We start from the raw sequence: 57,671 nt of genomic DNA, 5'->3' as shown, positions 1-57,671 counted from the left end.
ACATTGCCGTCAAGGGCCATGGATTTGGTTATGTGCTGTTGCGCCGCGCATTGGCTCGCTTGGGCATCCGCACGGTGGGCTATGGCGGCGGTCAGGCACTCTGGATCGACATCCGTGGCATCGATGTTCCCGAATTCGCGGTGATGTACGATGCGCATCCGCTGTTGGTGTCGCCTTCCGTCGAGCGGGTGGTGTCACAAGTGGTCGATGCCATGGCTTCAATGCCGATGGCGAAGCACATGAATGTATCGAACGATGCAATCATATAGTCCGGCTAAACAAGTACAAGACTGATGATTGACATGATCAGTCTTGTGCTTGTGTCTTGATACTTATATAAGATAAGAAGACGTGAGACGATGAGATCGAGGATGATATGAAGACGGATGTTTAGATCTGTTTTCTTCGTCTCTTCAATCTAATCTGTCTGTCTTTAGTCTTATCATCCTCTTATCTATTCTGCGAATGCACTCACTAAACGACATTAAATCTTGATACTCTTTTATCTCAATGAACCACTCCCTATCCATCCGATCCATCGCCATGGCCAGCGTTGCAGGCGACCCCGATGCCAATCTTGGCACTCTGGAGCGTCATCTGCGTCAGGCTCGGGAACAAGGCATTGAACTGGCCGTGTTTCCCGAGATGAGCATTTCGGGGTACATCACCCGTCCCGAGTCGGTCGCCCGATTTGTCGGGCGTCAGCACGATGTGCTGACCCGGTTGTTGGCCTTGTCGGTTCAAACGGATGTGGCCTTTACCGCCGGCATGCCCTGGCGGGAAGACGACGATTGCTATGTCGCCCAGTTTTTGTTCGACGGGGGGCGCCTCATTGGTTCTCATCGAAAGATGTATCTTGCCGGCAGCGAAGCAGCTGTGTTCACCCCCGGCCGGCGCATCGACACCTTTATGGTTCGGGGCATTCGCATGGGCATGCAGTTGTGCCTCGAGAGCCACATGCCCGAGCTGGCCTTGGAACAGTCACGGCAAGGGGCCTTTCTCATTGCCATGGGCTTTGCTTCGCCCCGCGAAGCGCCTCATGAGAAGCTGGAGCGTTGGATGCGTTACCTGCCCGCCCGTGCCTACGACAACGGCGTGTATGTGGTGGCGGCCAACCAAAGCGGCTGCAGCGAGTCGGGGCGCGAATTTCCGGCCGTCGCCCTGGCCATCGACCCCAAGGGGATTGCACTGGCTACTCAGGCAGTGAACCACCAGGTGTCGGCCTCCGCTCTCATCGACCCCGCCCATTGTTTGCGCATCCGCGATTCCCGAATGGGATGGTTCGTGGGCATGCGGTGACTTGGGGGTTGTCTTACATCCATCCTAAACGAATGTCATTGAGTTATGATATGATGATGTGAGACGAAGGATGAAATGAAGACAGATGTTTAGATTTGATCTCTTTGTCTCTTCAGTCTCCTCTGTCTGTCTTTAGTCTCATCATCTTCTTGTCTCTTCTAATATTAAACGATATAGAATACTAAACTTAAAAAAATGTCTTACGCCTTTTTAATCGCCGCTCCCACCTCCAATTCGGGCAAGACCACCGTCACGCTGGGGTTGATGCGGGCATTGATGAATCGGGGTTTGTCGGTGCAGCCCTTTAAGTGCGGGCCCGACTACATCGACCCCATGCATCATCGTCAGGTGGCCGGGCGCGACTCCTATAACCTCGACACGTGGATGTCGGCCGAAGCGCACGTCAGTGACCTTTTTGCCCGTCAGCGCCGCACGGCCGATGTGGCCATTGTGGAGGGAGTGATGGGGTTGTTCGATGGTGCCGTGCGTGACGAGGGGAGCCCCGCCCGGCTGGCCATGCTGCTCGACATCCCTGTGGTGTTGGTCATCAACGGCCGTTCCATGGCCTATTCGGCTGCCCCGTTGCTGTATGGCCTTAAGCATTTCGATCCCCGTGTGCGCATTGCCGGTGCCATCTTCAATATGGTGAGTGGCGACAATCATTATGCCTTTTTGAGAGATGCTGCGCAAGATGCCGGCGTGACGTCGTTTGGCTACCTGCAACGCAACGAACGGCTGGCGCTGACGTCGCGTCACCTGGGCTTGTCGATGCCTCACGAGAATGGCATGGATGAGCTGGTGGGGGAGATGGCCGGCATGATGGCGCAGTCCATCGACCTGGATGCCCTGTTGGGTGCCGTGGCCGCTCCGGAGACGGTCGCCACGATGTCGTCGCCTCATAGCCCCGGCTCGTTGCGCATTGCCGTGGCACGCGACGAGGCCTTCAACTTTATGTACCCGGCCAATGTGGATGCCCTGGCCCGGCTGGGCGAGGTGACATTTTTCAGCCCTCTGGCCGATACCCGCCTGCCCGACGCTGATGTGCTGTGGCTGCCCGGCGGTTATCCCGAGCTGTTTGCCGATGTGCTGAGCGCCAATACCTCCATGATGCAGGCCATACGCGACCATGTGGAGGCCAATAAGGTCACAATTGCCGAGTGTGGCGGTTTTATGTATCTGAGCCGATTGCTGCGCAAAGATGACCAAACCTATCCCATGGCCGGCATCTTCGATGTGGAGACATCGTTTCACGATGCACGCCTCACTCTGGGATATCGCCAGTTGAATCTGGACGGGCGCACCTTTCGGGGGCACGAATTTCACTATTCCACGGCCAGTTTCGGCAATCAACGCGGCATTGCGCAGGCGTTGACTGCGCGAAACCAACAGGTGGAAATGCCCGTGCTGCGATATAAAAATTGTCTGGGGTCGTACATGCATTTTTATTGCGGCGAACCCCATAAAATGAACGAATTGTTGGGGTGGCTATCCACGTAGAGACAGGGCATGCCCTGTCTCTACAACCCAACGCAACCCAAAAAATCATCATCAATCACCCCCATGAACATCTATCCATTCACCGGCGTGGGCATCGGCCCCGGCGACCCCGAACTAATCACCCTCAAAGGCCTCAAGGCATTGCAGCAGGCCGATGTGGTGTACTATCCCGCCACCCGTGTGGAGGGAACCAACGTGGTGAGTTTTTCTAAACGCATCATCGACCATTACGACCTGCTGTGCCCCTGCAAACCGTTGCACTTTCCCATGAAGCCGGCCTCGCGCCACGACGATTACCGGCAGGCGTGGGAAACGGTGAAAGCCGACATCGTGCGCGGTCTTCGGGTGGCGGTGGTGAGCGAGGGCGACTTGCTTTTTTACAGCACCTTTGGCTATCTGCTGCGTCTGGCCAAGGCCGAGGGTTTTGACTGCGACCTCATTCCGGGTATCCCGGCATTCATTCACACGGCTTCCATTGGGCAACTTCCGCTGGTGGATGAAGACCGATCCATCACCGTGATGGCGCGCCCAGGGTCGTTCGACAAGGTGCAGCAGGCTCTCGATGCCAACGAAGTGGTGGTGGTGATGAAGATGAGCATTCTGCGCGACGACTGGGCTGCATTTGTCAAACAATGCAACCGCCCTTTCTTTTACATTGAGAAGGCAGGCACGCCCGACCAGTTTTTCACCTCCGATGTGACCGAACTGGCAGCAAGGGAGATTCCTTACTTCTCGCTCATCGTGTTTCAATAGCACGGGCTTTATGACCATTGTTCATCTGAGAGATATGAAGATGTTTAGACGATAGACAGATAGATAAGACAGAAGAGATGATCAGATCTAACCGAACCGGCATCCAAAGCAATTATTGATAATCAATTAACAACACGCCCTGTCATGCACACCCTTTCGGGGGGTAGGGGGGCTTTCACTTATGAAAATATTCATCATCGGCATTGGCCCCGGCCATGCCCAATACCTGACCCCACAGGCTTCGGCCACCATCGCGCAAAGCGATGTGATTGTGGGTTATTCGATGTACCTCGACCTGATTGCGCCGCTCATTGTGGGCAAAGCCACCTTTGGCACCGGCATGAAAAAGGAGACCCAGCGTGCCCGTGAAGCCTTCGATTTGGCCGAAGGGGGTCAAACGGTGGCGGTCATCAGCAGTGGCGATGCCGGTGTGTATGGCATGGCTTCGCTCATGTGGGAGATGAAGGCGCAAACCGCCTCGCCCGTGGAGCTCGAAACGGTGCCCGGACTCAGCAGCATGTTTGCCGCCGCCGCCCTGATGGGGGCACCTTTGGGGCACGACTTCTGCGCCATTTCGCTCTCCGACCTGCTCACGCCCTGGGAGACCATCGAGCGGCGTATTGTGGCTGCCGCGCAGGGCGATTTCGTCACGGCCGTGTACAACCCCGTGAGCCACGATCGTTACTGGCAGTTGATGCGCCTGCGGGAGCTCTTTTTGCAGTGCCGATCACCGCATACGCCTGTGGGCATCGCCAGGCAGGTGGGGCGCGACGAGCAGTCGGTGCGCGTCATCACCCTGGGTGAACTCTCGGCCGCCGATGCCGACATGTTGTCGATCATTATCATTGGCAACTCCCAATCGTTTGCCTTTGACGACAAGCTGGTGACACCGCGCGGCTATGCCGATAAATATGGCCCGGCCAGGGGGGCGACGGGTGAGCCCGGCCGTCAAATCATGCGCGAGAGCTTCGGTCACATCCTCGATCAACTGGGCAACACCGACCATCTGCCTTTGGAAAACCTGTGGGTGGCGCTACACTGCATTCACACCACGGCCGACTTCTCTATGGCAGAGCTTGTGGAGATGGCTCCCGGCACGGTCGATGCCATTCACCGCTTGTTGTACAGCGGTCAGCCTCCCGTGATTGTCACCGACGTGAAAATGGTCACCGAAGGCATTCGCAAGGCCAAACTGCAGGAGTTGGGCATTGAGGTGAAGTGCTACATCAACGATCCCGAGGTGGTGCAACTGGCCTCCGACAAGCACATGACCCGTGCCCAGGCCGCCATGCAGGTGGCTGTGCGCGAACATCCCAACGCCATCTATGCCTTTGGCAACGCCCCCACGGCGCTGATGGAGTTGGTGCGTCTTACCCGTTTGGGCAAAGCTGCGCCCGCTGCCGTGGTGGCCGCACCCGTGGGGTTCGTCAATGTCGAGGAGTCGAAGCACCGCGTCAAGTTCGGTCTCGATGGCGTGCCGGCCGTCATTGTGCGCGGTCGCAAGGGCGGGAGCAACGTGGCAGCCACCATTCTCAATGCCATTCTTTCGTGGAGCGATGCCCTGGCTGTCAATCCCGGGGCGGGTATCCACTCATAATGTCTTTCACGCCCAAACCCTCAAGGTTTTCAAAACCTTGAGGGTTTAGTAGAACCAACACATCTCATGAACCTCACACTCATTGGCCTGACCGACCGGGAGGCACCCGTGTTTACCCCCGAGGTGGCCGGGCTCATTGCCTGCCATCGTCATTTTGCGGGGGGGGCACGTCATCGCGAATTGGTGGCGGGGCTGTTGCCCCCAGGAGCGCAGTGGCTCGACGTGACGGTGCCCCTCGACCCTTTTTTGCAGCAGTTGAACGATGGCCGCGACCGCGTGGTGTTCGCCTCGGGCGACCCGATGTTTTTTGGCATTGGCAACACCCTGATGCGGCATTTCCCGCAGGCTCACATCACGGTGCATCCGGCCATGAATGCCTTACAGATGCTGGCACATGCCCTGCACCTGAATCCCGGCCTGTTTAAAACCGTGTCGCTCACCGGACGAAGCTGGAAGGCCTTCGATGCTGCCCTGATGCTGGGCGAGCCGCAGCTGGCTATCCTCACCGACAAACACAAAACGCCCTCGGCCATCGCTGAACGGATGGTGCAATATGGCTATCATCATTACACCATGCACGTGGGCGTGCGGCTGGGCGGGGCACACCAACAGGTGGTGACGGCGCCCGTGGGCGAGATGGCGGGACGTTGTTTCGACCACCCCAACTGCCTTTTGCTCACCACCACCGGCCACCATCCCGTGCGACGGGGCATCCCCGAGGGGGAATTTCACCTGCTGTCCGGGCGTCCCAAGATGATTACCAAAATGCCCGTGCGTCTCACCACGCTGGCGCTCATGCAGCTGCATGAGCGCACGGTGATGTGGGATGTGGGCAGCTGCACCGGCAGCATGGCCATTGAGGCACGTTTGATGGCGCCCCATTTGCGGGTGACTGCTTTCGAGAAACGTCCCGAGAGCTTCGACATCATCACGGCCAACTGTCGCCAGTTTGGCGCGCCAGGCATCGACCTGATGACGGGCGATTTTTGTGAGGCCGACAAATCTGCCCTGCCGGCCCCCGATGCCATCTTTTTGGGTGGATATGGTGGCGACATGGCACGGGTGCTCGACCTCTGCCACACCCATCTGCTCCCCGGGGGTGTGCTGGCCTTCAATGCCGTGTCGGCGCAAAGCCGCCTCACCTTTGTGCAATGGTGCCGGCACCACCATTACCCCCCTGTGCACGAAACCCTTTTGCAGGTCGATGACCACAATGCCATTTGGGTGCTGGTGGTGCAAAAGGCATTGTGCCCCGACGGCTGAATGAGGCCTGGAGGCAGGCGCGGAGTCCGGGAGCATGGGCAAAGGAGGTGGGGTGCATCCTCCCCCTGAACGGTAGACGTCCGTCTACCGAATAAGTCGACGCTCGTCTACCGGATGGGTAGTCGTCCGTCTACCACATCGGGAGAGCATCGTGTACCATATCAGGGAGAACACGGTTGACCTTGATGGCCGACGGCGCTCGTTTGCAGATGGTGTGGGGCATGCATCGATGATGGCCGGGGAGTTGTTGGGGAAATTCACTCAACGCTCTTGGGTGTTGTGTTCTTTACAAATTCTATAATAAATCTCAATGTCGTGTAGTGATGATGATGAAGTAAGCCCATGAGACAGATGATGAGATGAAGAAAAGCTTCTGGATTTGTTCTGATCGTCTCTTCAGTCTAATCTATCTGTCTGGTGTCTGTTCATCTTCATATCTTTTATCACGATATCAAAAAATCATCTATCCTTTGAAATCATCCATTCTCATTCCCTTTTCGGAAGCGGGTCGGCAGTTGGCCGATCGTTTGGTGGCCTTGGGCTTTGATGCCGACCGGCTGGCCGGGGGCGATGCCATCGACACTGCCCTCTTGTTTGAGCGTTACCGGGCGCTGGTGTACATTGGCGCCCTGGGCATTTGCGTGCGACACATTGCCCCGCATCTTCAAAACAAAAAACACGATCCTGCCGTCATCAACATTGATGTCAATGGTCGTTTTGTGCAGCCCGTGGCGGGTGGACATGTGGGCGGTGCCAATGAGCTGGCTCAGCAGTTGGCGCACCTGTTGGGCGCTACGCCCGTCATCACCACCGTGAGCGACACCACGCAGTTGTGGCCTCTCGATCTGTTGCCCGCCCGCTACGGCTGGACGATGGAATGCAGTGGCCGAATGACCGAGCTGATGGCCCGATTTGTCAATGGTGAGCCCACCGCCTTGTTGCTCGAGGCACGAGATGCCGGAACCCTGTTTCTCGAGAGCGACTGTCCGCCTCATGTCACGATCTATCATGATGCCTTGCGCATCCCGGTCGACGAGGTGGCGGTGGTGCTGGCCGTCACGCCCCGGGTGTACGACTTTGGTCGTAAGGCCGTTTATTATCGCCCCCGCATGGTGCATCTGGGGGTGGGATGTCAACGAGACACTCCCGAAGTTGAGTTGATACAGGTGGTGACTGATGCCTTGGTCGCAAAGGGTTTTTCGCCTCTGAGCGTGGCATCGGTGGGTACCGCCATGCTCAAGCACGATGAGCCGGCGCTGCATGCCCTGGCACAGCAGTTGGGCGTTCCGCTGGTGCCCATCGACGAAACCATTTTGGCGGGCTACGATACCCCCTCGCCATCCGACCGGGTGCAGCAGGTCACCGGCAGTCCCAGTGTGGCCGAAGCGGCGGCCATGCACCTGTCGGGCAACGTCCCGGCCGTGACCAAGCAGAAACTGCGTGCCGGAGAGAAGCATGCCACCCTGGCGTTGGCCATCGACCGCGACCGGGAGCGTCGTGGCTTTGTAGAGATTGTGGGCGCCGGCCCCGGGGATCCGTTGTTGGTGACCGTGCGTGGTAAGATGCTGCTGCAAAGCGCCGATCTGATTTTGTACGCCGGCAGTCTGGTGCCTGTGGAACTCACCCGCTATGGCAAGGCGGGCTGCACGGTGCGCAACTCGGCGGCCATGGATTTGCATGAGCAGATTGCCACCATGAAAGCCTTTACCGACCGTGGTCTGCTTGTGGTGCGTCTGCACACGGGCGACCCCTGCATATATGGCGCCATACAGGAGCAGATGGCCGAGATGGATCGGTTGGGCATTCCCTATCGCATCACCCCGGGGGTGTCGTCGTTTCAGGCGGCGGCAGCTGCTCTGCAAAGCCAGTTCACCATTCCCGAAGAGGTGCAGACCATCATCCTCACCCGTGGCGAAGGGCGTACCCCCGTACCCGAGCGAGAGCAACTGCGTCATCTGGCCCGGTCGCAAAGCACCATGTGCATTTTCCTGAGTGCCACGCTGGCTGGTGAGGTGCAGGCGCAACTGCTTGAGCACTATCCGGCCCACACCCCCGTGGCCATTTGCCACAAACTCACATGGAAGGAGCAGCAGATATGGCGCTGCACGCTCGATGCCCTGGCGCATACCATCGCCCAGCATCAGCTCACGGCCACCACCCTCATTGTGGTGGGCAAGGCCATCGACAACCGTTCGGGTCTTTCGAAACTCTACGATGCCAACTTTAAACACCTCTTTCGGCCATGATATTGTTATTTGGCGGCACCACCGAAGGCCTGGCGGCGGCGCATCTGCTCGATGTGTTGGGTGAGTCCTATCTGTATCTCACCCAAACGCCCACCTCGCAACGCGTGAATGGCGAACATCGTCACGGGGCGCTGGATGCTGAGGATATGGTGGCGTTGTGTCGTCAGGTGAGGGCGCGCCTGGTCATTGATGCCGGGCATCCCTTTGCCTCGCAACTGCATGGCAACATCTTTACGGCATCGGAACAAACCGGCGTGCCGGTGGTGCGTTTTGAGCGTCCGGGTTTGATGACCGACATGCCCGGTGTACGCTTTTTCGATTCGTTTGCGCAGATGTGCGATGCTCTGGCTTTGCATTCAGTTGAACCGGTGCTGGCGCTCACGGGGGTGCAAACCATTGTTCATTTTAAAGCGGTGTGGGCAATGCCCGTCCATTTTCGCATCCTCGACACCGATTTGTCGATGCAAAAAGCCTTGCTGTCGGGCATCCCGCCGGGGCAGGTGCATGCGGCTCCGGCGCACATCACCGCCCAGTCGGTGCAACAACTTATCGACCGTACGGGTGCGCGCCTGCTGCTTACCAAAGAGAGTGGGCAGAGTGGTTATTTTAGTGTGAAGCAGGATGTGGCGCGGCGCAACAATATTCCGCTTTGGGTGGTGCGCCGGCCCCCCATGCCGGCATTTTCGCACACGGTGTTTGATGTGAAAGCTTTGCACCGTTTGATGCTGAGCATGCGCAAGGAGTTATGGAAAGAAGATGCCAATTTGCGTTCGGGCTACACCACCGGCACCTGTGTGACGGCCTGTGCCAAAGCGGCACTCGCGGCCATCGCCACGGGGCACTTCCCGACCGATGTGACGGTGGTGCTTCCCGAAGGCGAACGGGTGCGGCTGGCCATCTATCCTCAGCATCTCGACGGGGCTAGCGCCTCGTGTCTCACCATCAAGGATGCCGGCGACGACCCTGATGTGACCCATGCGGCCGAAATTGGTTGTCGGGTGGATTTGGATGCGAGCGGGCAAATCACTTTTGAGCGGGGCGTGGGTGTGGGCATGGTGACGCTGCCCGGGCTGCAATGCCCGGTGGGCGAGCCGGCCATCAATGTTGTGCCCCGGCGGATGATCTGTGAGGCGCTCACCCAAACGGCTCATGAACTTGAGTTGCCGTTGGGAATGCGTGTGACGCCCTTTGTGCCCGATGGGGAAGCATTGGCGCAACGCACCTTTAATCCTCGCGTGGGGGTGGCGGGGGGCATTAGCATCATTGGTACCTCGGGGCGTGTGGTGCCCCTGTCGCACGAGGCTTTTGTGGGCGCCATCCGGCAGCAGATTGAGGTGGCCCGGGCCATGGGTTGTTGCGAAATGGTGGCCACATCGGGACGACGCAGCGAACTGTTGGTGCAGCCGCGTTTTGCCCATTTGCCGCATCAGGCGTTTGTGCATCATGGCAACTTCATTGGCGACACTGTGCAGATGGTGGCTGATGCAGGGTTTGGCCATCTGGTGCTGGGCATCATGGTGGGGAAGGCCATCAAATTGGCCGAGGGGCACCTCAACACTCACAGTCATCGCGTCACCTTCAATGCCGATTTCGCAGCCCAAATGGCGCTCGATGCGGGTTATGATCACTCGGTGGCTGATGCCATCCGTCAACTGACGCTGGCCAATGCCATTTGCAACCTGATTCCTTTTGGGGGGCAGGAACCATTTTATATGGCGATGGCTTGCCGCTGCCACCAAGCCATCAAGGCCACATTGCAGTGCAACATGGCCTTGACGGTGATGATTTTAAATGATGACAGGGAGGTGACGTTCAGCGATTTTTCAGTGTGTTGTTGACGAAGCTCATCACCAGCAGCAACAGGCCGATGGCGAAGCAGAGGTGGCCGAGTAAACCAATCAGGTTAAAGACAGTATAGGCAGATGTAATGTGGTAATCGTATGAAAGCAAATTAAATTTAAAAAGGATGGGAATGATGATGGCGTAAAATAACGAAGTGATGAATGACAAGATGGCTCCGATAAGTAGGAGTGCTGAATAAGTCTCTTTTGTTTTTGAAAATAACATGCCGGCTGCCACCATGATGATGATGTTTGGGATGATGTAGGCATAGCTGAGCAGGTTTCCCAGGAATTGGATGAAGCTGTTTGATACGATTTCCATAGTGTTTGATGGTTTAAATGAATGGATAAGATTCGAAGTTATCAGAATATTTTGGATGGCCATGGGCGAAGCATCCAAAATCTAAATGGTGACATTAGAGTAGGGCAAAGCCCTGCTTAGATGTAAAAAAAGAACTAAGCCCATGAAAGAGTGCAAGCTTAACGACATTGTCTCTATGATTTGTGAAATTCTTTGCTATCTCTAAATCGATGCAGCCATTTTGTTTAGCAATGAAAGTGCATCGCGATTTTGTGAATAATAGATTAAAGGTCTCAACCCTTAGACACTATTTGCTGCACAACATTGATGATTTGCTTATTGATGTTTTTTTCCATTTATCGCTTGCCTGCCCGATTATGTCTTTAATTTTGCACCCGTTATGACAAATTCTGCTGAAAGCACTTCTTTATCCCAAGGACAACTGCAAAAGGGGCGTCTTTTTATTGCCGGCACCTGTTCCGATGCGGGCAAGAGCATCATTACTGCCGGTTTGTGCCGCATCTTTAAGCAGGATGGGCTTCATCCCGCGCCCTATAAGGCACAAAACATGTCGCTCAACAGTTATGCCACGCCTGAGGGGCTCGAGATCGGTCGGGCGCAGGCCGTGCAGGCCGAGGCATGCGGCATTCCCTGCCACACCGACATGAACCCCGTGCTGCTCAAACCCACGGGTGACCTCAATTCGCAGGTCATTCTCAACGGCAAGCCGGTGGGCAACCGTTCGGCGCGAGAATATTACAACAGTGAACATCAAAAGCCGTTGTTCGACAAGGCTTACGAAGCCTTTGAACGTTTGGCGGCACGTTACTACCCCATTGTGATGGAGGGCGCCGGCAGCATCAGCGAACTCAACCTGCGACACCGCGACATCGTGAACATGCCCATGGCCTTGCGCGTGGGGGCATCGGTGATTTTGGTCACCGACATTGAGCGGGGAGGGGTGTTTGCCAGCGTGTATGGTTCCATCATGTTGCTGCCCCCGCAGGAGCGTGCGCTCGTGAAGGGAGTAATTGTCAATAAGTTCAGGGGCGATATTTCGCTGTTTGATGAGGGAAGGCGCATCCTTGAGGAGATTACCGGCGTGCCCGTGCTTGGCATTGTGCCGTGGTTCAACCACATCCACATCGAGGAGGAGGATTCGGTGTCATTGTCACGCAAGTGCAAAACAGCTGTTGATGGTCGTCTGAACGTTTGTGTGGTGGCCTTGCCCCGCATGAGTAATTTTACCGATTTTAATGTGCTGCAACGCATTGATGGTGTGAACCTCTATTTCTCGGCTGACGCTGCCCAGTTGCAGAGAGCCGATGTCATCATTCTGCCCGGATCAAAAAACACCATTGGCGACCTTATGTTTCTTCATGAGAATCAGCTTGGGGATGTGATATTGCAGGCGCGTCGCCAAGGCAGGTCGGTGGTAGGCATATGTGGCGGTTATCAAATGATGGGCCGCATGGTGCACGACCCGCACGGGGTGGAGGGCGATGTGACCCAATGTCCCGGACTGGGGCTGTTGCCCATGGATACCACCCTCGAGAAGGAGAAAACTACCCGACAGACTGAATTCCGTTTTCGCGGGAGTGAGGCGGTTTGTCGCGGTTACGAAATACACATGGGCATCAGCCGTGTTGATGCCTTTCAGGAACCTTTGACCATGACGCCCGACGGCCACCGCGATGGCGTTTGGATGGACGAGCGTTGTTGGGGCTCCTACATGCATGGCATTCTCGATAATGCGGCCGTGTTGCAGTCGCTGTTGTCGCCCTATGGCATCGACCTGACGGGGCTTGAAGATGATTATACCTACAAAGAGCGTCAATACAATCTGCTGGCCGACCACTTGCGGGGTTGCCTCGATTTGGACGCCATTTACCGAATGATACAATGACCCTGCATCCTCAAGAAATACCTTCAACGGCAACACAGTCGGTGCCTCATGGCGACGACTTGTTTCGTTATCCGGGCATGGTAAAGGCCAATTTCAGTTCCAATGTTTGGCCGGGCGGTATGTTGCCACAATTGCGTCAATGCCTTTCCGGACATATCGACAGCCTGGGTTCCTACCCGCCGCCTCACGGCGAAATGGTGACGGCACGTTTGGCGCTCCATTTGGGCGTGGCGACGGGGTGTCTGTTGCTCACCAATGGCACAGCCGAGGCTATCTACCTCATTGCCCGTTTTTTTGCCGGACAGGTGAGCCGCATTGTGATGCCTACTTTTTCGGAGTACGAACATGCCTGTGCTTTGTTTGGGCATCAGGTAGAGCCCTGGCACGATACCGAACACTTTGATGGATGTCATTTTCGCCATGGGCTTTTCTGGGTGTGTAATCCCAATAATCCCACGGGTCGAATTGTTTCCCGTGAGGCCATCCTGTCGATGGTGGCCGACAACCCGTCTTGCTGTTTTGTGGTGGATGAGGCTTATCAGGGGTTGGCCCAGGAGGTTCCTTCGCTGGTGAATGCTGTGGAGATTTTTCCCAATTTGCTGGTTTTGCGTTCACTGACCAAGACTTATGCCGTACCCGGGCTTCGGGTGGGCTATGTGGTCGGACATCCTGATTTGATCGGACGTCTGGCGGCTTTTCAGCCTCCTTGGAGTGTCAATGCTTTGGCCTTGCACATGGTCGATTTTGCCGTGCAGCATCGACCATTTACGCCCGACGAGTTGTCTGATTACCTTCGCCGTTCCCGGCATTTGCAAATGGCCATTGGACAGATTGCAGGGTGTGAGGTAACAGCATCGCCTACCGGCTATTTTATCGTTCGCACCCCGGTGCTTGCCGCGCAATTAAAGGAGCAACTGGTGCAGCGGTTTGGTCTGTTGGTGCGTGATGCGTCCAGCTTTAATGGTTTGTCGGCGTATGACATCCGCATCGCCGTGCAGGAGGATGAAAGCAATCGACTTTTGTTGGATGCCCTGCGGCAATTGGTTGCCGGGGAATAAACGCTTGATTATATTTTTTTTGATGATGGATTTTTTGATTGTTGTTGCCATTGTGTTGGCCTATTTGCTCGACTTGTGTGTGGGTGACCCCATTCATTGGCCACATCCGGTGGTGGGGTTTGGACGGTTGATTGCCGGTGGTGAAAAGCGTTGGAACAACGGGGCGCATCGTCTGCTCAAGGGTGCATGTTTGGCGGTTGGGTTGATTGTTGGCACCGGATTGTTTTTTGGGGCGTTGATGTGGTTGGGGCGTTCTGTTCATCCCGTCCTCGAAGCGGTGCTGGTGTTCGTTTTCTTTTTTTATGGCATTGCCAATCGAACCCTCGTTCACGAAGGGCGCATGGTGTTTCAGGCGCTTGACCGTCAGGGGCTCGACGCCGGACGTGTGCAGCTCTCGCGCATCGTGGGACGCGACACATCGCAGCTTACGCCTCAACAAATCCGTACGGCCGTGCTCGAAACCATGGCCGAAAATCTGAGCGATGGTGTGGTGGCTCCTGTTTTTTGGTTTCTCGTGGGCGGCATTCCCGGCATGATGGCTTATAAAATGGTCAACACCCTTGATTCGATGATTGGTTACAAAAACGATCGTTATTTATTGTTTGGCCGTGTGGCTGCCCGCATCGACGACGTGGCCAACTATCTCCCGGCTCGGATAACGGCTCTGTTGATGGCATTGGTCACTTTTTCGGTGCGTGCTTTGCAATTTATCGTTAAATTTGGCCGCCTTCACAGTAGCCCTAACTCGGGTTTTCCCGAAGCTGCATTGGCCGGTATCCTTAACGTGCGTTTTGGTGGCCCCAATGTATATCACGGCATTTTGGTAGAAAAGCCCTTTATCGGGATTCATGCCCGGGACATTGTCAATAACGACTTCCGGGTGGCTGCTTATGTCAACCATGCCGTTTGTTTGGTCATGGTGTTGTTGGCGCTTGTTTTTCAATTTGTTTAAAATGATTTATTTATGACGGTGAATATTCCACCCCTTCATCACGAGATGGCCGATGCCATTCAGTATAAGATTGATCAAAAGACCAAGCCGGTTGGTTCCCTGGGCAAGATGGAACGCATTGCCAGGCAAATTGCACTCATTCAGGGGACTTTTCAACCTCAACTGTGCAATCCGGTCATGCTCACCGTGGCGGCCGATCATCATATTTGCGAAGAGGGAGTCAGCTCCTGTCCGGTCGAAATCACCTGGCAGCAGTGCATGAATTTTATCAATGGTGGTGGGGGCATTGGCTTGTTCAGCCGCATTTATGGGTTTGAATTGTTTGTGGTGGATGCCGGCGTCGATTTCGACTTTGTGGCGCATCCGCATCTTATTGATAAAAAGGTTCGCAAAGGAACCCGTAACTTTTACCGCGAACCGGCCATGACGCTCACCGAATGTCGCAAGGCTTTGCAAAATGGCCGTGATGTTACAGCTATGATGGCCGAGCGGGGCAGTAATGTGCTGGGTTTTGGTGAGATGGGAATTGGCAACACTTCACCGGCTTCGGCGTTGTTGTCGGTTTTCTCTGGCTTGTCGGTTCCCGATTGTGTGGGGCCCGGCGCCGGTCTTTCCGACGAGGGGGTGCGCCACAAGGCTCAGGTCATTCAGGCAGCCATTACCCGGCATGGCATTTCAAAGAATCCGATTGAGAATTTGGCTCGTTTTGGAGGGCTGGAAATTGCCACCATCGCAGGCGCCATGCTCGAAGCTGCCTCCCGGCGTATGATCATCATCACCGATGGGTTCATCACCACATCGGCGCTCATGGCTGCGGCTGCCATCAATCCGTTGGTGCTCGATTATTCGCTTTTTTCACATCTCTCGCACGAACGTGGCCATCGTCTGATGGTCGATTTTCTCAATGGTGAACCCATCATGCATCTTGATTTTCGATTGGGCGAAGGGACCGGGGCTGCCGTGGCCTATCCGGTCATTAAAGGAGCTGTGGAGATGTTTAATCACATGACCTCCTTTGATGAAGCCGGGGTGTTCAATACAGCCAATGAAGTGTTGAAAGTTTGATGATTTTGTCAGTTAAAATTTTGTTTCATCAATAAATATGATAGCAATGGTGCCTGAAGTAACGTCATTTACCGGAAAGACTTTTTTCACGCAAGCGCCGACCATGAACGAGCTGATGATTGCCGGAATCATCGTGGCTTCGGCGGTATTAATTGGAATTTTCATAAAGCGGGTGTTGTTGGTTTGGTTAAAAAAACTGGCTGATAAAACCGAGTGGGAGGGTGATGATATTGTCATCGAGTCACTACAAAATATGGTGGAGTTCTTTTTCCTGTTCATCGGGCTTTATTTTGCCGTGTTTTATTTGCCTTTCAATGAAAAATGGGCAGGATTGTCACAGCGCTTCATTCAAGTCGCCCTGGTGTTTTTGGTGACGGTGTTTGTGGCTCGTGTTGGTTCTAAGGCCATTACCTTGTATCAGTCCAAGCAGGAAGGGGTTGCCAAGTCTACCAGTATATTTGGTTTGGTTCTCAAGGGAATTGTATATGTGTTGGGGGGATTGGTGATTTTACAATCCATGGGCATTTCCATCACGCCTTTGCTTACAGCGTTGGGGGTCGGTGGTTTGGCCGTGGCTTTGGCGTTGCAGGATACGTTGTCGAACCTGTTTGCCGGTTTGCAGATTTTGGCATCAAAAAGCATTCAGCCGGGAGATTATGTGCAGCTTGAGTCGGCCGACGAAGGCATTGTGGAGGACATCAGTTGGCGTACCACTTCCATTCGTGCACTCCCCAATCGCATTATTGTGATTCCCAATAGCAAACTGGCTGCATCCACGGTTCGCAATTTCAGTAAACCCGACCTTGAAATTTCTGTTCCTATCGAAGTGGGGGTGGGATACCAGTCGGATCTTGATCATGTCGAGAAGGTTGTTATTGAAGTAGCTAAAGAGGTGTTACAATCTGTTGACGGAGCTGTGGCTGACTGGAACCCCGTGGTGCGTTTTCACACTTTTGGTGCTTATAGCGTCAATTTCACGGTTGGACTTCGGGCTAAAGAGTTTGTATTTCAATTTCCTTTGAAGCACGAGTTTGTCAAACGCCTTCACAAACGCTTTAAGCAAGAGGGCATCGAAATTCCGTTCCCCATCACCACCATTCAAATGAAAAAAGATAATTAATCCAATATCAGTTTGTGAGATGAAGAAGATTTACAAGGTCGTTTATCAGCCATATAAATGGTTGGTTTACCTGCCGTTGATGATTGTGTTGAGTTTATTGGCTTCTTTCTGTGCCATCTTTTTTTCGTTGGTCGTATCGCAACGGATGGGCAACCGAATTGGCGGCATTTGGTGGTCACGTGCCGTGGGCTTCATCACTCCCATGTGGGTGAAGGTGACCGGACGCGAGAACATCGACCGCAAACAATCATACATCATTGTGGCCAATCATCAAAGTGCTTACGATATCTTTTTGTTGTATGGATGGTTAGGGGTTGACTTTCGGTGGATCATGAAAAAAGAGCTTCGTAAAATTTTTGGCATCGGGTTGGCCTGCGAAAAGGTGGGGCACATCTTTATTGACCGATCTTCACCCAAGGCCGCCATGCAATCCCTCGAAGAGGCCAAATCGAAACTGCTTAAAGGAACTTCGGTGGTTATATTTCCCGAAGGTACGCGTACCGGGAAAAATCAGTTGGCCAAGTTCAAGCGTGGTGCGTTTAAAATGGCATACGACCTGAATTTGCCCATCCTGCCCGTCACCATCGTCAACACTCATAAGGTGATGGGGAGCGGTTTCTTCAATTTGTTGCCCGGGAGGGTGCGTTTGGTGATACATCAACCGGTTGACATTGAGCAATACAAAGGCAACGAGGAGGCATTGGTGGATCGTATTCGCACCGATATCAACAGTGGGTTTTAAACGAGTATGGATGATTGTCGTTTGGTTTAGTGAAAACGGAGTTTGATTGTGAAACCGGGGATGAGAGGAAACGAACCCTGTCAACAGCTTCTATAAATAGGAATATGATTGTTGTAATGAGTGCAAGAGTACAACAATACCTTTTCTAAACTGCATTAGAATACTAATACTAATTGATTTTGTTTTGTGAATAAAATTGACGTTTGCGTCTCTCCGGCTCTTTATTCGTTGCACCACAACCCCGAATCGGTGGTGGTGGTGGTGGATATTCTCAGGGCTACTTCGGCCATTTGTGCCGCTTTTATGAATGGTGTGAAGCACATCATCCCTATCGGAACCATTGACGAAGCTCGCGCTTGCAAAGAAAAGGGCTATATGGTTGCCGCCGAACGTGACGGCTTGGTACTCGACTTTGCCGATTTTGGCAATTCACCGTTCAATTTCACGCCAGAGCGGGTGGCCGGTCGCGACATCGTTTACAGTACCACCAACGGGACACAAGCCATTCAAATGGCCTCCGGAGCCCATCACGTGGTGGTAGGTGCCTATTTTAACATCTCGGCTTTGGCCAGATGGATTGTTGCCCAAAAACGCGATGTGGTGATATTGTGTGCCGGATGGAAGAATCGTTTCAGCCTCGAAGATACTTTGTACGCCGGAGCTTTGGCGCATCAGCTCATCGGTAGCGGCGCGTTCGAAACCATTTGCGATGCCACCAATGCTGCCCTCGATTTGTGGCAGGTTGCGCATCACGATTTGCAGAACTATGTGCTGAAGGCAGCTCAAAAGGCGCGTTTGGCCAAGCATGGTCTCGATGATGTGATTGATTATTGTCACACGCCCGATTTGTCAAACATCATCCCATTGCTCGACGGGGAGCGTTTGGTACCTGTCGAAGCCTGAGGCGCATCAGGTGCTTGCATCCGGGTGGAGTTCATACTCGAAAAAAATAGTCTGATTAGAGAATTAGTTCATCATTTTTAATAATTTTGCGCCATCCAAAATAACAGTTGTTATAAGCTCAATAAAATACGTTAGATCCATCACAAAATTTACACCATGAAGAAGCACAACTTTTCTGCCGGTCCATCTATCTTGCCGGATTTTACCATTAAAAATACTGCCGAAGCAGTTTTGAATTTCGCAGGAACTGGTTTGTCGTTGTTGGAAGTGTCGCACCGGGGCAAAGAATTCGTTGCCGTGATGGACGAAACGCGTGCCTTGTTCAAAGAAGTGTTGAACGTGCCAGCCGGTTACGAAGTGGTATTCGTAGGTGGTGGTGCCAGCTTGCAGTTTTGCATGGTGCCTTATAACCTGATGAACAAGAAAGCGGCTTACCTCATTACCGGAGAGTGGGCAAACAAAGCTGCTAAAGAAGCCAAATTGTTTGGCGAAGTGGTTGAAGTGGCTTCTTCTAAAGATAAAAATTTCAACTACATCCCCAAAGGGTGGAGTGTGCCCACTGATGCTGATTATTTGCACATCACAACCAATAACACCATCTACGGTACCGAAATTAAAAAAGATCTGGATGTAAATATTCCATTGGTGGCTGATGCTTCTTCTGACATCTTCTCTCGTCCAATGGATATTTCTAAATATGCCATTGTATATGGTGGTGCACAAAAAAACCTGGCTCCTGCCGGTTTGACTTTCGCCATTGTTCGCGAAGATGTATTGGGTAAAGTTGAGCGTCCTATCCCTACCATGTTGAACTACAAAACACACATGGAAAAAGAATCGATGTTCAACACGCCTCCTGTACTTCCTGTGTATGCAGCATTGCAAACCCTTAAGTGGTTGAAACAAAACGGTGGCTTGGAAGTAATGCACAAACGCAACAACGAAAAAGCCGAATTGCTTTACAATGCCATCGACAGCAGCAAAATGTTTAAGGCAACTGTTAATGATGCCGAAGACCGTTCTATCATGAACGTTTGCTTTGTGATGAAAGACGAATATGCCGAACTTGAAAAAGAATTCCAGGCATTTGCTTCATCCAAAGGGATGGTCGATATCAAAGGTCACCGTTCTGTGGGTGGTTTCCGCGCTTCTATTTACAACGCCATGCCCATCGAGAGCGTAAAAGCTCTTATCGATGTGATGAACGAATTTACCAAAAGCCACTAATGACTGGCAAAATGATACTAACCGGACAGTTCGCTTGTCCGGTTATTTTCGTTTATGGGCAGTTCTTTTCTTAAAAACTGTTTTATTTTCCGAAACATACAAACTATAATATCAAATGAAAAAAGTATTAGTCGCTACCGACAAGCCTTTTGCCAAAATTGCTCTTGATCAAATCCGTGGTATCGTTGAAGGTGCCGGATATCAATTGGCATTGTTAGAAAAATATACAACGCCTCAGCAATTGCTCGATGCTGTGGTGGATGCCAATGCCATGATTGTGCGTTCCGACTTGATTACTCAAGAGGTTGTGGCCGCTGCAAAAGAATTGAAGATTGTGGTTCGTGCCGGTGCCGGTTACGATAACCTCGACCTGGCTGCCTGTTCGGCTGCCAACGTGGTGGCCATGAACACTCCCGGACAAAATGCCAATGCCGTGGCTGAACTTGCTTTCGGTATGATGGTGATGTTGGTGCGCAACAACTACAACGGTACTTCAGGAACTGAGTTGCGTGGTAAGAAAATTGGTATTCATGCTTATGGAAATGTTGGCTATTATGTGGCTAAAATTGCCAAAGGTTTCGGGATGGAAGTGTTTGCTTTCGACCCCTTTGTGAGCAAAGAAAAAATGATGGCCGATGGAGTAACGCCTGTGGCTACGGTTGAAGAGTTGTATAAAACTTGCCAGTTCGTATCGCTGCACATCCCTGCAACAGAAACAACTAAAAAATCGATCAACCATGGTTTGTTGTCGTTGATGCCTAAAGGTGCAATGCTGATTAACACTGCCCGTAAAGAGGTGATTCACGAAGAGGACTTGGTGAAATTGATGAGTGAGCGTGCCGATTTTCGTTACGTTTCAGATATCGAACCGGGCAACAAACAGGAGTTTGCTGATAAATTTGCCGGTCGTTATTTCTTCACTCCTAAAAAGATGGGAGCTCAAACCGAAGAGGCCAATATCAATGCCGGTGTGGCTGCTGCCCGCCAAATTGTCGCTTTTTTCGAAAAAGGTGATGAAACTTTCCGTGTGAACAAGTAATTTTTGTGCTAGTACGAATCAAAAAGCCCGCTTCAACAAAGCGGGCTTTTTGATTATGGTGTGTTGGATGTGTTGATTATTAGTTGTTTGTAAAAAGTTCTGCTTCCAATTCCCCGGGATAGCCCCCCTTTTTGGGGTGTTGTAAATGCAACTTTATTTTTCATTTTTCACGAAGTTATGGTTATTTCTGATCGGCATAACGGTTTTATATTTGTATCAGAACAAATGACCATGGGTTACGGGAATAACAAATGGTTCTTTTTTCTCAGCTTGTGTTTTGTAATCGTGTAAAGTATTAAATGCATTCGATAATCAATAGCAATTGTGATTCGTAAATTTTAGGTTTTAATGGTTGAAACAGTGTGTCAGACAGTCTTTTTAATTCAGGTTTTGTACATTTCTGATTTTGAATTTTGATGCCTCTAGTTTCTCTTTATCAATTGGTTTTTATTCAGACTGTCTGATTTTAAAAAAGACCCGGTAAACGTACCGGGTCTTTTTTTTATGCATTCAGTTTCTCTTTTTTTCCGTCGGAGATGCTGATGTGTGAGAAGAATAAACATGACGTGTTTAAGCTTTGAGAGGGCTCGTGTTTCTTGAGTAATGAAATGCACAAGCCTTTCAAACAGTGGTTGTTATTGATTGATGGCATCATGTGAGCGACATGCACAGTAATATCGGATGATGCGTTCAATAGAAGGGGCGCAGATTTGTGTGTAGTCGATCTCCCCGGGAGCTACAAATAAATAACCGCTGATGTCATCGCAGGCCGTGATGTGGGAAAAGTCTTTCACCCGCACCACAAAACCTAAATCGGTTGTATACACCGTAAAATTAGAAAAAACATATTCATTGGGGAACGAAATCAGGTATTGGCTTTGGGTTACCTCGAGATGTAATTCCTCGTCTATTTCACGTCTGAGTGCTTCTTCGGCTGATTCCAAAGGGTCAACAAATCCTCCGGGCAGGTCGAGCATGCCTTGATTGGGAGCAAAGGCGCGGCGGGTGAGCAATATTTCACCCCGGTCGTTTTCAATCACAGCCGCAATTGCCGCAGCTGTGTTGATGAAAAAGTGGAAGTCGCATTGTCGGCATCGAAACGATTTGTGTCCGTCGAAGGGAAATTCCCTACTCCCGCACTTGGGGCAGTAGTGAAGCACTTTTCCGGGGTGTGTCATAATTGTGGGTTTTTGTGTTTAAATCAGTCCAAATATCGGGGAAAACAGGGGACTTTTTGTTATCATTGGCGGACTTTAATAATCTTTTGGGTGTATGATATTTCTTGCTGCCATCGATTTTTCATTACCACTGACGAGCCCTGTGTTGATATTTTCACTTATTCTTTTTGTGATCTTATTTGCTCCATTGTTGCTCAATAAGTTGAAAATCCCCTATTTAATTGGGCTCATTATTGCGGGTGCGCTCATTGGCCCAAATGGGTTTAATTTGTTGTTACGCGATAGCAGTGTGGTTCTTTTTGGAACGGTCGGGCTTCTATACATCATGTTTCTCTCAGGACTCGAAATCGATTTGGCCGAATTTAAAAAAAACAGTGGACGCAGCCTGGTATTTGGACTTTACACTTTTTTGATTCCCATGTGCATTGGAACAGTTGCCGGTGTGTATGTGCTGGGATTGTCGCTGATGTCGAGCGTGTTGCTGGCCAGTATGTTTGCTTCGCATACACTGATTACTTATCCGATTGTCAGTAAGTTGGGAGTGGTTCGTAATCGAGCCGTTACGGTGGCCGTTGGCGGAACCATGATTACTGACACGTTGGCTTTATTGGTGCTGGCAGTGGTGGCCGGTATGGCAACCGGTGAACTCACCAATTTGTTTTGGATTCAATTGAGTGTGTCGATGGTCGTGTTTGGCGCAGTGGTGTTGATTGGTTACCCCATGTTGGGGCGATGGTTTTTTAAGCGGTTTAACGATCATGTTTCGCAATATATTTTTGTATTAGCGATGGTGTATTTGGCTGCGTTCATGGCCGAGATGGCCGGTGTTGAGGCAATTATTGGGGCATTTTTAGCCGGATTGGGACTTAACCGGCTCATCCCCCATACTTCATCTCTTCTGAATCGGATTCAATTTGTGGGCAATGCTTTATTTATCCCTATTTTTCTGATAGGGGTGGGGATGCTCATCGATTATCGTGCTTTTTTTTATGATTGGGAGGCGCTTAAGGTGGGGGGAGTGATGGTGGCTGTGGCAATGGGAGCCAAGTATTTGGCTGCATGGTTGACTCAAAAAACATTTGGTTATACCACAGACGAGCGTAAGGTCATTTTTGGCTTGAGCAATTCTCAAGCTGCTGCGACTTTGGCCGCTGTATTAGTGGGATATAATATCATTTTGGGATCAGATCCCGGAGGAGAACCCATTCGTTTGCTCAATGACAGTATCCTGAATGGAACCATCCTGATGATTTTGGTTACATGCACGGTGTCATCCTTTGCCACGCAAAGGGGGGCTCAGCTATTGGCTCTTGTTGATGCCGCTCAGACAGACAGAAGTCAGGAGCCTTCTTTGTGTGATGAGCGGATATTAATCCCGGTCAATAATGTTGAGACAGCCGAAGATTTGATTCACCTGAGTGTGGCTCTTAAATCGCGCCACAATCACGAGGGGATGTTTGTGCTCAATGTCATTAAATCGAACGAAGGAGTGGGCCATGGAGAGAAAAATGCCCGACAGATGCTCGAAAAGGCTCAAATCATTGGGGCTGCCACCGATGTTGCTTTTCAGCAACTGATGCGATACGATCAGGATGTGATCAATGGTATTAAAAGTGTGGTGAGGGAGAAAACCATTTCTGATTTGATTCTTGGACTTCATCATCAGAAAAACATCTCCGACTCTTTTTTAGGAGGACTCACAGATGGTTTGCTGGCCAACAGCAATGCCACGACCTTCGTTTATAAGCCCTTTCAGCCTTTGGCTACAGCTAAGCGCACGCTGGTGTTTATTCCCGAATACGCCGAACAGGAAATCGGTTTTGTGAACTGGTTAACTAAAATATGGAACTTGGGACGTAACAGTGGTTCTACGTTGGTGTTTTTTGCGGCTCCCGAAACCTTGGCGGTGATTCGACATGTGCATTTGCGCCATCCGGTGGAGGCTTTGTTTTATGAGTTTACCGACTGGGATGATTTTTTGGTGTTGGCAAAACAAATTAAAAAAGACGACATGTTGCTGATTGTGATGAGCCGTAAGGGACATGTGTCATATCATCGAGCCATGGTGCGCATTCCTGATTATTTGAATAAATATTTTCAGGGTCACAACTATATTCTCATTTATCCGGTTCAGGCAGGGGAGTGGAATAGTGAGCCGGGAGTGCAGAATATTTCATCATTTGAGCCACTTAAAGCCAATTTACAGCGCATTGAGCAAATGGCTCGTACCATTAGCCACTTGCTAAGTCGGAGATGAGTCCGAAACTATAAAAACAAAAAAACCATCTGTTGCGATGGTTTTTTGTTGGGTATCATATCCGAGAATTAATCCTCGTCTTCATCTTCGATTTCTTCGACGGCCACATCGTCATCGTCGTCATCGTCAAAGTCTTCTTCAGCGTCATCGGCTTCGTCGGCCTCTTCGTCGTTGCCAAATTCGTCTTTAAATTCAGCATCCAAATCTGGCTTGCCGCTATCTTTAATGAACACATCCTCAACAAAGTCATCTTCTTCGTCAATGATTTTGGTTTCTCTCACGGGCATCTTGACCAAATAATAGCGGTCTTCAGTTTCGAAGGGAAGGGCGCTAATTAACATGCCATCTTTATTGGTAATGGAAATCAGCGCATTTCCGTACCCGTTGGGATAGGTTTCTTTAATTCTCTCTTGAATAGCTACATCCAGCTTTTCGTAATCCTTAATTACCCGAGGCTTGTTATTGTTCATGTTGACCTATTAAAATAGTATTTTGATATTTATTTAGATTGCTTGTTTTTCTTTTTAACGATTTCCAGTGGAAAGGTTTCAAAAAAAATCGGGCTTTTCAACACCCCTTTAGTGTTGTTTTTCGATGGGATAAACCGCATCTATCCTGTCGCAAATATAGAATGCTGTTTTGAAAATGGAAATATCTTTTTCATCTTTTCCCTAATTTTTAATTGATGATAGTCATTGCTTGATTCCTTGGTGGTTGTGGGTTTGGATGTTCGTCTTTCTGAGGTGTTGTTTGTTTTTTTCGTGTGGCGGTGGTATGGGGGGGAGGTTGGTTGGCGTAATCTTGCGCCTGGTTATTGAAATGGTGCGTTTGATTGATATTTTTTTTCCACATGCCGCATTCGTTTATTTTTGTAGTATGAATAAGAGTGTTTTCAATCAGTGGATGGAAATCCTGGCCCATGCTGCCATTTGGGTGGGATATAGTTTTTTGGTTTTTTCAGTGCCTATTGCCAGTGCTGATACTTTGTCGTTGGCTTGGTTTTATGTGTTGCGGGCGTTGGTGGTTAATTCATTGTTGTTTTATGTTAATATTTATGTACTGTTGCCCCGTTACATTGCTAAAAGCCGATACCTTGGGTATATCCTCATCACGCTGGCTCTGTTGATGATTACCACATTAATGTTTCAATATACTGAGCATTGGTTTGGGTTAGATGAATTTAAGGAGCGTATGGGGCGGTTTCCCGAACATTTTAACGGAATGGAGGGGCGTGAAGGAGTGCCTCCATTGCCCGACGGAGAGAGAGGAAGGCTGATGTTGAAACCTCTGTTAATGGGGCCAACCATGGCCTTTGGATTTATGTCGGCCTTGGGGATTTTGTTTATCAGCACCATTTTTTGGATGATGAACGAAACGCGGATGCGCCGTCAGCGTGAGATGGCATTGGTGACTGAAAATTTGATGACCGAGATGAAGTTCCTTAAATCGCAAATCAATCCTCATTTCTTGTTCAATGCCCTCAATAATATCTATTCCTTGTCGAGGTTGCGATCCGAAAAGGCTCCCGATATGATTCTGAAACTCTCAGACATGCTTCGGTTTGTGCTATACGAGTCGGAGGATAAAAAAGTACCGCTGGGGCGTGAGATGGACTACATTTATCATTATGTCGATTTTCAGAAGATCAAGATTGAAGGCGAACCTCGTATTGTGATGGAAATGGATGGAGCCGACCGGATGCTCAAGATTGAGCCGATGCTCCTGATTCCCTTTGTTGAAAACTGTTTCAAGCACAGTAAAATTGAGGACGTGCGTCACGGGTGGATGCACATGAAGCTCACCACGGCTTACGACAAGCTTTATTTCGTGGTGGTTAACAGTCTGCCATCTACGGCCGTGCAGGTCGATCCCATGGGGGGAATCGGCATTGAGAATGTGAAGAAGCGTTTAAATTTCCTGTACCCAGGAAAACATCGTTTGGATATTGAGCGTAAAGATAAAGAGTACCGCGTTGAGTTGGTATTAGAGTTGAAGTGACGTTTGTGCATGGTTTTTTTATTGAATGAAATGGGGCATCACTAACACTCCGACACGCAGGTGTATAATGATTCGCCGATGTGCAGAATTATTGAAATGTAAAAATTCATTAGCGCAAAATGTCCAGTCGTGAAATGGGATTAAACGAAACAGCTTCGATTTCCCTTTTGGGGGGATGAGGGGGCTATAATTAATTATACATGAAACAATCATGACGGTCACCAAGCGACATTTAGGTAGATGATTAAACCTCTTCTTTTCCTTGTGTCATGATAATCAAGTGTTAATGCTTTTTTAAACACATGAAACGAGCCCATAGCAAGCCTTGCTCACGCTCAAGGATGACTATTGGCGAGTTCCATATGGCCAATGAAAAACAAATTATAATCATATGAAAATGAAATGTATTGTTGTGGATGATGAGTTTCCTGCCCGTGCTCTGTTGCAGGATTACATTAGTAAGTTTCCCGATTTGGAGTTGGTGGGCAGTTTTGCTTCCCCGGTGAGCGCCTTGTCGGCCATTCAAACCGGTGGCTGTGATGTGTTGTTTCTCGATATTCAGATGCCTGATATCAGCGGAGTTGATTTTTTGAAGTCACTCACGCGTAAACCTCTGGTGGTGTTTACCACTGCTTATCAGGAATACGCCATTGAAGGTTATCAATTGGATGTGTTGGATTATTTGCTCAAGCCTTTTTCGTTTGAGCGTTTTGTGCAAACCATTAACAAGGTAAACGACCGTATGCTTAAAGAGGCTGCAGCTTCTGCGTCAGTTGTTGCGGGAGGCGATTCAGGAACTGACTTAGATCAGTTCATTGCCATTAAAGCCGATCATAAGGTGCACCGGATTCGTTACGAAAACATCGTGTACATTGAGGGACTTCGGGAGTATGTTTCATTTTTTTGTAAAAATGAAAAGATCATTACGCTTGAGTCGTTGCGCAATCTCGAAAACACTTTGCCACAGAACCGTTTTATCCGTGTTCACAAGTCATATATTGTCAATTCGCAGCATGTGAAATCGTTGTATGGGAATATGTTGATTTTGGAAGGGGTGAAGGAGCCTATTCCTATTGGCAAATCCTATCGTGATGCTGTGCAGGCGCATCTGTTTGAGGGGCAAAAGTAAGAAGTGATGCGGGGCTGAAACGCAAAAAAAAAAGGCAGATTTTTAATCTGCCTTTTTTTATAGAATTATTTGATTGAGATCAATCGTTGTCGTTTTCGTCAACTTCAGCTGTGGGGTCGAACACAAAGATATCGTCCAGGTCGAGAGATGATGTTTTACCCAGACCAACATAACCTTTGTCACCAACGGTAAATGCAATGGCTTCGTTGCGGGCAACACCTTCAAAGTTGGTTCTTTCAGTCCAAAGATCGGTGAGTGGGTTGTACTCCCAAGTGATTTTACCGGGTGTGCCGCTGCCGCCGGTGGTCACATAGCCCAAGCCTCCCATGACAAACGATACTTTATTGGTGCCGATGATGGTTGAGTAGTCATCATCATAACTCTCGTCGCTGACGTTATAGATTTTACGTTTCTCAGTCCATGGCGATCCAGTTCCACCCAAAAGCGATGGGTCAAATACATATAGCTGCTTGGATACGGTGGAATTGTTCGATCCGCATACCACATAGGCTTTGTCATTGATTACAAATGCAGTGGCATCGCGTCGTTTGTCACCGGGGATTTCAGGGATGGCCACCCATGAGTTGTCAGCCGGGTTAAATTGGTAGAAATCTTTTTTTGCACCATCTTCAGTGTATCCGGTTCCTACATAACCTTTGTCGCCAATTGCGAAAGCCACAGCACCATAGCGCGCATCTCCGGGGAATTCGTTGGTTTCTGTCCATTCGTCGGTGGCCGGATTGTAGACCCAGAAGTCTTTACATTTGTTTTTTCCATCAAAACCCGAACCGACTACACCTTTGCCATCCACCGCAAACGCGACAGCTTTGTTGCGACCTACACCCGGGAAATCTTTCAGTTTAGTCCATTCTTTTTTGTTGACGTTATATTTATAAAAATCCTGATAACGTTTGGTTTCTTCGCTGTTGTAACCGAGCCCCATGTATACTTCTTCGTTGATCACAAATACAACGGCACCGCTGCGAGGAGCTCCGGTAAAGGTGTCGTATTTAGTCCAGTTTCCCACCAGTTCTTCTTCGTCATCGTCGCTACATGCGGTCATGGTCAAGGAAAGTAAGAGCGCCATTAAAGGCCATTTTATCCAACTTTTTGCATTCATTTTTAAATAATTATAATGGTTTAAGCAAATATAAAACGATGTTGATGTCAGCAAGGTATCTATTCAATGAAATCCCAATTTTTAAGGGGCAAACGACGCATTTCAACCGATAATAACTACCTTGCAGAAATTTTGATAAAAATACAGTTTTTTATAGAAGCAAATACCCGATTGATTGAAAAAAATTCGCAGTTTCGCCCCATCAGCGTAGTTTTGAATTTTATTGAAGCAAATTATTGAATGAAGATGTATATGAGAAAAAAGTGGCTTGAGGTTTTCGCAGGTGTTTTCCTGTCCGGTTTGATGATGACTGGCGGATTCGGTTGCAGTTCCGGTGATCAGGATGGCGTGGATGTGGGTGGACAGTTTATTGAGTCCTCTACTTATGCTGAGATGATTGATTCTGTGTCGATTCGCTTTTCGACCATTCGGGTCGATTCGATACAAACATCAGGCATGGGTGTGGCATTGGTGGGAACACATCTGCAGCCCGGGGTGGGAACTTCTTCGGCGCATTCATATATGGCCATGACTTATTCGGCGGGCATCCCCGATGAAAAAGAGATTTTCGATTCGTTGACCATGGTGCTTAAATATTCGGGCTATTGCAAAGGTGATACCATGCAGCCTTTTATACTTGATGTTTATCGCATGAATGAAATGTTTGAGTCGAAGAATGCCGATAGAACCAATTATTATTTCAATAATCAGAGCTTTACGCATGATACCGATCCGGTTGGTTCTCACGCTTTTTGGCCTCAACCCAATGTTGGGAAAAAAATCGTTGAGTTTCGTCTTTCGGATGACCTGGGACAGGAAGTCTGGTCGTTTATCAATACGAAACCTACTGAAGGAACTACAATAGATGATATTTTTAAAGGGTTTGTGTTGAAGGGCGATCATCCTGATAACAAAGCTCTGTTGGGTTTCTCTATGTCTGATACGCTTGGGTACATCAAGGTTTATTCACACAAGGTGGGAAGTGAAATACAGGAAATCAGTCGTCGTATTACTCTCAAAGGCACCTCATATCAATTTAATCACATCGACCTTGAATTGGAAAATAGCCAATTGGCAGGAAAAATTGAATCGGGTGAGTGGACTGAGCTGAATCGATTGGACGAGGCCGACAATCTTGGCATGAGCTTGACGCATGCTGGTACAGGTTTTCAAACTCGTGTGGATATCCCTTATTTGGAGCGTTTGGTGGCATTTAAAGACATGGGGCGTTTTGTGAAAGCGGTTCTGTATGTTCGTCCGGCGGAGGGAACCTATGAATTGAATAATTTACCATCGGCCATCTCAATTGGTCTGCTCAATAAGGTGAATGGGGTAGAACAATATTATACTGATGCCAACAAAAAAACATTAACCGGCAACCTGGTGAAGGATGGAGCTGAGAATGTCAATACCTATTATTCTTACGATGTGACCTCATATTTAAATACCATGCTTGCCAATTATGAGTATTATAAGGATTATGGACTGGTACTGACCATTCCTTCTGAATCATTTAACAGTTCCGTCGACGGAATTGCATTTGCTGGCGGGTCATTAGGGCGAAACAGTCGTTCGTTTATAAAACTGTTTTATTATAGTTACGACCAAGAGCGGCGTTAATGGTTGGTGTGAGTCAGGCTCTAATTGCTGCAACGATAAGTATTGGTGTGTAATGATGATTTTTGAACTTAAGTAATTGACGTTAATTCAGATGAATTCGATAAATAAAATTCAATCAGCCATTGTAGGGGTAATGATGATGATGATGGGAATCAGCGTGACGGGGCAGCATCAAACCGGGTCGCCTTATTCCATGTTTGGGGTGGGAACCATTAATCCCGGTGGTGATGTGGCTGCCATGTCGATGGGGGGAGCCGGTTTTGCCCTGCCGTCGCAAAACCGCATTAACTTATTGAATCCCGCATCGCTAACGGGCATCGACACGTTAGCATTTTTGATGAATGCCCAGTTGGGGGGGTACATGAGTCGTTATGGTACTTCGGCTTCGACTCAAAATGCTTCGGATGCCAACTTTGATGCCGTTTCGTTTGCCTTCCGCATCAAGCCGTGGTGGGGGTGTGCCTTTGGCCTCAATACGTATTCGCATATCGGTTACACGGTATCATCGACCAATGACATTCATGGAAGTTTTTCAACTTATAGTAATCAATATAAAGGCTCCGGAGGGGTAACGCGTTTACAGTTGAGCAACGGTTTTCGTTTGGCCAAGGGTCTTTCGGTGGGGATTGAAACCTCTTTGTTGTGGGGGCAATTGGTGTCAACCGAAACAAGTCAGTTTTCAAGCATTAGTGGGCAAGATATCAGCAATGAACGAACCTATCATTTGAGTAATTTCTATTTCTCGGGAGGGCTTCAGTATCAGTTGGACATCGACACAAAGAACACACTGATGTTGGGGCTTGTGGCAAATGCCAAAACTACGCTTGCGACGAGTTATAATCAGATGATTGCCAGTTCGGGTGGTGAGCAGTATGTAAATAAAGACGATCGTGCTGCGGATTATCAGTTGCCTGTTGGTGGCGGTTTAGGATTCGCTTATCGATACAACAATACCTGGACTCTGGCTGTAGATGGTTTGTTTGGCCAATGGTCGGATGTCGATAAAGATATGCGCTATGCTAAGTATACCGATAGTTATGGGGTGAATGCCGGTTTGGAATACGCACCACAGAAAAACGCCTTTCAATCGGTTTTTTATCGCATGAAATATCGGGCAGGACTCTTTTATCGAAACACTTATTTGAATATCAGCGGGAATGATATTGTTGAGCGGGGTTTTTCAGCCGGTATTTCTATTCCTATGCGCAATGTGCGTAATGCCATTCATTTGGGGTACGAATATAAATTGTTAGGAACCCAGTCGGCCGGTCTGATTCAGGAACAGGTGAATACAGTAAAAATTGGGATGTTGCTCTCTGAGACTTGGTTCTTTAAATCGAAGTTTGAGTAATTTTCCCTTGTTGCAAGGATATAAAAAAGGTGCTTCATTTAGATTGAAGCACCTTTTTTGATTTTTAAAGTCTCTCTTTTTTTATGGTTTCAGAGCTTGTCTTTTATTATACCGGAATCGGATATTTCCATTCATGAGCTGCTTTGTACATCTCGATGACATTCTCGATGGGGGTTTCGACCTTTAGTTTATGCGATGGCCCTAAGATGAAGCCTCCTCCGGGAGCCATGGTTTCGAGCAGTTCATTGACGCCCTGTCGCACTTCGTGGGGAGTGCCCTGTCGAAGCAGTAATTCTTCATCGAGGGCTCCCGAGAAACAGATGTAATGGCCGAAATCTTTTTTAAGACCTTCGGGGGACATCCCGGTCATACGCGTTTGAATGGGGTCGAGCACATCGGCACCAATAGCAATAAACTCAGGAATGAGTTTACGCACACTGCCGCAACTGTGCATGTAAAAGTGGGCACCGTGTTTGCGTGCAATGGCCACGATTTGTTCAAAAGCCGGTCGGCACAAGGTCTCCCAATGTTCGTGGCTAATCATCAGCCCTTCGTGGGATCCAAAATCATCGGCTATGCGAAGGAAGTCGATGCGTTTGCCGGCGACTTCAAACATTTTTTCAACAAAATCGACATAGAAAGCAGTGATGCGGTGCACTATTTCGTTGAAGAATTTGGGGTGATACACCATTACATCTAAAAATGTTTCGCGCCCAATTAATCGTTGAATGATGCGGAACAGGCCGGGTGAAGAATAGCCCGGAGCTGTCATGATGGCATATTGCCGGTATTTCTTTAGTTGTGCATCCAGCGATTTGAAGTCGAATAAATCGGTGGTGGGCCAGGGATATTTTTCAAGTGCTGCCAGGTCGGTGATGCCGGCCAAAGGAAACTGATCGGCTTCCCAAAATTCATATTCACCATGCTTGATGCGGCTGTAACCGACTCCCCATATGTCTTTTTTTGTGCTTGAGCTAATTAACTTGGGGCCGATGTATTTGGGTTCAACCCATCTGAAATCAACATCTAAATATTCAAGTAATTCATCCCTTGTTTTCAAGCCTAAATGCGACATCATTTTTTCACCAAATTCCGGCACGTCCCAGTAAAATAAGGGAACCCTGTCGAGATTTGGGTCTCTGTTAAGAGCCGCCATGACTCGTTCCTTGTGGTTCATAAATGATGATTTTTGTTTTTTGTCAATAATTTGATGAAATCAGAAAAACTTTCCGAAATTATAAACTTATTTCAAAAAAACAAATTTTTAGGGTTGTTAAGATTTGATGATGGTGGTTAAAGTGATGATTCTTATGAATTAGTGGGTTCTGGTGGGTGTTTACATTAACGTTTAGGGGTTAAGGATGATTTAGTTCGACCGTGTCACCACACCGGAGGCCTTCATGAGTGTGGTTTCACGCACATCTATAGAGACTTGGGGAGAACCACTGTAGTAAACTGAGCCGGTTGAATAAATCACGGCATTGAGTTGTGCCTGGCAGTGGAGATAGCAGTTGGCATTTGAGCGATGGGTGATGTTTGTTTCTTGGGTGATTAATTTGCTAGCATCAAGGCCGGTGCAGCCTTCGAGGTAATAATTGGCCTGTTTTACTGTGCCTTCGAGGTGGTGCATGCTTTGATTAATGCCCCCGTAAACTGCCAGTTGAAAAGTGTTACAGTTGAGTTTCAGGTCGGTTTCGGAGTAGATGCCACTGCCGTTGACAACAATATGGAGTTGGGTGACGGTAATGGGAGATGGACTGCAGATTATGCCCGGGGCGTTGAGGGTGATGTTTTGGATCAGAGATGCAGGAAGCGTGAGGGTGCCTATTTTCTCTTTTTGAAGAATGGATGATTGTTGATGCCCGATGGTCAATGTGCCATTCTCGACCGTTAATTGATAGCCGTCAATGATGAAATCGATCCCATGTAGCCGGGTTTCATCGGACGACAATCCATTGGTCAGTTCTACTCTGCAGGGTGCTTGCAGATTGATGGCGTTAAATGGTTCAAGCGATACCGGGATGGTATCTTGTTGACCCGTTTTGTCAAGGTTGGCGATGTAGTCGCATGACGTGAATAGGGCGAGGAATAGCAGGAGACAAATGGCTTTCATGTGGAGGGGTGTCTGTGTTGGTTGGTGCGGTATTTCAGGCGGTAACCCAGCCCGAATTCGATGAACTCGGCTGCGAAAAAGTTGGCTTTGATGCCAAAGTGACCCAATAGATGGGGAGTGATTTGCTGACGAATGCCCAGTCGGGCATAGACGGGCTGGCGCGGCGGGGTGCTTTTGTATAAATAAACGCCCGTATTGACATATAAAGTGGTGGTTCCCAAAAGTGCCTGCGCACCGGCCAAGGCGCCCACATAAAGGTTGTCGGCCATGGTGTAGCGGGCGTTTTCGTCCATGTTTTGGAATTTAAGATTGGCATAGGGTGCTCCGCCAAAGTGTATTAAATCGAGGCCTCCGGTGTAGGCCACCGTTTTTTTACGAAACCATACATGGTTGATGGTAAGGCTTCCCGACCAATAACGCTGGGGGTTATAGGCTGCAGCTTGGTTGCGTCCAATGCTTCCCGTGATGATCCATTCTCTGGAGTTGTCTAATGGTGCGCGTTGTTGCGCAATGACGGGTTCCGGGCTGGCATTGGGAATCCACGTGGTGCCTAGTGAAATGGTGGCCGTGTTGATGCCATTGTTGGGTTTCTTTGACGATCCGTTGGAGAGGTGGTTGAGTGAAAAGGTGGTGTTGATAATCAGTTGTTTGCTAATCCGGTAATTGAGCAGGGCTCCCAATCCCACGTAAGCGTTCAGGTGCGAACCAAATACTGTGTTGTAACTATTGGTTTCCACATCAAAGGGCTTGGTGGCGTATCCTAGGCCTAGCGCCACTCGATATTTGGCCGAGAAGCGTCCTGCATCAAACATCCTGAAGTTGATGAACGGATACACTGCGAAACCATTTCCGTAAATGTTGGCGTTTCCGAAGCTGCTGACCCATAGTCCGATGCCGGTTTCCGGCTTGTTGAGATAGGTTTCCCAAAGGTTTTGTCGGTAACGTTTACGGGTAATGTTGATTTCCATGCCCCGCGAGTAATCGTTAATCAGGTAAGTCATGGAGGTGTGGTGGGGCACCACGATGCCGTAATGGTAGCGTCCCGTGACCTGTATGCGGGTGCTGTCGTTACCCGGCAGATGTTGTTGTGCCAACATGGGCGAGGAGAGGCTAACAGCAAGACATAGTAATAGAGCTTGATAAAACGGTTTCACAATCAAATGGGATAGGGCAGTGTCGTAATTGTGTTAAAAAACCTCGTTTGCCTTGCGAATGTGTGGGCAAACGAGGGGTTTGTTTCAATGAAGTTTAAAACTGATTGACTGCTTTTCTGATTTCCACCAAGCGGGTGAGCAGACCTTCCAGTTTGTCGAGGTGCAGCATGTTGGCGCCATCGCTTTTGGCATTGGCGGGATCGAAGTGGGTTTCCACAAACAGGCCGTCGACCCCTACGGCCACGCCGGCGCGGGCAATCGTCTCAATCAGTGCGGGTTTGCCTCCGGTGACACCCGAAGCCTGGTTGGGTTGTTGCAGCGAGTGGGTGATGTCGAGCACCACCGGAACTCCCATTTGTTGCATGGCCGGGATGCCACGGTAGTCAACAATCAGATCGTAATAGCCAAAGGTGCTGCCGCGGTCGGTGAGGATCACCTTGTCGTTTCCTGAGTCGCGAACCTTGTCCACGGCAAATTTCATGGCTTCGGGGGCCAAAAATTGTCCCTTTTTGATGTTCACCACCTTGCCGGTTTGAGCTGCGGCAATGAGCATGTCGGTTTGACGACACAAAAAGGCCGGTACTTGCAACACGTCAACATATTGGGCTGCCATGGCGGCTTCTTCGGCTGAGTGGAAGTCGGTCACCGTTGGCACGCCAAAGGTGTTGCGTACTTTCTCGTGTATCTTGAGGGCTTTTTCGTCGCCAATGCCGCTGAACGAATCGATGCGCGACCGGTTGGCCTTGCGGTACGATCCTTTGAAGATGTATGGGATTTGCAGCTTGTCGGTAATCTTTACAATGTGTTCGGCAATGCGCATGGCCATCTCTTCGCCTTCGATGGCACAGGGACCGGCCATTAAAAAAAAGTTGCCGCTTTGTGTGTGGCGCAGCTGGGGGAGGTGTTGTATCATATTTGTATGGTGTTATTTACCGTATTGGTTCTTCCAGAGTTCTTTCATCAATTGAGCCGTTTTTTGTTCCTGCGGGTTGTTTTGTGGGGTGTAAAGGCGGTTGGTTTTTAATTCGTCGGGCAAAAATTGTTGTGCCACAAAATTGTTGGGGTAGTCGTGCGAATATTTATAGTTTTCGCCGTAGCCCATTTGCTTCATCAGTTTGGTTGGCGCGTTGCGCAGATGCAGAGGGACAGGCAGGTTTCCGGTTTGGCGAACCACTTCTTGCGCCTGGTTGATGGCCATGTAGGCTGAGTTGCTTTTGGGGCTGGTGGCAAGGTAGATGGTGGTTTCGGATAAGATGATGCGCGACTCGGGCCAGCCCACCATTTGAATGGCCTGGAAGCATTGTGTGGCCAGCAACAGGGCATTGGGGTTGGCCAGGCCGATGTCTTCGGATGCCGAGATGATGAGGCGTCGGGCAATGAATTTGGGATCTTCGCCACCCTCAACCATTCGGGCCAGCCAGTAGACGGCCGCATCGGGGTCACTCCCGCGTATTGATTTGATGAAGGCCGAAATGATGTCGTAATGCATCTCGCCGTCTTTGTCGTACTGGGCGGGGTTTTTCTGAAGGTATTCGGTGACCTTGTCGTTGGTAAATTCTACCATGTCGCCCTCTTCGCCGTTGGCCACCAGCTCAATGATGTTGAGCAGTTTGCGTGCATCGCCACCTGCAAAACGCAGCAGGGCTTCTTTGTTGGTGAGTTTGAGCTGGCGCTTTTGCAGCAGTACATCCTCGGCAAAGACGCGATGGAGCAGGTCGAGCATGTCTTGTTCTTCAAGCGACTTGAGAACGTAAACCTGACAGCGCGACAGCAGCGGGGTAATGACTTCGAACGACGGGTTCTCGGTGGTGGCACCAATGAGGGTCACCACGCCCTGTTCTACGGCTCCCAGCAGACTGTCTTGTTGTGATTTGCTAAATCGGTGTATCTCGTCGATGAACAGGATGGGGGCGGCTGAGTTAAAGAAACGGCTGTTTTTTGCCTTCTCGATAATCTCTCGAACGTCTTTCACCCCCGAGTTGATGGCCGACAGTACGTGAAACGGTCTGTTCATTTGGCTGGCGATGATTTTGGCCAGCGTGGTTTTTCCCACTCCCGGAGGGCCCCACAGGATGATGGACGACAGGTTGCCCGACTCGAGCATGCGACGCAGCACGGCTTTTTCGCCCACCAGATGTTTTTGCCCAATGTATTGGTCAATTTTGGTGGGGCGCATGCGTTCGGCCAATGGCGGGTATCCGTTCATCGTGGGAGTGTTGTGACTTTTGTATTTTAAAAAAGCAGACAAATTTACAAAAACCCCTCGTTGGAGGATGCCTTTATTGAAAATTGTATCACCTTGTTTCAACCTTTCGATAGCGATGATTGTTTGGTATCATAAACAGACCACCATGGTTTCCAGAAAGTGGGTTGTGTTGGTGTTCATCTTTCTAAGTTATACAACGATGACAGTATCGGGTCAAGGCAATGTGCGTGAAACAGCCACTCTGGGGGGTGGATGTTTTTGGTGCTTGGAAGCACTGTTTCAGATGGTTGACGGGGTTGAGGCTGTGGTGCCTGGTTATTCGGCCGGGCATACATCTGAGCCGACTTATCGGGATGTTTGCACCGGGCTGACCGGCCATGCCGAGGTGGTGCAGATTGTTTTTAACCCTGCGAAAGTGAGTTATCGGCGGTTGTTGGAGTTGTTTTTTGAGTCGCACGACCCTACAACCGTGAATCGTCAGGGAAATGACATTGGCGATCAATATCGATCCATTCTATTGTATCATACCCAGCAGCAAAAACAGGTGGCCATTGATGTGATTCAGGCTCTTGAAAAATCGGGCGAGTTGGGTGACCCCATCGTCACACAAGTGGTTTCATTCGAGCGTTTTTACCCCGCCGAAGCTTATCACCACGATTACTATCGTCGCAATGGCGGTCAGCCATATTGTCGGGCTGTGATTGGCCCCAAGGTGGCCAAATTTCGTCATCTGCTCAATGTAGAGCCATGATGATTTAACGGCGCCAGGGGGTGATTTTTTGTAACGTTTTTTGCGCTTTGTTTTTCTCCCCTTCACTGCCGTTGATGATTATTTCTTCAAGGATCAGTGCCAGTTCGTTAGCCAGGTCGTGGTAACGGCAGGTCAGGCGATAAAGAATTTCCATGCAGTGTGCCCGGTTGGCGATGGGCGTTGCAGGGTTTTGTAACCATTTAAAGCAGATGTCGGCCAATTCGCCATCTTCGAGTTGATCGACGGGGAGTGTCGAGGCCATTTTGAGGATGTGGCGGCGCACGCCGTTGCCGGTTACCTGAGGAAGTGCCGCTATTAAACGGGGGAGAATGGGGGCGATTACCTCGGGGGTGTTTTGTTGCACGTGGTCAATCACCCAGGCTGCTCGCCAGTTGTATGGCGTGTGTTCCGATAGCATGATATCTGTAAGCACTGCAAGCCATTCGGGGTTGGACGACACTTCCTGAGCCATCATCACTGTGAAATTTTTACTCAAATTGTCACCGAGCAATGTGACGAGATGTTGCTGTATATCGGTGATGGGTTGTGGCATGACTTGGGGTGTTGATTTTATGTTGATTTGTGAATGAGGGTTCAAAAATATGTTTATTTTTACCTGTTTTTTTACAGAAATCAATATTGTTAATCAAACCCAATGATTGAAATGAAGCAATTTGCAAAAGTCTTTATGACATTGGCCGTAACCATGGCCGTGGGCGCTCTTTCGGCCCAAAAATACGATTTAAAATACACATTGAAGCAAGGTGACAAGTGGGTCTCCAAGCAGGTGGTGGAGCAAAACATCAACCAGCAGGTGATGGGCATGGCCAACGACATGAAAGTGTCGATGGATGCCACCACTTCAATGGTGGTGGAGTCGGTGGCCGATGGCAACTACCACATGACCATGACTTATGATGCTATGGTGATGAAAATTGAGAGCCCTTTTATGAACATGTCTTACGATTCGTCGCAACCCGCTGACGCGCAAAACCCGATGGCCGCTGCCATGGGGGCTGTGGTGGGACAAACCTATCGGTTTGTGATGACCAACAAGGGTAAAGTATTAAGTGTAACCGGTTTTGATGATTTGATGAGCAAGCTGGTTACGGCAGCCGGAGGTAACGAGTCTGCCGCAAAGCAAGTGGCCGAAGGCCTGAAGCAACAATTCAGCGACGAGGCTATTAAAAGTAGCATCGAGATGTCATCGGCCATGTTTCCCGCTCAGGAAGTGGCCATTGGGGAGACGTGGACGGTTGAGACCGGCATTGCCATGACCGTGAGCATGACCAATGTCAGCACCATGACCCTCAAAGAGGTGAAGGACGGCAAATGGATTGTGGAAGGGGTTTCAAAACTGACTTCGTCTAAAGACAAACCCATCGAAGTGAGTGGCATGACGCAGCATGTTGATATGAACGGCACCACCACTTTTTACTCCGAAATTAGCGCAACAACCGGATGGGTGGTGGCCAGCAAAGCCGACATGAGCATTGATGGCACTGTGACCATGGAAGGTGGCCAGCTCCCCGCTGCCATGGAAATTCCCATGAAAATTAAAGGTACGGTGTCGTCATCCGTCTTGTGATGATTGATGGATGATTTCCGACCAACAAAAAAGCGCGACTCGTATGGGTCGCGTTTTTTTTGTGGTCTCTTAATGGATGTAAGCATCAGTTATCAAGGCTGCCACTCCATTTTCTTATCCATTGGCGGATGTGTTTCAGTGATTTCTCTGACGGCGATACCCCTTCTTGTTGGATGGTTTCGTCGGGCATCAGCTCAAATAAAAAGAGCAACTGACCGGCCATTTGTTCTGGGGTGAGTGTTGTGGTAGAATTTTGTTGCATAGGCACGTTTATGGTGGTTTATATGCATCAAAAACGTGCCCGGGGGGTGAATATTGTGACAGTGTGTTCTGATTTTTTTATACGGTGAGTGACATTTGTCGTTCTTCCACCAGTTTGCGCAGATTGATGATGGCATAACGCATGCGTCCCAGTGCGGTGTTGATGCTCACGTTGGTCTCTTCGGCAATCTCTTTGAAACTCATGCCCTGGTAGTGGCGCATCATCACCACCTCTTTTTGTACGTCGGGCAAATGGTGCACCAGTGAGGCCACATCTTTGAGAATCTGCTCGTAGCTGATTTGTTCTTCAATGGAGGGATCGGAATATTTGGCAGAATTAAAAAACGGGTATTCCTTTTCGTCGGTGGACACGGTGGCCATGTTTTTTTGTCGACGAAAGTGGTCAATCACCAGGTTGTGGGCAATGCGCAAAATCCACGACACAAATCGGCCGTTCTCGGTGTATTGTCCGTTGCGAAGGGATAATAAGGCTTTGCAAAAGGTGTCCTGAAAGATGTCTTCAGCCAAGTGTGGCTGTTTGACGTTCATTAATATGTAGGTGTAAACCCTTTTCTTATGGCGGGAAATCAACACGTCCACACACTCATCATCTCCGGCGATGAATTGTTGTACCAATTCATCGTCGCTCAGTTGCTGTATCCGTTTCATAAATTGTCGATTTTGAATTCAGCGTAGAGGTGTGGCGATAGGCAGAAGGGTTTTGCGGGTGATACTCTCAGGTTTCAAAAAACATTCGAAGAAACTAAAATTAATGTGAAAATCCAAATGCCTTTCGACCATTGTCGCCCGTCTTTTGATGAATGCCTGAAAAATTTCAATCAACGGGCACAATAAAAAAACGTGTGTCCGTTGCCCGACACACGTTTCAATGTTATCATGATGCTGTAACGGGGTTATTCCTGCGGTTCCACCTTGCCGCCAAACGACTCGGATTTTTCAACCTTGGCAGGGTTGCCCATGTAGTAAATGCGGCCACCACCGCCGGCCGTGGCGCTGATGCGTTCTGAAACGTTTACGGTGGCCTGTGCGCCGGTGTTCACTTTTACAAAAGCTTCCTGTGAGGTGAGCGCATCGGCATTGTAACGGGCCGCCGTGTTGGCCACCACGTGCTGCGCCTGGGCTTCGCCAATGAGTTGGATACGGCCGGCCGTGAGCGAGGCCTCCAGTTTTTTCACGTCAACGTCCAGTTCAATGGAGGCGTCGGCACCCACGCTCAGGGTGAGTTTGTCGGCTGTGACCGTGCCGTCGGCATCAATGCTGGCACCGCCTCCGGCATGCAGTTCGGTGATTTTTTTGTAGTGCACATAAGCCGTCACGGCCACACCGGTTTTCATCATGGTTTTCATTTTCAGCACCAGGGTTTTGCCTTCCAGCTGGGTAATCACGTCCTCGGGTTCGGCATTGAGGATGTGGATCACAATTTCTTCTTTATTGCTCTCCACCAGAGTGACGTTGATGCCTTTGCCGGCTTTCACTTTGTCGTAGGGCCCCATGGTGCGGGTGTCGACTTTGGCGTTGGGGTTGGCCGGTTGTTGCGCCATCAGGGGCATCATCATCATGCCCATCAGTAGTAAAATCAAGTTTGCTTTCATTATGTTGTGGTTTTAATTTGTTTAGTGTTAAGTATCAAGTATCAGGTATCAGGTATCAAGTCCCCTTTGTTCTTACATCATGCGTCTTGATACTTGATACTTGATACGTGCATCTTTATACTTATATCTTGCATCGTGCGCCTTCCCAATACAAATATCATGCAAAAAGTTCGCGGATTTCATCTTCCGATAAATCGGCAATGGGGTTGTTGCTGTTAATGAAGGTGTCGGCGAGTTTGGATTTTTTTTCTTGCAGCAGGGCAATCTTCTCTTCGATGGTACCGGTGGAGATGAAGCGGTACACGAACACGTTGCGCGTTTGGCCAATGCGGTGCGAGCGGTTGATGGCCTGCAACTCGGCTGCGGGGTTCCACCACGGATTGAGCAGAAACACGTAGTCGGCCTCGGTGAGGTTGAGCCCCACGCCCCCGGCTTTGAGTGAGATGAGGAAGATGCGGCACTCATCGTTGCTCTTGAAGCGGCGAATGACACCGTCGCGGTCGGTGGTGGCGCCGGTGAGTTTGCTGTAGGTGAGCTGACGTGTCTCGAGCTCTTTTTCAATCATCTGAAGGTCTTTGACGAACGACGAAAACACCAGCACCTTGTGTTTTTCCTGCACGATGCTCTCGAGGTTTTCGAGTATCATTTCGTATTTGCCCGACGAGCCTTCGTAGTTGTCGATCACCAGGGCGGGGTGGTTGGCCAGCTGCCGCATGCGGGTAAGGGCTTGCAGGGCGATCATGCCCGACTTTTGCATGCCGTCGCGCTCGATGGCGCGGATGAGTTCGTTGCGCACGCCTGATTTTTCACGCTCGTAAACTTGTTGTTGCTCGGGCGTCATGTCGCAATAGAGCACCTGTTCCGACACGGGGGGCAGGTCGGTGGCCACCATTTCCTTGGTGCGTCGCAGGATGAAGGGGTGAATGAGGGTTTTGAGCCGTGTCTCCAGTTCCTGCTGTTCGCCGGTTTCTTCTTTTTGGCGGGTGATGGGGGTGACGAATTTGTTTTTGAAAAAGTTGAGCGTTCCCAGCACGCCGGGGTTCACAAAGTTCATTTGTGCCCACAGGTCGCTGAGCGAGTTTTCGATGGGCGTGCCCGTGAGCACCAGCTTGTGGGTGCTTTGCAGCGCCATCACGGCATCGTAAATCTTGGAGGCGGGGTTTTTGATGTTTTGGCTCTCGTCGAGAATGATGTGGTGAAAGGGCACCTGGCTCAGGTAGTCGATGTCGTTGCGCAGGATGCCGTAGCTGGTGAGCACCACGTGGTAGTGGCGCAGCACTTTGGCAATGTCCTTCGACTTGATGCGCTGCTGACCGGTGTACACATACACCTTGAGGGAGGGGGCAAACTTGCGTATTTCGTGCTCCCAGTTGTGCACCAGCGAGGTGGGCATGCCAATGAGCGACGGGGGCAGGTGGCTTTGGTTGAATCCCGTGATGGCCGGGGCATCAAACAGCGATAGCTGCATGGGGGCTTCCGTTTTGGCGGGAGGTGTTTCGTGCTGATGCTGATAAAAATGGAGCAACATGGTGATGGTTTGCACGGTTTTACCCAAACCCATGTCGTCGGCCAGGATGCCGCCGATTTTGTTTTGCGCCAGGGTCACCATCCACGAGAAGCCCATTTTTTGATAGGGGCGCAGCGTGGCTTGCAAGGCGGCGGGGATGTCGATGGTGGTGAAGGCCGCCGATGTGTCGAGTTGGTCGGGGGCGATGCTGTCGAGGCTGGTGGTGACGGCCACGGCTTCTTTGAGCAGGTTAAAGTGGGCCCGATCCAATATCAGGTTGTCGTCGTCGCCCGGTTTGGCAAAGTGCATCAGGTCGCTGTAGCGGGTAAACCACACCTCGGGGATGATGAAATAGGTGCCGTCGGGCAGCTCGAACTCGCGGGTGCGGTGCAGGATGTGTCGCCTGAACTTGTGAAAGGCAATGTAATAGTTGCCCACCTTGACCAAAATGCGCAGGTCGAACCAGTCGTTGCCTTCGGTCACGCGGCTTTCGATGTCGGAGGAGCCAAGGTAGTATTGGGCGGGCATTTGCGACTGTTCGACCTCAATGCCGGCTTCGGTGAGCGTCGCCTGATTGGCCGTTAGCCACGTCACCATGTTGTAGAGCGACAGTTGCGGGTCGTGGGCAAGCATTTGATGGGGGCGGTAATAGCAGTCGGTGGCAGCATCTAACCCCAGAGATCCCAGCAGGGTCACAATTTGCTGTTCCCAATCGGTGTGGCGTTGCAGTTTCACAAAGGTGTAGCGTTGGTTGGTGTGGCGCATCTCCACATACACGCTCGACTTGGTGCCGGCCAGGTAGCTTTTGCCGGCGTAGTTAAATTTGAGGATGAGCACGGGTTGTTGTCCCAGCCCCATCTCGAGCGAGAGGATGGCCTTGCGGGAGCCTTCGCGCTCAATGATGTCGAAGCCCGTGGCCGTGACGGTGAAGTCGCGGATGCAGTTCTTCACAAACTTCTCCATGTAAGTGGGGATGCTTTGGGCGGCAATGCGGATGTGTTTTTTCTCGATAAAGGGTTGCAGTTTTTTGCTGTCGATGTCGGTAAAGCGGTACAGACGGTTGTTGAGGATGAACGAGCAGGGGGCGTGGGTGATGAACCGCGGCTGACGGCCGGTGAGGGCGAAGTCGCGCCCCAGGTCACGCACCAGCAGGCGGTAGTCGAGGGCCTCGGGGGTGAGCTCAAAGCTGAAGACGGCCTCCGAGGGCACCATCGACACTTCGAGCAGGTCGCTGGGGTAGAGGTGGCTGTAGCCGGCATCTTTGAAATAGGCGGGGGTATCGTTGGCCAATGCCAACAGTTCAATGCACTCGAGCATGCGTTTTTCAATCTCGGGGCGGATGTTCTTCTCCAGCGTGTCGTTGGTGAGCTTGTCGTAAAACTCCTTGATGGTCTTCTCGCGCGAGAATTTTTTGTGCAGACGGCGGTCGCTCAGGTAGTCGAGCGTTTTCACCACCTGCTGTTGCAGTTCCGAAAAGGGGCGATCGTAGTCGTTGAGCCGTTCGGGCGTGGCCTGTTCAATGATGCGGATGGGCTGGTTCTCCTGCACCGGTTCCACCATGTAGGGGGTGGCGGTGAGGCCCAGGCGGTGCCGTTCGGTAAATACCACTATCAGTTCTGCGTTCATGGGGCGTAAATGTTTAACATGGGCGCCCGCACTCGAGGCCGTGGCGCGCCCACAAGTTGGCAAAGATATAAACCCGCCCGCCATTTGGGAAGAGGCCAATCTCCTTTTTTGACCGATATTTTTTCAATGTTGTTTCGTGAAGATAATAAAGACGTCAGACCATGAGACAGATGATGAGATGAGGAAAGACTTTTAGAGATGGTCTTCCTCGTCTCTTCCGTCTCATCTGTCTGTCTTTCGTCTCATCATCGTCTTATCTTTCCGTGGACACGCCAATGCATATTGTTTTAAAAGATGTGAAATACCCCCCCGGCATCAAACAATCGTGGGTGCAAGGCGTTTCAATGAGTAATCGCCGCATGGCGGCTTCACCTTTATATCATCAACGTATGCAACATCTCATCATACTGGCCCATCCGTCGCCCCATAGTTTCAGTCATCAGTTGAAGGATGCCCTGGTGGCTCACAGCCTCACGCGGGGCTGGCAGCCGGTGGTGCGCGACCTTTACGCCATGGGCTTCGACCCGGTGCTTTCGGGCAACGACCTGGCGGGTTTCAAAAGCGGGCAAACGCCCCCCGATATCGCCACCGAGCAGCAACTGGTGGCCGCCTCGGGCATCATCACCCTGCTGTACCCGCTTTGGTGGGCCGGCTTCCCGGCCATCCTCAAGGGGTATATCGACCGCGTGTTTGCCTATGGCTTTGCCTACAAAGCCGGCGCCAACGGCATCGAGGGGCTGCTGGGCGGCAAGCGGGTGGTCATCTTCACCACCATGGGCAACGCCCTTGAACCCTACGAGGCCAAAAACCTGGTGGAGGCCTTCCGGCACACCATGGGGCACGAAATATTTACCTTTTGCGGCATGACGGTGGCTGACCATCGTTTCTTCCCCCAAATGACCGACACCGGCGGCAGCGACAAAACGGACTTGGTGGAGATGGCCCTGCGCAGTTATGAGTGAGGCGGAGCGGGGCTTGGAGGGATGCCCGGGAGTGTTTCTTTTTCTTTTTTTGAAGATGGGAGGAGCCTTCCAACCGTCCGAGCTGTCGGAATGCTTGCCGACAATCGGCGACACCCGTTCCGACGTGTCGGAATCCTTGCCGCAAGTTGGCGGCAACCGTTCCGGCATGTCGGAATCCCTGCCGCAAGTTGGCGGCAACCTTTCGGCCATGGCCGAATGTTTGCCGCCATTTTTCGGCACCGGTTGGCCGCAGACTTCCGGCATCCATCAAAAAAAACGCTGAGTCTTTCAACTCAGCGTTTCAATGATATTCTCCAAAAAATGAATGCCTCCCTCCCTTGTCACGCCATCGTTTTCAATATTTTTTGCAGATGTGGGGCAATGAGGGTGGTGGTGAGCCCAATGACGGCAATGACCACAAACGACCATTGCAGGCTGGACCAATGGGCGATGTACCCGATGATGGGCGGCCCGATGAGGAAGCCCATGAACCCGATGGTGGCCACCGTGGTGATGGCGATGCCCGGGCGCAGGGTTTTCGATTTGGCCGCCAAACTGTAACAGAGCGGCACCACCGATGAGGTGCCCAGTCCCACCAGCAAAAAGCCCAGCGTGGCCGTGGCCAGGTAAGGAAACACCACCGACAGCAGCAGACCCGTGGCTATCACCAGCCCGCTTGAGCGCAGCAGGGTGATGATGCCAAAACGTTTCGAGAGCCACTCGGCAGAGAAGCGCCCCAGCGCCATGGTGCTCATGTAGGCAATGTACCCCAGGCGGATGTATTTATCGTCGGGCTGCACCACTTTTTCAAAGTAAACGCCGCTCCAGTCAAACATGGTTCCTTCGCATATCATGCTGCCAAACACGGTGAGCCCCAGCAGCACAATGTAACGGTCGGGGCGTGCAAAGATGCGGCGTTTGCTCCCCTCGGCCGTTTTGGGCGGCGTGGCATCGCGCGGCAGCAACATGGGGCGCATGCTCACCAAAATGGTGAGCGCCACCAGGTAGATGACCACAAAATGCCAAAAGGGCGTCACCCCATTGCCGGCCATGAAACTGCTGATGATGCCGCCCGTAAATCCCGCCAGACTCCACAGCCCGTGAAACGTAGGCATGATGGTGCGGCCGTAAAGCCGTTCCACGCCAATGCCCTGCGTGTTCACCGATATGTTGATGAGGTTGGCCGTCATGCCAAACACGTACAACCCCAGCGCCAGCTGCCACCCGCTGCTTACCGTGCCCAGTCCGATGAGCGCCGCAGGGTATATGAGGGCGGCGATGGTGAGCATGCGTTTGCTGCCAAAGCGACTCACCAGATAACCCGAGATGGCCATGGCCGTGAGCTGCCCCATGGGCAACCCAAAGAGGATGCTCCCCAGGTCGGCCTCACTCAGGTCAAGCGCCCGTTTGATGTCGGGAATGCGGCTCGTCCAGCTGGCAAAGGTGAGGCCCTGCAAAAAGAAAAAGGTCGATGCCGCGATCCGGTACAGGCTGCGCGTGCGGTGTATGTTCATGTGGATGGTGGCCATGATGGTGCTGTTTGATGCCGCAAAAGTAATCGACCCGCGGGTCTGTTGGTGGTCTAAAAGGCTTTTTTGGCTTTTGTTGACATTTGTGGGGGAATGATTTTCGGGGCTGGTTTTTTACTCAATTTCGGATGTTGTGGGAAAATAAAATATGGTAGCACGAAATCAAGCAAGGTAACTAAGCCGCCTTCGGAAACGAGCCCTGTCTAACACTTCGATACACAGGAGCTGAATATTGGCGAGTTCCATCTGACCAATTGAAAACAAATAATATACAGATGAAAATGGCGTTAAAAAAATCATAGGCCTGAGCGTTAAGAAATATGCGCTGTTTGAGCTTGCGAGTTCGCAGATTTTAGCGAAGGCCTATGATTTTTAGCCATTTTACGTCAGCGGCGGCCTTTTTTGCTTACTTTTTGGGGCTGTAGCCAAAAAGTAAGAGCCCGCCCGGCTTGAGGGCACGAAATAATGGTTAGTGTGAATCTCTGTTCACAATTAACCACATGAGTCATAATAGAATCATGTTTTTTTTGATGCCTCCGGCAGATGCCTTACATTTAAAGTCCTGATGGCGACCTGCCGTACCGCATCGTTGAAGGTTGTCATTCATCATCACCTTTTAAAACCCCATTCCCATGCACCACGATTCCCGTTTTTGTCCCCTTCCCGGCCACCCGGTGCGGGTGAGCGATTTCTCGACCCACGAGTCGGCCAACATCAATAAGGAGGATGCCGAAGCGTTGCTCTCATCCAATGTTGCGCGCATGGCAGCCCTGCAGGATATGCTGTATGCCCACAACCGTTATTCGGTGCTCATCATCTTTCAGGCCATGGATGCGGCCGGCAAGGATGGTACCATCAAGCACGTCATGTCGGGGCTCAACCCTCAGGGCACGCAGGTCTACAGTTTTAAAACGCCATCGGCCGAGGAGCTCGATCACGACTACCTGTGGCGCACCTACAAGTGCATGCCCGAACGTGGCCGCATCGGCATCTTCAACCGCAGTTATTACGAAGAGGTGCTGGTGGTGCGCGTGCATCCCGAGTACCTGCTCAACCAGCAGTTGCCCCGGGTCACCTCGCTGCCGCATGTGCCGCCCTCGTTTTGGATGGATCGCTACCGGCAAATCAACAACATGGAGCAGCACCTGTCCGAAAACGGCACCATCATCCTCAAGTTCTTTCTCAACGTCTCCCGGGACGAACAAAAGGAGCGCTTCCTCAAGCGCATCGACGACCCGGCCGCCAACTGGAAGTTCTCCATGGCCGATGTGGCCGAGCGGCAGCATTGGGACAGCTACATGGAGGCCTACTCCGATATGATGACCCACACCAACACCCTGCACGCCCCCTGGTACGTGATCCCCGCCGACCGCAAATGGTTCATGCGACTCACCGTGAGCAACATCATCGTCAGCCGCCTCGAAGCCCTGGGGCTGCACTACCCCGAGCTCGACCCCAAAGAGAAAGCAAAGTTGGAGGAGGCGAGGTTTCGGTTGATGAATGAGCGGAACTGACGGCTTAAAATAAAATTAAACGCAGAGGTGCAGAGGCGCTGAGAAAAAACTCAGTGCCTTTGTGTCTTTTGTTGGTTGGCAGGTGTCCGGATATAACCTGCATTCGTCAATCAATGCTGAGTCATCTCTTCTTATCTGAGCGAGATTGGCTTATCTTTGTAAAAAAATAGCATTATGAACATTCCGGCTGAAAAAGAACTGTTGATTCGCATGATTCGCGATACCGACGATCCGCAGATTTTGGCGTCCATCAGGAATTTGTTTTCTGAAAACAGGGTGGATTGGTGGGCTGCATTGAATGATGATTTGAAAAATGAGATACTGGCAGGGATGGATGAGGTGAATCGGGGCGAGTTTGTCGATTATGAAGACATCATGAGCAAGCACCGCAAATGAGGACGGTCATTGTTTCGAAAAGGTTCAGCGGGGAACGCTGATTCATTCAGCCTAAATGAAATATAATAACGACAAAGGCACAGAAAATACTCTGTGCCTTTGTCGTATGTGACATCATTCTTTTGCGTTATCTGCATACTAATTAAACCACAGATTGCAACCTCGATTAAAACGCATCATTTTAATAAAAAACTCAGCGCCTTCGCGTCTCTGCGTTTTAAAATTGGTCATTGATTTGCAAACGTCCTGAAGTATTTGCACTCCTGAATCACGTCGTTGTAATAATCGGTGTTGGCAAACTCCTTTTTCATCATCCTAAAATATTTGCCCGAGCGAAAGTCCTCGTGCTCGCCCAGTTCGTTGCGCATGTAGCGGATGTTTTGCTCGCATTTGGCGGCCATGAAACAGCATTTGGCCTTGAACTCGGGGTTTTTGCTTGCTTCCATGGCCTTGTGGTAGTATTTCATGGCCTGGGTGCAGTCGAGAATTTTGGCGTTCATGTTTCCAAAGTCGCCGGTCCAGTAGCTGAAGTAGCCCCAATCCACCAGGTCGGTTTGGTAAAAATAGCGGGCATTGCCAAAGTAGGTGGCGTTGTAAAAGCCATTGGCCAGCTTAAAGCTGCAATCGGCCACCCGGTCGGGGTTTTGGGTCATGATGGTTTGGTACTCGAGCATTTTTTCGATGAATGTCCGCTGGGTGTAGAGGGGGGAGGTGTCGGCATGGTCGCAGTCGTGGCAGTCGTTGATGCGGATGCGGAAGGGGTCGCCCAGCAGGTCAAAAGCTCCGGCTCCGGGTACCTGATCGAGTTTGCGCAGGGCATCGGCCAGTCGGTTGTCGTAAAAGAGCTGCACGGCCTGGTGTTGCACTATTTGTTTTTGGGTGTAGGGATAGATGCTCAGGGTGAAACGTTCAAAGTCGGTGCGCTGGCCATTCATGTAGGCGAGCATGCGATCGCAGTTGTCGCTTTCCAAATAGAAGCGTGGGTTGGTGTATCGGTTGAGCACGTGTGCTTTGACAGCATTGCCGGCGGCCAAATGTTTTTGAGCCAACCGATACAGGCACCAGGCAAAGGCGTAGCTGCTTCGCAATTCGCCCTCTTGGGGGGCGTCATGCAGCCATTTGAGCTCGGGGGTGATGCGGGCTTCAAAGGCCGCATCGGGGAGGGTGGCACGGTCGATGTCGTTCACCAGCTTGAGCAGTCGGGCTTGTTGCTTCATCAGGGGCGATGCCTGGGGGGCACTGCTTACTTGTGCCAGCCAGGCGTTGGCCTGGTCGTATTGCCCGCTCACCAGGGTGAGATAGCCGGCGGCCAGTTTCCACAGCAGGGGATTGGCGGTGTTGCCGGCTTGTGCCATCTTTAGGATCAACTGCAGTGCCTCGGGGGCTATTTTGCCATTGGCCAGGGTGTAGTCGCCCTGATCTACGGGCTGTTGCCCGTAATAGTCCGATATTTCGCACAAAAAGCGTTCTTCGGCCATGTTGATGAGGCGCACCAGCAGCAAGTCCATCTGGTCGGATGTGGGGTCGATGGCGGCAATCTCGGTCAAGGCACGGAAGGGGTCGTGTTTCACGCCGGTGATTTGCCACAGCACACACTTTTCGCGGTTGTTGCGAGCCAGGGCGAGGGTTTCCTGCCAGTCGCTCTCGTCGGCCGGGGCAAAGCTCATGTATGCCGACAGGCGCAGGGGCTGGCAGCGGTCGTACACCACCGAATAAAGATGGTTGGCCTTGGCCGTGTGCCCCGTTCGCAGGTAGGCACCCGCCAAATATCCGATGATGCGGTACTGAATGGTGTTGCCGGTTTTGATAACGGCTTTATGGGTCATGTAGGTGTCGATGCAGCCCCGGTAGTCGCCTTGCATAAAGCGTAACCGGATGACCTGAAAGAGGTAGCGTTCGCGGATGAAATCGTTTTGCACCAGCCCCATCATCTTTAGGCCGCCTTCTATCTGGGTTTGCATGGCCGAGGGGTCGGTGCGCCAGCTTTGGTCGCTGTCGCCGTAGTACCACTGGTTGGCATCGTAGGTGACGTAGGGTTCGCAACGGCGGGCATAGCCGGCGTAGTACAGAAAATCCTTGGCGTCGGTGGCGTTGGGATATTTCATCAGCGAATTGAGCATCAGGCGCGGCGTGAGCGGATAGTTGCGGCTCTTGATGTAAAAAATGGCCGTGTCAATTTCGCCCGTCGAGGCCTGGTACAGCAGGTAGCTGATGTCGGATGGCTTCACCTGTTGGTTGAAAAACTTTTGCCACTCCTTTACGTTGGTGTCGGTAAACAGGTCGATGTTGTTCTCCACCATCTGAATGTCGTAAAACTGCAACATGGATCGATACAGGGGATCCTTGCCTTTTTCGGCAATCATCTGCGGGGCAAACATCGAGGCATACCAGTTCTGGGGTTCGAACCAGGCACAGGCCTGCACGTATCCCAGGTATCCGGCACCGGTGAGGGTGAGGCTAACGAAAGCAATCCACAATGGCTTGAATCTCTTTTTCTTCATAATGTAATAATGTGAGGGAATCTAAACGGAATAAGGCCACCCGCCGGTGTTCTGCCCGAAGGTGAGGAGCCAGCTGTCGGGCCGCTTCGAGCGCCAGTGCCGGGGGCACAGCCTGTGCACGCAGCCGGTCGCCCCGCCGAAGGTAAGCGCCCCGAAAGTACTGTGCCTGCTCCACCCGGTAATGGCCGCCATCGGTACGCACCACGCCCGGCAGCGTGTCGAGCTCGTGGGCGTAGGTGTTGCTCATCAGTTCAATGATGCGCTGCTCGCGCTCGTGCACCACCCACGAAAACAGGGGCAGCGCCACATCGAGGGGCAGCGGGTAGTCGCGCACCGATGTTACATATTTGGCAGCGTCGCCACTGTTATAGATGCTGTTGGCGGTGCTGTCGCTCAGGTTGCCCATGTTGTAGAACATGAGCATTCCCCGGTCGACGGGCGGGATGCCGGTGCGGGCAGGATATTTAACCTGATGGAGCCGTATGGTGGCACTCAATGGCAATTGTAAGGGTAACAGTTGTTCCTTCAATTGTGATAGAAAACCAAAGTAGGCTGCTTTACTGCTCTCAGTCCAGTCGCAGTCGATTTGTATCTCGCTCATTTGCAAATGATGTTCATCGGCCATGTGGCGAATGGTTGACCACACATTGTTGGCCAGTTGTTTCACTTCTTCCGGTGGGGCTTGCTGGAACACCCGGTTGGTGATAAACACCACGGGGATGACTTTGAAGCCGCGCAACGAAGTGTCGCGCACCGTGAGCATGCCCAGCGGTTGGGCTTTGCCCTGTGAGGCCTCCCGGTCAACGTCGAAGAAGCGGACAAACAGTTCGTCCACCTGTTGCGAGGCCAGCAGACGATGCTCGTGGGGCGAGAGACGAAAGGTGGTTTTCCAGTAGTAAAATGAGGGGGTGATGCGGTTGCCCTTCAGTGCATACAGCCCAATGGCGAGCAAAACAACGGCAGTAGCCGTGATGGCGATGGGGCGGAGGTGCTTCATAATGGCTATTGGTGATGGGGCGCCACAAAGATATACAAGTGGATGCCGTTTTGTTCGGGGGCATTCATAAAAGAGACGAAGTTTTTAGCGTCGGACTGATGGATGGGGTGAATAGAGTACTGTTTTTCGTGCTTCAGCCGCGAAAATTCGTCCCGGAGGGTTTCATCCTCTCAAAAAATTCTACTTTTGACTGTCGGAAACCTGTATGTTCAACATCACCAACCCATCTTATGAGTACATCAACCCCGCGACCCAAAACCATCGCCATCCTCACCGGAGGGGGCGACGTTCCCGGCCTCAACCCGGCCATCTATACCCTCACCACCCGTGCCTTGCGCGAAGGCTTCAGGGTCATTGGCATTAAAAACGGCTGGAAGGGCGCCATGTCCATCGACCCGACCAAAGACTTTGAGTTTCAGGATTACTGCATCGAGTTGGACGAGAACATCGCTCTGGTGGCGGCTCACTCGGGCAGCACCTTTTTGCACTCGAGCCGTGTGAACCCCGACAAGGTGCCTCTGGCCGATGTGCCGTCGCACCTGACCGATCGCTACACGTTGCCGGTCAACGACCTCACCGAGGCGGTCATCGAGAACCTGCGCTTCCTCGAGGTCGATTATCTGGTGCCCATCGGCGGCGACGATTCGCTCACCTTTGCCGCCCGTCTGCACAAGCAGGGCATCAAGCTCATTGGCATCCCCAAAACCATGGATGGCGACGTGCCCGGCACCGAATATTGTATCGGGTTCAGTACCTGCGTAACGCGCACCATCGAGCTTACTCAGGCCATCCGCTCGAGTGCCGGCGCCAACGAGCGCCTGATGGTTATTGAGGTGTTTGGCAAAAATGCCGGTTTCTCGGCCTTGTTGCCCACCGTGGGCGGTGCGGCCAACCATTGCGTCATTCCTGAGCATCCTTTCGACATCGAGCGACTCACGCAACTGATGGTGGAGAGCCATCACAACAGCCTGGAGAAATATGCCGTGGTGATGGTGTCGGAGGGGGCTTCGTTTGAGGGCATGCAGTCGCACTATCCCGGCCAAAGCATTGGCGAGCTGGTGTCGCAGGAACTCAAGCACCGTTCGGCCAAATACAACAACGGCCGCGAAATCAACGTCATCAACCAAAAACTGGGTTACCTGGTGCGCTCGGGCCATCCCGATGCGCTGGATTCCATCGTGCCCACGGCCTATGCCAACCTGGCGCTCGACCTCATTCGCAAGGATATGCACGGCCGCATGGTGTGCATTCGCGACGGGCAGTACACCCACATTGCCATCAATCAGGTGTTTCGCGGCGATGGGCAAATGACGAAAAAGAAGGTAGATGTGGACAAGTTTTACGACACGCAGCACTATCGTCCCAAGTACGACTACATTGTGGGCGAACCCATGCTGATATTGACCCGCGACTAATCATCATTGCACTTTGGCGTACGATGATTCATCCGGCGCTTTTGTGCTTTTTTATTGAATCCAACCCGTTTCTGCCATGCCTTTTTACTCCCTCATTGTCCCCGTATATAACCGTCCCCACGAGGTGGACGAGCTGTTGGCTTCGCTCGCGCAGCAGACCTTGACCCATTTTGAGGTGGTGGTGATTGAAGATGGTTCCACCTTCCCGTGCGATGAGGTGGTGAATCACTATGCGCACCGGCTCGAATGCCTCTATGCGCGGCAGCTCAACACGGGGCCCGGCCCGGCTCGCAACCATGGTGCCCGATTGGCCAAGGGGGATGTGCTTATATTTCTCGATTCGGACGTGATTGTCCCCCCTGCCTACCTCGAAGCGGTGGACAAGGGGCTGGCTCTGCACGACTACGATTGTTTTGGCGGCCCCGACTGCGCCCATCCCGACTTCACGCCCGTGCAAAAGGCCATCAGCTATGCCATGACCTCGGTGCTCACCACGGGCGGCATTCGCGGCAGCGGCCAAAAGATGGATCGTTTTTACCCCCGCAGTTTCAATCTGGGCATTCGCAAGGGGGTGTTCGATGCCTTAGACGGTTTTGCGGCCATGCGTTTTGGCGAAGACCTGGACTTGAGCATGCGGGTGATCGAGGCGGGTCATTCGACCGGACTGCTCTCTGATGCGTGGGTGTACCATAAGCGGCGTAACACCTTTCGTTCGTTTTTCAAGCAGGTGTTCAATTCGGGCATTGCCCGCATCAACCTCGAGAAGCGGCATCGCGGTACCCTCAAGGCGGTGCATCTGTTGCCTTCGCTGTTTGTGCTGGGGCATTTGGCCATGGTGTTGATGGCTTTGTGTTTTCCCCCGGCGGCATGGCTGTTGACAGTTCCCGCGCTGCTGTTTTTTGGCGGGGCGTTGCTCTCGACGCGGGAGCTGCAGACGGCCTGGCTGGCTGTGCCCGCATCGTACACGCAACTGTGCGGTTATGGACTGGGCTTTTTAAAGGCGGTATGGCTGAGGGTGGTGCTTGGCCGTGGTGAGTTTCACAGTTTTGAAAAGACGTTTTATAAGGGGTGAGGCCTGGGGGGGGAAGGAGATGTATGTCTCAAGATATGCGTATCAGGATTCAAGACACCCCATTCATCTGTCGCATCACCCCGGTCATTGATTGGAGCCTCAGGAACTTCTGGTGGGTTATCGGGAAGTTTGGTGCTGTTATCCCGATTATCCGGAGGGGCATCGGGATTTTTCGTACAGTCATACGCATCTTTCGTTCGGTCATCCGGAATGATGGGATGGTTATCCGGAACTATGGGATGGTCATCCGGAACTACGGGATGGTCATCCGGAATTTTCGGATGATTATCCGGAATGATGTGCCGGTTATCCGGAACCGTCGGATGGTTATCCGAAACCATCGGATTTTACAACCATGTCCCCCCATATTCATTTGGGTGTGTTGTTTTTAATGGGGTGGACGGCGTAATGTCGTAGAGACAGGGCATGCCCTGTCTCTACCCTGGCAATTGTGATCCCCAATTTTTATATTGTGTCATGTTTGCATCACCCAAATCGTTGATTCATCATGTCGCAATTATTTCAAAACAAATACCGAATTGCCTCTGCCCGTTTGCAATGCTGGGATTATCGTTGGGCGGCGGCCTATTTCATCACCATTTGTACCCACAACAGGGCGTGTTGTTTGGGGCAGGTGACAGAGGGGTGCATGCAATTGTCGCCCGTGGGGGTGATGGCCGATGTGTTTTGGCACGAAATCAAAAACCATGTCGCCCATGTTCAATTAGATGCGTTTGTGGTGATGCCCAATCATGTGCATGGGATATTGATTTTGAATGAATGTGGGGATGACGTTGATACCGTAGAGACAGGGCATGCCCTGTCTCTACCAAAAACCATCGGTCAATCACGTTACCAACGCATTGGCCATCGTTCCGTATCATCCATCATTGGTTCGTACAAATCGGCCGTCACCAAACATGCCCACCGTTTGGGGTACCATTTCGGGTGGCAAACCCGCTATTGGGATCACATTATCCGTGACCAACCATCGTTTCAACGCATCCAAACCTACATTGTCAACAATCCCGCGAAATGGGGCGATGACCGGTTTCATCGGTGACGTCGTGGTAGAGACCGGGCATGCCCTGTCTCTACCACAACCACCCCACGTTATTATTTGTCCTGTTATATTGTTATCCGCCCCGGTCGAAAAACATTATATTTGCCCGATTATTATTCATCCGCATGGCAAACGACACATCGCTCAAAAGTGGCGCCATCCAAATCAAGGGGGCGCGGGTTCACAACCTCAAAAACATCAGCCTTGATATTCCCCGCAACCAGTTTATCGTTATCACCGGCGTGTCGGGCAGCGGTAAGTCGTCGCTGGCTTTCGACACCCTGTATGCCGAGGGGCAGCGTCGATATGTGGAGAGTTTGAGTTCCTATGCCCGCCAGTTTTTGGGGCGACTCGACAAGCCCGAGGTCGATTTCATCAAGGGCATTCCGCCCGCCATTGCCATCGAGCAAAAGGTGAGCACCCGCAACCCGCGTTCCACTGTGGGCACTTCTACCGAAATATACGATTACCTCAAGCTGATGTTTGCTCGCGTGGGGCGCACCTTTTCGCCCGTGAGCGGGGTGGAGGTGAAGCGTCACCAGGTGCAGGACGTGGTGGCCGCCATCATGGCCTTGCCCGATGGCATCCGTTTGGCCATTGTTGCGCCCCTCATCATCCCGGCCGGCCGAAGCAGTGAGGAGCAGCTCACCATGTTGCAAAAACAGGGCTTTAGTCGGGTGGAGAGGGAGGGGGAGTTCCTCCGCATCGAAGAGCTGTTGGGGCAGGGCAATGTTGATTGCGATGGATTCCGTCTGCTCATCGACCGGGTGAGCGTGCAGCGCGACGACGATTTTGTGTCGCGATTGGGCGACTCCGTGCAGACGGCCTTTTACGAGGGCAACGGCGAATGCCGCTTGCTGGTATATGATGCCGATAAGCCCCGAGAGCTGAGTTTTACCAATCGCTTTGAGGCCGATGGCATCACCTTCGAAGAGCCCACTGAGCACCTCTTTGCCTTTAACAGTCCAATGGGGGCTTGTCCCACCTGCGAGGGGTTTGGCAGTGTGATTGGCATTGATGAAGATTTGGTGGTTCCCAACAAAACCCTGTCGGTGTACGACGAGTGCATTGCCTGCTGGAAGGGCGAAAAAATGGGCGAGTGGCGCGACGAGTTGGTGCGAAATGCCCATAACTTTCACTTCCCCGTGCACACCCCCTGGTACCAACTCACCGACGAGCAGCGCGAACTGGTGTGGAATGGCAATCGTTATTTTGAAGGGTTGCATCGTTTCTTCAAGTATGTCGAATCTAATCAATACAAAATTCAATACCGGGTGATGCTGGCTCGCTATCGCGGCAAAACGGTGTGCCCCGATTGTAAGGGCAGCCGCATCAAAAAAGAGGCGTCGTGGGTCAAAGTGAATGGCAAAACCATTCACGAGTTGGTGATGATGCCCATTGCCGAGCTGGTGACTTGGTTTGAGACCTACACCCCTTTAGAGGGCGAGGCCAAAATTGTGGATCGCCTGCTCATCGAAATCCGCTCACGCATCAGCTTTTTGATGAATGTGGGGCTGGGATATCTCACCCTCAATCGCTTATCATCGACCCTCTCGGGGGGCGAAAGCCAGCGCATCAACCTGGCCACCTCGCTGGGCAGCAGTCTGGTGGGGTCGCTTTATATATTAGATGAGCCCAGCATTGGCCTGCATCCGCGCGACACCAGTCTGCTCATTGGCGTGTTGAAGCATCTGCAAAAGCTGGGCAACACCGTGGTGGTGGTCGAGCACGACGAGGAGATGATTCGCGCCGCCGACCAAATCATCGACATCGGCCCCGGTGCCGGGCGATTGGGCGGCGAAGTGGTGTTTCAGGGCGACTTTCACCAGCTCGAAGCATCGCCCGAGAGTCTCACCACGCAATACCTCAAGGGCATTCAGCAAATTGCCGTGCCCCGTTCGCGCCGCACCTGGAACCAGGCCATCGAAGTGGTGGGAGCCC

At 51.2% G+C, this 57,671-nt stretch carries 50 protein-coding genes (2 of these 50 cut by a window edge); 32 read left to right on the top strand and 18 right to left on the bottom strand.

Annotated elements, in window-relative coordinates:
* The 8 genes from LX69_RS01905 to cbiD all read left to right on the top strand — a co-directional run.
* Positions 1-269: the end of an ABC transporter ATP-binding protein gene (locus LX69_RS01905; protein WP_111444118.1), read on the top strand. Its footprint begins 790 nt before the window's first position; only the last 269 of its 1,059 coding nucleotides appear in the window; the start codon falls outside the window, past its left edge; its stop codon occupies positions 267-269.
* A gap of 241 nt (positions 270-510) precedes the next feature.
* Entirely contained in the window at positions 511-1,299 is a 789-nt protein-coding gene (locus LX69_RS01900) for a nitrilase-related carbon-nitrogen hydrolase (RefSeq protein WP_111444117.1), read from the top strand.
* A 195-nt stretch (positions 1,300-1,494) separates the two neighbouring features.
* Positions 1,495-2,796: a cobyrinate a,c-diamide synthase gene (locus LX69_RS01895; RefSeq protein ID WP_111444116.1), complete on the top strand. Its 1,302-nt coding sequence runs from the start codon at positions 1,495-1,497 to the stop codon at positions 2,794-2,796.
* Between the two features lie 63 nt (positions 2,797-2,859).
* Complete coding sequence (locus tag LX69_RS01890) at positions 2,860-3,549, top strand: precorrin-2 C(20)-methyltransferase (RefSeq protein ID WP_170124194.1); 690 nt, start codon at positions 2,860-2,862, stop codon at positions 3,547-3,549.
* Between the two features lie 181 nt (positions 3,550-3,730).
* A complete protein-coding gene (gene cobJ, locus LX69_RS01885; RefSeq protein ID WP_111444114.1) occupies positions 3,731-5,146 on the top strand; it encodes a precorrin-3B C(17)-methyltransferase in 1,416 nt (471 codons plus the stop codon).
* A gap of 66 nt (positions 5,147-5,212) precedes the next feature.
* Positions 5,213-6,409, top strand: coding sequence for a precorrin-6y C5,15-methyltransferase (decarboxylating) subunit CbiE (gene cbiE, locus LX69_RS01880; protein WP_111444113.1), 1,197 nt, complete (start codon positions 5,213-5,215; stop codon positions 6,407-6,409).
* Positions 6,410-6,879: 470 nt separating this feature from the next.
* Positions 6,880-8,655, top strand: coding sequence for a precorrin-4 C(11)-methyltransferase (cobM, locus tag LX69_RS01875; protein WP_111444112.1), 1,776 nt, complete (start codon positions 6,880-6,882; stop codon positions 8,653-8,655).
* Positions 8,652-10,493: a cobalt-precorrin-5B (C(1))-methyltransferase CbiD gene (cbiD, locus tag LX69_RS01870; RefSeq protein WP_111444111.1), complete on the top strand. Its 1,842-nt coding sequence runs from the start codon at positions 8,652-8,654 to the stop codon at positions 10,491-10,493. The genes cobM and cbiD overlap by 4 nt, the downstream gene beginning before the upstream one ends.
* On the opposite strand, the gene LX69_RS01865 is transcribed toward cbiD, so the two are convergent.
* On the bottom strand, positions 10,468-10,818 hold the full coding sequence (locus tag LX69_RS01865; RefSeq protein WP_111444110.1) for a hypothetical protein: 351 nt from the start codon (positions 10,816-10,818) through the stop codon (positions 10,468-10,470). The genes cbiD and LX69_RS01865 overlap by 26 nt on opposite strands.
* Before the next feature lie 379 nt (positions 10,819-11,197).
* On the opposite strand from LX69_RS01865, the gene LX69_RS01860 reads away from it, so the two are divergent.
* The 9 genes from LX69_RS01860 (at position 11,198) to LX69_RS01820 (ending at position 20,809) form a co-directional block, all read left to right on the top strand.
* A complete protein-coding gene (locus LX69_RS01860) occupies positions 11,198-12,703 on the top strand; it encodes a cobyric acid synthase (protein ID WP_170124193.1) in 1,506 nt (501 codons plus the stop codon).
* Positions 12,700-13,761 (top strand): pyridoxal phosphate-dependent aminotransferase, encoded by a 1,062-nt coding sequence (locus tag LX69_RS01855; protein ID WP_111444109.1) that lies wholly within the window; start codon positions 12,700-12,702, stop codon positions 13,759-13,761. The genes LX69_RS01860 and LX69_RS01855 overlap by 4 nt, the downstream gene beginning before the upstream one ends.
* Before the next feature lie 22 nt (positions 13,762-13,783).
* Positions 13,784-14,713 carry an adenosylcobinamide-phosphate synthase CbiB gene (gene cbiB, locus LX69_RS01850; protein ID WP_221621243.1) on the top strand — a complete coding sequence of 310 codons (930 nt, stop codon included), beginning with the start codon at positions 13,784-13,786 and terminating at the stop codon, positions 14,711-14,713.
* Positions 14,714-14,725: 12 nt separating this feature from the next.
* On the top strand, positions 14,726-15,778 hold the full coding sequence (gene cobT, locus LX69_RS01845; protein WP_111444108.1) for a nicotinate-nucleotide--dimethylbenzimidazole phosphoribosyltransferase: 1,053 nt from the start codon (positions 14,726-14,728) through the stop codon (positions 15,776-15,778).
* Between the two features lie 46 nt (positions 15,779-15,824).
* Positions 15,825-16,898, top strand: coding sequence for a mechanosensitive ion channel family protein (locus LX69_RS01840; protein ID WP_170124192.1), 1,074 nt, complete (start codon positions 15,825-15,827; stop codon positions 16,896-16,898).
* A 19-nt stretch (positions 16,899-16,917) separates the two neighbouring features.
* Positions 16,918-17,640: a lysophospholipid acyltransferase family protein gene (locus LX69_RS01835; protein ID WP_111444106.1), complete on the top strand. Its 723-nt coding sequence runs from the start codon at positions 16,918-16,920 to the stop codon at positions 17,638-17,640.
* Positions 17,641-17,826: 186 nt separating this feature from the next.
* Positions 17,827-18,543, top strand: a complete 717-nt coding sequence (locus LX69_RS01830) for a 2-phosphosulfolactate phosphatase (RefSeq protein WP_111444105.1) — start codon at positions 17,827-17,829, stop codon at positions 18,541-18,543.
* A gap of 156 nt (positions 18,544-18,699) precedes the next feature.
* Positions 18,700-19,770: a 3-phosphoserine/phosphohydroxythreonine transaminase gene (serC, locus tag LX69_RS01825; RefSeq protein WP_111444104.1), complete on the top strand. Its 1,071-nt coding sequence runs from the start codon at positions 18,700-18,702 to the stop codon at positions 19,768-19,770.
* Between the two features lie 115 nt (positions 19,771-19,885).
* A complete protein-coding gene (locus tag LX69_RS01820; RefSeq protein ID WP_111444103.1) occupies positions 19,886-20,809 on the top strand; it encodes a 3-phosphoglycerate dehydrogenase in 924 nt (307 codons plus the stop codon).
* A 635-nt stretch (positions 20,810-21,444) separates the two neighbouring features.
* On the opposite strand, the gene LX69_RS01815 is transcribed toward LX69_RS01820, so the two are convergent.
* On the bottom strand, positions 21,445-21,987 hold the full coding sequence (locus LX69_RS01815) for an NUDIX hydrolase (protein WP_111444102.1): 543 nt from the start codon (positions 21,985-21,987) through the stop codon (positions 21,445-21,447).
* A gap of 94 nt (positions 21,988-22,081) precedes the next feature.
* On the opposite strand from LX69_RS01815, the gene LX69_RS01810 reads away from it, so the two are divergent.
* Positions 22,082-24,244: a cation:proton antiporter gene (locus LX69_RS01810; protein ID WP_111444101.1), complete on the top strand. Its 2,163-nt coding sequence runs from the start codon at positions 22,082-22,084 to the stop codon at positions 24,242-24,244.
* 68 nt (positions 24,245-24,312) lie between these two features.
* Here the strand turns inward: LX69_RS01810 and LX69_RS01805 are convergent, their stop codons facing one another.
* Together LX69_RS01805 and LX69_RS17675 are read right to left on the bottom strand one after the other, a co-directional pair.
* On the bottom strand, positions 24,313-24,714 hold the full coding sequence (locus tag LX69_RS01805; protein ID WP_111444100.1) for a hypothetical protein: 402 nt from the start codon (positions 24,712-24,714) through the stop codon (positions 24,313-24,315).
* A 208-nt stretch (positions 24,715-24,922) separates the two neighbouring features.
* Entirely contained in the window at positions 24,923-25,096 is a 174-nt protein-coding gene (locus LX69_RS17675) for a hypothetical protein (protein WP_170124191.1), read from the bottom strand.
* Positions 25,097-25,120: 24 nt separating this feature from the next.
* On the opposite strand from LX69_RS17675, the gene LX69_RS01800 reads away from it, so the two are divergent.
* On the top strand, positions 25,121-26,242 hold the full coding sequence (locus LX69_RS01800; RefSeq protein ID WP_170124190.1) for a sensor histidine kinase: 1,122 nt from the start codon (positions 25,121-25,123) through the stop codon (positions 26,240-26,242).
* Between the two features lie 397 nt (positions 26,243-26,639).
* Positions 26,640-27,371: a LytR/AlgR family response regulator transcription factor gene (locus tag LX69_RS01795; protein ID WP_245934914.1), complete on the top strand. Its 732-nt coding sequence runs from the start codon at positions 26,640-26,642 to the stop codon at positions 27,369-27,371.
* A gap of 79 nt (positions 27,372-27,450) precedes the next feature.
* Here the strand turns inward: LX69_RS01795 and LX69_RS01790 are convergent, their stop codons facing one another.
* Positions 27,451-28,458 (bottom strand): Kelch repeat-containing protein, encoded by a 1,008-nt coding sequence (locus tag LX69_RS01790; protein WP_111444097.1) that lies wholly within the window; start codon positions 28,456-28,458, stop codon positions 27,451-27,453.
* A gap of 285 nt (positions 28,459-28,743) precedes the next feature.
* Between LX69_RS01790 and LX69_RS01785 the strand changes: the two genes are divergently transcribed.
* Both LX69_RS01785 and LX69_RS01780 read left to right on the top strand, forming a co-directional pair.
* The gene (locus tag LX69_RS01785) at positions 28,744-30,111 is read left to right on the top strand and encodes a DUF4270 family protein (protein WP_170124189.1); all 1,368 of its coding nucleotides are present in this window, start codon (positions 28,744-28,746) and stop codon (positions 30,109-30,111) included.
* A gap of 91 nt (positions 30,112-30,202) precedes the next feature.
* The gene (locus LX69_RS01780; RefSeq protein WP_146260606.1) at positions 30,203-31,462 is read left to right on the top strand and encodes a hypothetical protein; all 1,260 of its coding nucleotides are present in this window, start codon (positions 30,203-30,205) and stop codon (positions 31,460-31,462) included.
* 106 nt (positions 31,463-31,568) lie between these two features.
* Here the strand turns inward: LX69_RS01780 and LX69_RS01775 are convergent, their stop codons facing one another.
* The 5 genes from LX69_RS01775 to LX69_RS01755 all read right to left on the bottom strand — a co-directional run bounded on the left by LX69_RS01775 (position 31,569) and on the right by LX69_RS01755 (position 36,935).
* Positions 31,569-32,639 (bottom strand): uroporphyrinogen decarboxylase family protein, encoded by a 1,071-nt coding sequence (locus LX69_RS01775; protein ID WP_111444094.1) that lies wholly within the window; start codon positions 32,637-32,639, stop codon positions 31,569-31,571.
* Between the two features lie 189 nt (positions 32,640-32,828).
* Positions 32,829-33,575, bottom strand: coding sequence for a GIN domain-containing protein (locus tag LX69_RS01770; RefSeq protein ID WP_111444093.1), 747 nt, complete (start codon positions 33,573-33,575; stop codon positions 32,829-32,831).
* Positions 33,572-34,672: an acyloxyacyl hydrolase gene (locus LX69_RS01765; protein ID WP_111444092.1), complete on the bottom strand. Its 1,101-nt coding sequence runs from the start codon at positions 34,670-34,672 to the stop codon at positions 33,572-33,574. The genes LX69_RS01770 and LX69_RS01765 overlap by 4 nt, the downstream gene beginning before the upstream one ends.
* A 151-nt stretch (positions 34,673-34,823) precedes the next feature.
* Positions 34,824-35,642 carry a 3-deoxy-8-phosphooctulonate synthase gene (gene kdsA, locus LX69_RS01760; RefSeq protein WP_111444091.1) on the bottom strand — a complete coding sequence of 273 codons (819 nt, stop codon included), beginning with the start codon at positions 35,640-35,642 and terminating at the stop codon, positions 34,824-34,826.
* Between the two features lie 12 nt (positions 35,643-35,654).
* Positions 35,655-36,935, bottom strand: coding sequence for a replication-associated recombination protein A (locus LX69_RS01755; RefSeq protein WP_111444173.1), 1,281 nt, complete (start codon positions 36,933-36,935; stop codon positions 35,655-35,657).
* 145 nt (positions 36,936-37,080) lie between these two features.
* On the opposite strand from LX69_RS01755, the gene msrA reads away from it, so the two are divergent.
* A complete protein-coding gene (gene msrA, locus LX69_RS01750) occupies positions 37,081-37,686 on the top strand; it encodes a peptide-methionine (S)-S-oxide reductase MsrA (protein ID WP_245934913.1) in 606 nt (201 codons plus the stop codon).
* Positions 37,687-37,690: 4 nt separating this feature from the next.
* Here msrA and LX69_RS01745 read toward each other — a convergent pair whose 3' ends face one another.
* Positions 37,691-38,239 carry a hypothetical protein gene (locus LX69_RS01745; RefSeq protein ID WP_111444090.1) on the bottom strand — a complete coding sequence of 183 codons (549 nt, stop codon included), beginning with the start codon at positions 38,237-38,239 and terminating at the stop codon, positions 37,691-37,693.
* A gap of 111 nt (positions 38,240-38,350) precedes the next feature.
* Here LX69_RS01745 and LX69_RS01740 point away from each other — a divergent pair, with 111 nt between their 5' ends.
* Positions 38,351-39,274 carry a DUF6263 family protein gene (locus LX69_RS01740; RefSeq protein ID WP_146260605.1) on the top strand — a complete coding sequence of 308 codons (924 nt, stop codon included), beginning with the start codon at positions 38,351-38,353 and terminating at the stop codon, positions 39,272-39,274.
* Between the two features lie 85 nt (positions 39,275-39,359).
* On the opposite strand, the gene LX69_RS17670 is transcribed toward LX69_RS01740, so the two are convergent.
* The 4 genes from LX69_RS17670 to LX69_RS01725 form a co-directional block, all read right to left on the bottom strand.
* Positions 39,360-39,536, bottom strand: a complete 177-nt coding sequence (locus LX69_RS17670) for a hypothetical protein (RefSeq protein ID WP_170124188.1) — start codon at positions 39,534-39,536, stop codon at positions 39,360-39,362.
* 77 nt (positions 39,537-39,613) lie between these two features.
* Positions 39,614-40,204, bottom strand: coding sequence for an RNA polymerase sigma factor (locus LX69_RS01735; RefSeq protein ID WP_111444088.1), 591 nt, complete (start codon positions 40,202-40,204; stop codon positions 39,614-39,616).
* 245 nt (positions 40,205-40,449) lie between these two features.
* Positions 40,450-41,148: a head GIN domain-containing protein gene (locus tag LX69_RS01730; RefSeq protein WP_111444087.1), complete on the bottom strand. Its 699-nt coding sequence runs from the start codon at positions 41,146-41,148 to the stop codon at positions 40,450-40,452.
* 157 nt (positions 41,149-41,305) lie between these two features.
* The gene (locus LX69_RS01725) at positions 41,306-44,281 is read right to left on the bottom strand and encodes a DEAD/DEAH box helicase (protein ID WP_111444086.1); all 2,976 of its coding nucleotides are present in this window, start codon (positions 44,279-44,281) and stop codon (positions 41,306-41,308) included.
* A gap of 296 nt (positions 44,282-44,577) precedes the next feature.
* On the opposite strand from LX69_RS01725, the gene LX69_RS01720 reads away from it, so the two are divergent.
* Positions 44,578-45,243 carry an NAD(P)H-dependent oxidoreductase gene (locus LX69_RS01720; RefSeq protein WP_221621242.1) on the top strand — a complete coding sequence of 222 codons (666 nt, stop codon included), beginning with the start codon at positions 44,578-44,580 and terminating at the stop codon, positions 45,241-45,243.
* Between the two features lie 341 nt (positions 45,244-45,584).
* Here the strand turns inward: LX69_RS01720 and LX69_RS01710 are convergent, their stop codons facing one another.
* Entirely contained in the window at positions 45,585-46,772 is a 1,188-nt protein-coding gene (locus LX69_RS01710; RefSeq protein ID WP_221621241.1) for an MFS transporter, read from the bottom strand.
* A gap of 632 nt (positions 46,773-47,404) precedes the next feature.
* On the opposite strand from LX69_RS01710, the gene LX69_RS01705 reads away from it, so the two are divergent.
* Positions 47,405-48,286: a polyphosphate kinase 2 family protein gene (locus LX69_RS01705; protein WP_111444083.1), complete on the top strand. Its 882-nt coding sequence runs from the start codon at positions 47,405-47,407 to the stop codon at positions 48,284-48,286.
* A gap of 174 nt (positions 48,287-48,460) precedes the next feature.
* Positions 48,461-48,682 (top strand): hypothetical protein, encoded by a 222-nt coding sequence (locus LX69_RS01700; RefSeq protein ID WP_111444082.1) that lies wholly within the window; start codon positions 48,461-48,463, stop codon positions 48,680-48,682.
* A gap of 227 nt (positions 48,683-48,909) precedes the next feature.
* Here LX69_RS01700 and LX69_RS01695 read toward each other — a convergent pair whose 3' ends face one another.
* Entirely contained in the window at positions 48,910-51,183 is a 2,274-nt protein-coding gene (locus LX69_RS01695) for a hypothetical protein (RefSeq protein ID WP_146260604.1), read from the bottom strand.
* Complete coding sequence (locus tag LX69_RS01690) at positions 51,140-52,180, bottom strand: hypothetical protein (protein ID WP_111444080.1); 1,041 nt, start codon at positions 52,178-52,180, stop codon at positions 51,140-51,142. The genes LX69_RS01695 and LX69_RS01690 overlap by 44 nt, the downstream gene beginning before the upstream one ends.
* A gap of 230 nt (positions 52,181-52,410) precedes the next feature.
* On the opposite strand from LX69_RS01690, the gene LX69_RS01685 reads away from it, so the two are divergent.
* From LX69_RS01685 to uvrA, 5 genes are all read left to right on the top strand, one after another.
* Positions 52,411-53,595, top strand: coding sequence for a 6-phosphofructokinase (locus tag LX69_RS01685; protein ID WP_111444079.1), 1,185 nt, complete (start codon positions 52,411-52,413; stop codon positions 53,593-53,595).
* A 76-nt stretch (positions 53,596-53,671) separates the two neighbouring features.
* The gene (locus tag LX69_RS01680) at positions 53,672-54,667 is read left to right on the top strand and encodes a glycosyltransferase (RefSeq protein WP_111444078.1); all 996 of its coding nucleotides are present in this window, start codon (positions 53,672-53,674) and stop codon (positions 54,665-54,667) included.
* A 35-nt stretch (positions 54,668-54,702) separates the two neighbouring features.
* Positions 54,703-55,059 carry a hypothetical protein gene (locus LX69_RS17485; protein ID WP_146260603.1) on the top strand — a complete coding sequence of 119 codons (357 nt, stop codon included), beginning with the start codon at positions 54,703-54,705 and terminating at the stop codon, positions 55,057-55,059.
* 116 nt (positions 55,060-55,175) lie between these two features.
* Entirely contained in the window at positions 55,176-55,730 is a 555-nt protein-coding gene (locus LX69_RS01670) for a transposase (protein ID WP_111444076.1), read from the top strand.
* Between the two features lie 125 nt (positions 55,731-55,855).
* Positions 55,856-57,671 carry the 5' portion of an excinuclease ABC subunit UvrA gene (gene uvrA / locus LX69_RS01665; RefSeq protein WP_111444075.1) on the top strand. The gene runs 977 nt beyond the window's last position, so 1,816 of the gene's 2,793 nt are visible here — the first part of the coding sequence; the start codon lies at positions 55,856-55,858; its stop codon lies beyond the right edge, outside the window.

Origin of the sequence: Breznakibacter xylanolyticus, from assembly GCF_003254275.1 — a bacterium.
Classification (GTDB): domain Bacteria; phylum Bacteroidota; class Bacteroidia; order Bacteroidales; family Marinilabiliaceae; genus Breznakibacter; species Breznakibacter xylanolyticus.
This window is presented reverse-complemented; position numbering and strand designations above follow the sequence as displayed.

Coding starts and splice junctions, on each gene's coding strand:
- LX69_RS01900 (WP_111444117.1), top strand. CDS start 511: ATGAACCACTCCCTATCCATCCGATCCATCGCCATGGCCAGCGTTGCA.
- LX69_RS01895 (WP_111444116.1), top strand. CDS start 1,495: ATGTCTTACGCCTTTTTAATCGCCGCTCCCACCTCCAATTCGGGCAAG.
- LX69_RS01890 (WP_170124194.1), top strand. CDS start 2,860: ATGAACATCTATCCATTCACCGGCGTGGGCATCGGCCCCGGCGACCCC.
- cobJ (WP_111444114.1), top strand. CDS start 3,731: ATGAAAATATTCATCATCGGCATTGGCCCCGGCCATGCCCAATACCTG.
- cbiE (WP_111444113.1), top strand. CDS start 5,213: ATGAACCTCACACTCATTGGCCTGACCGACCGGGAGGCACCCGTGTTT.
- cbiD (WP_111444111.1), top strand. CDS start 8,652: ATGATATTGTTATTTGGCGGCACCACCGAAGGCCTGGCGGCGGCGCAT.
- LX69_RS01865 (WP_111444110.1), bottom strand. CDS start 10,818: ATGGAAATCGTATCAAACAGCTTCATCCAATTCCTGGGAAACCTGCTC.
- LX69_RS01860 (WP_170124193.1), top strand. CDS start 11,198: ATGACAAATTCTGCTGAAAGCACTTCTTTATCCCAAGGACAACTGCAA.
- LX69_RS01855 (WP_111444109.1), top strand. CDS start 12,700: ATGACCCTGCATCCTCAAGAAATACCTTCAACGGCAACACAGTCGGTG.
- cbiB (WP_221621243.1), top strand. CDS start 13,784: ATGATGGATTTTTTGATTGTTGTTGCCATTGTGTTGGCCTATTTGCTC.
- cobT (WP_111444108.1), top strand. CDS start 14,726: ATGACGGTGAATATTCCACCCCTTCATCACGAGATGGCCGATGCCATT.
- LX69_RS01840 (WP_170124192.1), top strand. CDS start 15,825: ATGGTGCCTGAAGTAACGTCATTTACCGGAAAGACTTTTTTCACGCAA.
- LX69_RS01835 (WP_111444106.1), top strand. CDS start 16,918: ATGAAGAAGATTTACAAGGTCGTTTATCAGCCATATAAATGGTTGGTT.
- serC (WP_111444104.1), top strand. CDS start 18,700: ATGAAGAAGCACAACTTTTCTGCCGGTCCATCTATCTTGCCGGATTTT.
- LX69_RS01820 (WP_111444103.1), top strand. CDS start 19,886: ATGAAAAAAGTATTAGTCGCTACCGACAAGCCTTTTGCCAAAATTGCT.
- LX69_RS01815 (WP_111444102.1), bottom strand. CDS start 21,987: ATGACACACCCCGGAAAAGTGCTTCACTACTGCCCCAAGTGCGGGAGT.
- LX69_RS01810 (WP_111444101.1), top strand. CDS start 22,082: ATGATATTTCTTGCTGCCATCGATTTTTCATTACCACTGACGAGCCCT.
- LX69_RS01805 (WP_111444100.1), bottom strand. CDS start 24,714: ATGAACAATAACAAGCCTCGGGTAATTAAGGATTACGAAAAGCTGGAT.
- LX69_RS17675 (WP_170124191.1), bottom strand. CDS start 25,096: ATGTGGAAAAAAAATATCAATCAAACGCACCATTTCAATAACCAGGCG.
- LX69_RS01800 (WP_170124190.1), top strand. CDS start 25,121: ATGAATAAGAGTGTTTTCAATCAGTGGATGGAAATCCTGGCCCATGCT.
- LX69_RS01795 (WP_245934914.1), top strand. CDS start 26,640: ATGAAATGTATTGTTGTGGATGATGAGTTTCCTGCCCGTGCTCTGTTG.
- LX69_RS01790 (WP_111444097.1), bottom strand. CDS start 28,458: ATGGCGCTCTTACTTTCCTTGACCATGACCGCATGTAGCGACGATGAC.
- LX69_RS01785 (WP_170124189.1), top strand. CDS start 28,744: ATGAGAAAAAAGTGGCTTGAGGTTTTCGCAGGTGTTTTCCTGTCCGGT.
- LX69_RS01780 (WP_146260606.1), top strand. CDS start 30,203: ATGAATTCGATAAATAAAATTCAATCAGCCATTGTAGGGGTAATGATG.
- LX69_RS01775 (WP_111444094.1), bottom strand. CDS start 32,639: ATGAACCACAAGGAACGAGTCATGGCGGCTCTTAACAGAGACCCAAAT.
- LX69_RS01770 (WP_111444093.1), bottom strand. CDS start 33,575: ATGAAAGCCATTTGTCTCCTGCTATTCCTCGCCCTATTCACGTCATGC.
- LX69_RS01765 (WP_111444092.1), bottom strand. CDS start 34,672: ATGTTGGCACAACAACATCTGCCGGGTAACGACAGCACCCGCATACAG.
- kdsA (WP_111444091.1), bottom strand. CDS start 35,642: ATGATACAACACCTCCCCCAGCTGCGCCACACACAAAGCGGCAACTTT.
- LX69_RS01755 (WP_111444173.1), bottom strand. CDS start 36,935: ATGAACGGATACCCGCCATTGGCCGAACGCATGCGCCCCACCAAAATT.
- msrA (WP_245934913.1), top strand. CDS start 37,081: ATGGTTTCCAGAAAGTGGGTTGTGTTGGTGTTCATCTTTCTAAGTTAT.
- LX69_RS01745 (WP_111444090.1), bottom strand. CDS start 38,239: ATGCCACAACCCATCACCGATATACAGCAACATCTCGTCACATTGCTC.
- LX69_RS01740 (WP_146260605.1), top strand. CDS start 38,351: ATGAAGCAATTTGCAAAAGTCTTTATGACATTGGCCGTAACCATGGCC.
- LX69_RS17670 (WP_170124188.1), bottom strand. CDS start 39,536: ATGCAACAAAATTCTACCACAACACTCACCCCAGAACAAATGGCCGGT.
- LX69_RS01735 (WP_111444088.1), bottom strand. CDS start 40,204: ATGAAACGGATACAGCAACTGAGCGACGATGAATTGGTACAACAATTC.
- LX69_RS01730 (WP_111444087.1), bottom strand. CDS start 41,148: ATGAAAGCAAACTTGATTTTACTACTGATGGGCATGATGATGATGCCC.
- LX69_RS01725 (WP_111444086.1), bottom strand. CDS start 44,281: ATGAACGCAGAACTGATAGTGGTATTTACCGAACGGCACCGCCTGGGC.
- LX69_RS01710 (WP_221621241.1), bottom strand. CDS start 46,772: ATGGCCACCATCCACATGAACATACACCGCACGCGCAGCCTGTACCGG.
- LX69_RS01705 (WP_111444083.1), top strand. CDS start 47,405: ATGCACCACGATTCCCGTTTTTGTCCCCTTCCCGGCCACCCGGTGCGG.
- LX69_RS01700 (WP_111444082.1), top strand. CDS start 48,461: ATGAACATTCCGGCTGAAAAAGAACTGTTGATTCGCATGATTCGCGAT.
- LX69_RS01695 (WP_146260604.1), bottom strand. CDS start 51,183: ATGAAGAAAAAGAGATTCAAGCCATTGTGGATTGCTTTCGTTAGCCTC.
- LX69_RS01690 (WP_111444080.1), bottom strand. CDS start 52,180: ATGAAGCACCTCCGCCCCATCGCCATCACGGCTACTGCCGTTGTTTTG.
- LX69_RS01685 (WP_111444079.1), top strand. CDS start 52,411: ATGAGTACATCAACCCCGCGACCCAAAACCATCGCCATCCTCACCGGA.
- LX69_RS01680 (WP_111444078.1), top strand. CDS start 53,672: ATGCCTTTTTACTCCCTCATTGTCCCCGTATATAACCGTCCCCACGAG.
- LX69_RS17485 (WP_146260603.1), top strand. CDS start 54,703: ATGCGTATCAGGATTCAAGACACCCCATTCATCTGTCGCATCACCCCG.
- LX69_RS01670 (WP_111444076.1), top strand. CDS start 55,176: ATGTCGCAATTATTTCAAAACAAATACCGAATTGCCTCTGCCCGTTTG.